A 56,590-nucleotide genomic window follows, 5' to 3' on the forward strand; every position below is an offset into this window, starting at 1 on the left:
CCACCGCGGCTGCGATCTCGTACGCCCACGACGTCCCGATCCCCGGCCGTTTCCTCGTCTTCGACTGGGGCGGCGGCACCATCGACGTCACCGTCCTGGAATACGACGACGGCCTCTTCGAGGAGCAGACCTCCCGCGGCATCACCGCCCTCGGTGGTCTGGAATTCGACAACGCGCTGGCCCAGCTGATCCAGCAGAAGATCGGGCTGACCGCGGACCGGCTCACCAAGGCCGAACGACGCCGGTGGCGCCGGTCGGTCGAGCTGACGAAGATCGCGCTGTCGTCCGTGCCGATGGACGGCGCACTCTACTTCGACCTCCCGGTCGGCCTCGCCCCCTCGGTCTCGAAGCGTGAGGTCAGGATCACCGCGGCCGAGTACACCGAGGCGATCACTCCACTCATCACCCGCGCCCTGCAGGCGGTCCAGCAGGCTCTGGAAGACCTGGCCATCACCCCGGACGACATCGACTCCGTCCTGATGATCGGCGGCACCTCGCAGATCCCCCAGGTGCGTCACGCCCTGGGCGAGCTCCTCGGCCACGACCGCATCGTCGACAGCGGCCTGTGCCGGCCCATGACCGCTGTCGCCCGGGGCGCGGCCATCTATGCGGCCTCCCTCGACGGTGAACTCGGTGACGACAGCGACTTCTCACTGGTGACCAGCTACGACCTGGGCACGGCCGTGAGCGCGGGCGAGCAGAAGGGCTTCCGCGCCATCATCCGACGCAATGCCACGCTCCCCGCGGAGGGTTCGGCCACCTTCTACCCGGACACGCCGGGTGCTTCCTTCGTGCGGGTGCCGGTGATCGAGGGCGAGGTCGGTTACCCGGCAGACAGCGACCGTGCGTTCCCCCTGGCCAACATCGAAGTGAATCTCCCGATCCGGGAACAGGACATCCACCGGAACAAGATCGAGATCAAGTTCCGGTACAACGAGAGCGGCATCCTGCGCTTCACTGCCACGCATGCGGCCACCGGTAAGCAGCTCGCAGAGCGCGAAATCGACTCCTTCGGTCCCGACGGCACCCCACTGCAGCACGGCCTCGACGATGAATTGACCCGTCTCCTGGCCCACACCGGCCGTCCGTTCGCCGACGGGTCCTCCAACGTCCGACACCTCTCGGCAGCTGAAACAGCCAACGTCCGCCCCGCACCGATTGGCATGTCCTTGCGTGTGGTAGAGGCCGACCCCGCAGTAACGGTCAACGGTGAGTCGCAGGGAGTGGTCACGGAGGGACTTTGATCAGCCGCTGGACTCGGTGGGGCAATCCCCGGGTGCGTCATAGCTCGCTCCACTGCGGCAAGTAGACAGGCGGCTGATGGAGATCCGGTCACCGTGCCTGAGGATGCGGTCGGCGGTGACCTTGCCGCCCGACGCGGCCGGGCTTCGGCCTCACCCTGGGGAAGACGGGCGCGGTTGCGTGGTGGCTCAGGGGGCGTGGATCAAGCCCGGTCTTATTGCATATGATGTGCAAGTGCGCACCACCGACTACACCATCCGCCCCGCCACCCCCGCCGACCTCGACGCCGCCCGCGCCGTCATGCTCGACACCGTCTACCGCGACTTCGGCACCGGGTACGTGCCCCGTTGGCACCGGGACATCATCGACCTGGACGGTGCGTACCTGAGCCCCGCCCGGCACACCCTCCTCGTCGCCGTCGACGAGCGGGACGGTGAGGTGGTCGCCACCGGGGCCCTGGACTCCCGCGGGCCCGCGCACCCCCCGAACCCCCGCCACATCGCCGAGCGTTACCCCTCCGGCGTCACCGCGCAGCTGCGTCGCGTCTACGTCCGGCCCGAGCATCGCCGACGCGGGCTGGCGCGGAGGCTCGTCGGCGAGTTGCTCGCCTTCGCCGCCGCCGACGGGGGATACCGCGCCGTCTATCTGCACACCGATCCCGCCGTCACCGGGGCCGAGCCGTTCTGGCGGTCGCTGGCCAAGGTCGTGCACGACGAGCGCGAGGACGCCGGGGGCGGGCAGGGCATCGTGCACTTCGACGTGCCTATGCCGTAAGCCGTCCCGCAGCGCCGCAGCGCCGCAGCGCCGCAGCGCCGCAGCGCCACGCCACCGCAGTGCCACGCGGCAGGCGACCTCGCACACACATGGAAATCATTTTCATGTAATGTTCCACGCGTCGCCCCGCCCCCTCTCCACCCCGACCGATCCGAGGACCATGCGCTCCCACCGCCGCCCCCGGCTGCTCGCCCCCCTTCTCCTCCTCCCGCTGGTCGCCGGCTGCTTCGCCTCCGGTGGCGGCGAGTCCGCCAAGGGCGGTGACGGCGACGGCGGTTCGCGTCTCCGCGTCGGTCTCGCCTTCCCGCCCGCCGAGAACCTGTCGCCCTACGGCGCCGACGCCACCCTCCTCAGCCGGCTTGGGGTCACCGAGGGCCTCACCGCACTGGACGCCAACGGCTCCGCCGCGCCCGCCCTCGCCGAGTCCTGGCGCCGGGACGGGGACAGGGCATGGGAGTTCACCCTCCGCGACGCCACCTTCCAGGACGGCACCGACGTCACCCCCGCCGCCGTGGCCGACTCCCTCGCCCGCGCCACCGCCGCCAGGCCCGCGCCCGCCGCCCTCGCCGGCGTCACCCTCACCGCGAAGGCCGGCGGCGACCGTGTCCTGCGGGTCACCACCGCCGCGCCCGACCCCGTTCTCCCGCTGCGGCTGTCCAGCCCCAGCCTCGCGATCCTCTCCAAGAAGGCCTACGAGAAGGGCGGCCGCGTCGACCCCGTCGGCACCGCCACCGGGCCCTTCGAGATCACCGAGGTGAACGGCGCCACCTCCGCCTCCCTCGACCGCTTCGACGACTACTGGGGCGGCCGCGCCCAGGCCTCCGGCGTCGACGCCCGCTTCATCGCCGACGGCACCGCCCGCGCCAACGCCCTGCGCACCGGCGAACTGGACATCGCCGAGGCCGTACCCGTCGCCCAGGCGGCGAGCCTCGACAAGGACAGCCGGCGGGACACCGCCACCACACGGACCACCAGCCTGCTGCTCAACTCCTCCTCCGGGCCCTTCGAGGACGCCCGACTGCGCGCCGCCGCCCGCGGTGCGCTCGACACCTCCGTGTTCGCCCAGGACGTGTACGAGGGGTACGCCGACGCCGGGGCGGGCATCTACGGGCCCGCCGTGACCTGGGCCGGGGGCAAGCGGCAGGAGCCCGTCGGGCGCGCCGCCGCCGGGAAGACGAACGGGACCACCGTCTCCCTCGCCACCTACGACAACCGGCCCGAGCTGCCCGAGGTCGCCCAGGTCGTCAAACAGCAGCTGGAGAAGGCCGGGTTCAAGGTGAAGCTGACCGTGCGCGAGTACTCGCGCCTGGAAGGCGACGCCCTGGACGGCAAGTTCGACGCCTTCGTCCTCGCCCGCAACACCCTGGTCGACACCGGCGACCCCGTCGCCGTCCTCGCCAGTGACTACGCCTGCGACGGCGGCTACAACATCGCCCAGCTGTGCGACAAGGGCGTCGACACCGCCGTGAGGAAGGCCGAGGGGATCGCCGACACCGCCGAGCGGCAGGACGCCGCCATGGCCGCCGAGGCACGCGTCCTCGGGTCCGACGCCGTCGTGCCGCTGGTGCACCAGCGCATCATCACCGGCGTCGGCGCGTCCGTGCAGGGTGTCGTCCTCGACCCGTACGAGCGCACCCTCGTCGGCACCGGCACCCGGCGCTGAGCCGTGCGGCAGCGCGTGGCCACCGTGGCGTGGCGGGCCGTGCTCGCGGCCGGACTGGTGTGCGGAATCGGCCTGTTGCCGTGGCTGACCCGCACCGACCCGGCGCACACCGTCCTCAAGGCGCGGTCGGCCGACCGTGATCCCACCCCCGAGGTCCTCGCCGGCATCCGCGAGCAACTCGGTTTGGACGGCGGGCCGTTGAGTCTGCTGGGCCGGTGGCTCGGCGGGCTCGCGCACGGGGACGCCGGGCAGTCGTGGATCTCCGGGAACGACGTCCTGCCCGACGTGCTCCAGGCGCTCGGCGCCTCCCTGCTGCTGATGACGGTCGCCCTCCTGGTCGCCGCCCTCACCGCCGGGGCCGTCTGCGCCCGCACCCTCCGGCTCGGCGCACGGCGGCGGCTCGACGGGCGGCGCCGCGGCGGCACCGTCTCCGCCGTGGTCGCCGCACTGCCCGAGTTCCTCGTCGCCTCCGTGCTCGCCACCGTCGTCGGGGTACAGCTCGGCTGGCTGCCCGCGCTCGGGTGGTACGGGCCGCAGTGGACCGTACTGCCCGCCCTCGCCCTCGGGTTGCCCGCCGGCGCCGTGCTCGGGCGGCTCCTCGACGATCTGCTGCCCGGCGCGTTCGGCGAGCCCTGGGCGCTGGCCGCGGCCGCCCGCGGCCTGCCGAGCCGGCGCATCGCCGGGCAGGCGGTGCGCCGGTGCGTGCCCGCCCTGCTGCCCAACCTCGGCCTGTTCGTCGTCGGGTTGACCGGCGGGGCCGTCGCCGTCGAGCAGATCTTCGACATCCCCGGTCTCGGCCGCACCACCCTCCAGGCCGCGCTCGCCCAGGACCTGCCCGTCCTCCAGACCGGCACCCTCGCCCTCCTCCTGCTCGCCGCGCTCGCCACCCTCGCCACCCGCCTCGCGGGCCGCCTGCTCACCGGGCCCGCCCTGCGGGACGGCGCCCTGTCCTCCCTGCACCGGCCCGCACCGCCCGCCCGCGGCCTGCTGCCCCTCCTGCACGGCGGCGCCCTGCTCGTCGTCGTCGCGTGCGGACTGGCCCGCGATCCGCTCGTCCTCGACACCGGGCAGCGGCTCCAACCACCGTCCCTCGCCCACCCGTTCGGAACCGACGCCCTCGGCCGCGACCTGCTCGCCCGCGTCGGCCACGGCGCCCTCGACACGCTGCTCCTCGCCTCCGCCATCACCGCCGCCGCCCTGCTCACGGGCGTACTGCTGGGACTCCTGCCACGGGTGTCCGCGCCGCTCGTCGACACCGTCAACGCCGTGCCGCCCGTCCTCGCCGCCCTCCTCGTCACCGCCGTCGCCGGCAGCGGAGCGGCCACCCCCGCCCTCGCCGTGGGCGCCGTGGCCTGGGCGCCGCTCGCCGCGCACACCTCGTCGCTGCTGCGCCAGGAACGCGCCACCCTGCACATCACCGCCACCCGGGGGATGGGCGCCGGGCGCCGGTACCTGCTGCGCCGCGAACTGCTCCCCGCCGTCCTGCCGCCCGTCACCCGCCACGCCCTGCTGCGGCTGCCCGGCGTCGCCCTCGCGCTCGCCTCGCTCGGTTTCCTCGGCCTCGGCGCCCAGCCGCCGTCCCCCGAATGGGGCCTGCTCCTCGCCGAGAACCAGCCCTACGCCGAACGCGCCCCCTGGGCCGTCCTCGCCCCCGCCGCCGTCCTCGCCCTGCTCGGCGCCCTCGCCGTCACCGCCGCGGGCGGGGTGCGCCGACCGCACCGCGCACCCCGTCGTACGCCCCCGGACACCGGCCGGCAGCAGCCCACCGCCATCGCCGTCGAGAAGGAACCGGCCGGAACCCGATGACCCCCGCATCCACCGGCCGGGCGCCCGCCAAGGCCCCGGGCCGCCGGCGCACCACCCCGCTCTCCCCGCTCCTGCGGCTGCTCGTCCTCACCCAGCTCGCCTTCAACATCGGCTTCTTCGCCGTCCTTCCCTTCCTCGCCGAACACCTCGGGCAGGCCGTGGGCATGACGGGCTGGCTGGTCGGCTTCGTGCTCGGACTGCGGACCTTCAGCCAGCAGGGGCTGTTCGTGGTCGGCGGGGCACTGGCCGACCGGTACGGCATCCGGCCCGTCGTCCTCGCCGGATGCGTGCTGCGCATCGCCGGGTTCGGATGGCTCGGGTACGCCGAGCGGACCTGGACGGTCGTCGGCGCGGTGCTGCTCATCGGGTTCGCCGCCGCGCTGTTCTCGCCGGCCGTCGAGTCCGAGGTCGCCCGGCAGGCCGTCCTGTGGGAGGAACAGGGCGGCGGGGACCGGACCCGGGTGCTCGCGCTCTTCACCGTGGCCGGACAGGCGGGCGCCTTCGTCGGACCGCTGCTGGGCGCGCTGCTGCTGGCCGTCGGCTTCCGCACGGCGTGCCTGGCCGGGGCCGGCGTCTTCGTGCTCGTCCTCGCCGGGCACGCGTGGCTGCTGCCCCAGCGCCTTCCCGGGCGGACCCGTGTCCGGGCCGGGGGCGGGGCACGGCTGCTGCTGCGCAACCGGCCCTTCCTGGCCCTGTGCTGTGCCTACGGCGCCTACCTCCTCGCCTACAACCAGCTCTACCTGGCCCTGCCCGCCGAGGTGGAGCGGGCCGCCGGTTCCCAGGCGCCGCTGGCCTGGCTGTTCGCGCTGTCCTCCCTGCTGGTGGTGACCGCACAGTTGCCGGTGACCCGGTGGGCGGGGGAGCGGCTGACGCCACGCCGGTCGATGGCGGCCGGGCTGGTGCTGGTCGCGGGCGGGTTCGCCGCCGTCGCCCTCGCCCGGCCCGCCGGGTGGACGGGTGCGGGCGGGCTGGTGCCGGCCGCCGGGTTCGTCGTGCTGCTGACGCTCGGGCAGATGCTGGTCGCGCCCGTCGCCCGCGCCTGGGTGCCCGACCTCGCCGAGGACGGCAGACTCGGGCTCTACACCGGGGCCCTGTCCTCGGTCTCCGGGCTGATCGTGCTGGCGGGCAGCTCCGCGACCGGCCTGCTGCTGGACAGCGGGCTGCCCGCCGTCGTGCCGTGGCTGGTACTGGGCGCCGTACCGCTCGCCGCGGCCGCCCTGCTGCCCCGCGGTCACCGGGCCAGGAGCCGGCCCGCGGACACCTGAGCCGGCGCGGCCGCCGGCCCCTCGTCGGACGCCGCCCCGGCCCCCGACGTCCGCCACAGCCACACCACGTCCCGGCCGAACGACCACACCAGCAGCCCCAGCGCCAGCCCCACCACCCCCGCGTTGACCACCCGCGGCAGCAGCCCCGCGCCCGCGAGCAGCAACAGCACCCCCTGCAACGCCGCCACCGTCTTGCGGGCCGTGCTCGGCGGCAGCGGAGCGGTCAGCCACGGCCACACCCGGGCGGCGGCGACGAAGACGTACCGCATGCCGCCGATCAGCAGCACCCACGGGCCCAGATCCATCGCGACGTACACGCTGAGCACCAGGATGAGGAACGCGTCGACCTCCATGTCGAAGCGCGCCCCCAGGGCCGTCGACGTGCCCGTGCGGCGGGCCACCCGGCCGTCCACGCCGTCCAGCACCAGGGCCACGGCCGTCAGGCCGACCAGGAGGGAGACGGGCGGCGCGCTGCGGAACGAGTCGGCGACCAGGGCCGTGACCCCGCCGACCAGGGTGGCCCGGCCGAGGGTGACCCGGTTGGCCGGGCCGAACGACGCCGGCCGGGAGCGGTGCAGGGCCCGGGTGAGCACCGCCCAGGTCGCGAACGCGAAGGCGAGGCCGGTCAGCCAGCCCGCCGTTCCCATGCCGATCGCCGTGCCGAGCAGCACCAGCAGCAGGACCTGCGCGCCCGCTCCCACCGCGGTCTCCTGCTGCGGGGGCCGCGCGTCGTACGTGTTGTTCAGGGCCACCGAACATCCTCCGGCCGTGTGACAGAGTCGATCACCGCCGCTAGCTTGTGCGGCCAGTGCCCCTCCGTACGTGAGCGGCTCGCCGATCGTTCAGGAGGACGCCGATGACCCGGACGACGAGAACGGCCCGGACGGCGCACCAGTCTCGCACCGCCCGCGCGTTCTGGCTCGACTCGCCCGGACGGGGCGTGATCAGGGACGTCGAGCTGCCCGATCCCGGCGCGGACGAGGTGCTCGTGCGCACCCTCTTCAGCGGGATCAGCCGGGGCACCGAGACCCTCGTCTTCCACGGCCGGGTGCCCGAGAACCAGTACACGGCCATGCGCGCGCCCTTCCAGGAGGGCGGCTTCCCGGGGCCGGTGAAGTACGGCTACCTCAGCGTCGGCGTGGTGGAGCAGGGCCCCGAAGCGCTCGCCGGGCGCACGGTGTTCTGCCTCCACCCCCACCAGACCCGCTACGTCGTCCCGGCCGCCGCCGTCACCCCCGTGCCGCCGGACGTGCCCGCCGGGCGGGCCGTGCTCGCCGGCACCGTGGAGACCGCCGTCAACGCCCTGTGGGACGCCGCGCCCCTGGTCGGCGACCGGGTCGCCGTGGTCGGCGGCGGCATGGTCGGCTGCTCGGTGGCCGCGCTGCTGGCCCGGTTCCCGGGCGTGCGCGTCCAGTTGGTCGACGCCGACCCGGCGCGGGCGGAGGTCGCCGAGGCACTCGGCGTCGGCTTCGCGTCCCCCGACGGCGCCCTCGGCGACCGGGACCTCGTCGTGCACGCCAGCGCCACCGAGGAGGGCCTCGCCCGTTCCCTGGAGCTGCTGCGGCCCGAGGGCACGGTCGTCGAGCTGAGCTGGTACGGCGACCGGCGCGTCGCCCTGCCGCTCGGCGAGGCGTTCCACTCCCGGCGCCTGACCGTGCGCGGCAGCCAGGTCGGCACCGTCTCCCCGGCGCGCGCCGCCTCCCGCACGTACGCCGACCGGCTCGCCCTCGCCCTGGACCTCCTCGCCGACCCCGCGCTGGACGCGCTCGTCACCGGCGAGTCCGCGTTCACCGAACTGCCCGACGTGCTGCCGAAGCTGGCGTCGGGGGACCTTCCCGCCCTGTGCCACCGCATCCGCTACGGCGACGACGACTGACCGCCCGGCCCCGGCCGGCGTTCGATCCCGCCGGGAGAGATACCGGCCGCTGAACAAGGGAAGGCACCGAGCCGTACTAGACGGCATCCCGCGCAGTGACCGGCGGGGGATCAGACGTGCCACACCTGGAGGGTCGTCCGTTGTTCAGCATCACCGTCCGCGATCACATCATGATCGCCCACAGCTTCCGCGGCGACGTCTTCGGGCCCGCGCAGCGCCTGCACGGAGCGACGTTCCTGGTGGACGCCACCTTCCGGCGCGAGCAGCTGGACGAGGACAACATCGTCGTCGACATCGGACTGGCCACCCGCGAACTGGGCGCCGTCGTCGGGGAGCTGAACTACCGCAACCTCGACAACGAACCCGACTTCGCCGGCGTCAACACCTCCACCGAGTTCCTCGCCAAGGTCGTCGCCGACCGGCTCGCCGAGCGCGTCCACAAGGGCGCCCTCGGCGAAGGCGCCAAGGGCCTGGCCGGCCTCACCGTCACCCTCCACGAGTCGCACGTGGCCTGGGCGAGTTACGAGCGTGCGCTGTGACCGGCACCTCCGTGGAGACCAAGGCCGGACGCCCCCGGCTCGGCTACGTGCCCGCCCAGGCGCCGGCCCCGAGGAACGGCGGGATCGTCCCCATGTCCCTGCGCTCCGTGCACTTCGTCCTGCCCGGCGGCGTCGACGACCCGGCCGCGCCGAGCGGCGGCAACGCCTACGACCGGCGGGTGGGACTCGACCTGCCCGGCTTCGGCTGGCGGGTGCGGGCCCTTCCCGTGGACGGCGCCTGGCCCCGGCCCGACGAGGCCGCGCGGAACGAACTCGCCCGCGTACTGCGCCGGTTGCCGGACGGGGCGGTGGTCCTGCTGGACGGGCTGGTCGCCTGCGGCGTGCCGGAGGTCGTCGTCCCGGAGGCCGCGCGACTGCGCATGGCCGTCCTCGTCCACCTGCCGCTCGGCGACGAGACCGGCCTCGACCCGGCCGTGGCCGCCGCGCTGGACGCCCGCGAGCGCGCGGTGCTCCGGGCCGTCCCGGCCGTCGTCGCCACCAGCGACTGGGCGGTGCGCCGCCTCGTCTCCCACCACGGCCTCGACCCGGCCCGCGTCCACGTGGCCGCCCCCGGCGCCGACATCGCGCCGCTCGCGCCCGGCACCGACGGGGTCTCCCGGCTGCTGTGCGTCGCCGCCGTCACGCCCCGCAAGGGCCAGCACCGGCTGGTGGAGGCGCTGGCCGCGGTGGCCGAGCTGCCCTGGTCGTGCGTGTGCGTCGGCGGACTCGGCCAGGACCCCGCGTACGTCGCCCGGTTGCGGGAGCTGATCACGCGGTACGGCCTCCAGGACCGGCTGGAGCTGGCGGGCCCGCGGTCCGGCGCCGGCCTGGACGCCAGTTACGCGTCCGCCGACCTGATGGTCCTCACCTCGTACGCCGAGACGTACGGCATGGCGGTGACGGAGGCCCTCGCGCGCGGCATCCCCGTCCTGGCCACGGACGTCGGCGGCCTCCCGGAGGCCGTGGGACGCGCCCCCGACGGCGGGGTGCCCGGCATTCTCGTCCCGCCGGAGGACCCCGTGGCGCTCGCCGCCGAACTGCGGGGCTGGTTCGGCGAGGCGGACGTGCGACGCCGGCTGAAGGCGGCGGCACGCGGCCGCCGCGCCGCCCTGAACGGCTGGGCCGCCACGGCGCAGAGCCTGGCCGGCGTCCTGCGCCGGCTGCCGGCACCACCGCGGAGGGCGGCATGAGGAAGGCGACGACACCCGCCGGGGAGACGCTCCCGGCCCGGCCCGGACCGCGGAACGCGCCCGAGCCCACGACGGGCACCGCCCCGGACGCCGACCGGCCCACCCTGCGACTGAGGGGGGACGACGAGACGCCCCGGGAGCACCGCCGCCAAGGCGGTGAGGACCCGTCCGCGCCCGCGGCCTCGCCCGGCCCTACGGAGCCTCACGCGTCCGCGGCGCCGCGAGGGTCCACAGAGCGCCACGCCCCCGCGGCCCCGCAGGGGTCCGCAGACCCGCACGCCGCCTCTGCCCCGCGGCGGGACGCGGAGCCCCACGCGTCCACGGACTCGCGGGGGGCTGCGGAGCGCCCCGCCTCCGCACCTCCGCTGGGGCTCACAGCCCCGCAGGGGTCCGTAGACCCGCACGCCCCCGGCGACCCGGAGGACCCCCCGCGGTACGCCCCCGAGTGGCTTCGGCTTCGGGAGGGGGCGGATGCCGCCGCGCGGGCGCGCGATCTGCTCGATCCGCTGCGGGTCCGCCTCGCCGGCCGGCCGGGCCGGGCCGGCGGAACGGTCGTGCACGACCTGGGCTGCGGCACCGGGTCGATGGGCCGCTGGCTCGCCCCGCTGCTCGACGGCCCCCAGCACTGGGTCCTGCACGACCGCGACCCCTACCTGCTGCACTTCGCCGCGGCCGCGGCCCCGCGCTCCGCCGCCGACGGCAGCCGGATCACGGTGGAGACCCGGCGCGGCGAGATCGCCCGGCTCACCCCGGACGCGCTGGCCGGCACCTCGCTCGTGACCGCCTCCGCGCTGCTCGACGTCCTCACCGCACGGGAGGTCGGCGCCCTCGCCGCCGCCTGCGCCGGGGCCGGCTGCGCGGCGCTGCTCACCCTGTCCGTCGCCGGCCGCGTCGACCTCACCCCGGGGCACCCCCTGGACGCCGGGATCGCCGACGCCTTCAACGACCACCAGCGGCGCTCCGGCCTCCTCGGCCCCGACGCGGTCACCGTCGCCGCGAACGCCTTCGCCGCCCGCGGCGCGACCGTGCGGACGTGTCCCAGCCCCTGGCGGCTGGGCCCCGACGACGCCGCGCTCACCGCCCAGTGGCTGTACGGCTGGGTCGGCGCGGCCGTCGAACAGCGCCCCGGGCTGCGGGAGTCCGCCGAGCGGTACCTCGGGGAGCGCCTCGCGGCCTGCGCGGCCGGACGGTTGCGGGTCGTCGTGCACCACAGCGACCTGCTGGCGCTGTGCCGGCCGACGGGCGGGGCCTCGTGAGCGCACCGACGGTCCGGGCGGCGGGAGCCGCACCGGCGCCGCCGCGCCGGAGAACCGCCCCCCGCGTCCCCCGGGCCCTGCGCGCCCACCTGGGCAGCCTCGCCGGTGCCGGCATCCTCGCCGTGCTGCTGTGGCGGCTCGGCAGCGGCGTGTTCCTGGACGGATTGAGCCGGATCGACGCGCCCACGCTGCTCGCGGCGCTCGGCATCGGGCTGGTCACCACGGTGTTCAGCGCCTGGCGCTGGGTCCTGGTGGCCCGGGCGCTGCGCATCCGGCTGCCGCTCGGCGGGGCCGTCGGCGACTACTACCGCGCCCTGTTCCTCAACGCGGCCCTGCCCGGCGGCGTCCTCGGCGACGTGCACCGCGCGGTGCGGCACGGGCGGAGCGCCGGTGACGTGGGCCGGGGCGTGCGGGCCGTCGTCCTGGAACGCGCCGCCGGACAGCTCGCGCTGCTCGGCGCCGGCGCGGCGGTGCTGCTCACGATGCCGTCGCCGGTGCGGGCCCACACCCGGCAGATCGCCCCGCTCCTGGCTCTGGCCGCACTGGGCGCGCTCGCCGTCGGCCTCGCCCTGCGGATGAACCGTGCCCCCGCACGCCGGGGCCGGGCCCTGCGCGCGGCGCTCGGAGAGGCGCGCCGGGCACTGCTGTCCCGGCGCAACGGGCCGGGCGTCGCGGTGTCGTCCGTCGTCGTCCTCGCCGGGCACCTGACGATGTTCGTGCTCGCCGCCCGGGTCGCCGGAAGCACCGCCTCCGTGGCCGTGCTGACGCCGCTGGCGGTCCTGGCGCTGCTCGCCATGGGCCTGCCGCTGAACGTCGGCGGCTGGGGCCCCCGGGAGGGCGTCACGGTCTGGGCGTTCGGCGCGGCCGGGCTGGGCGCGGGCAGCGGACTGGGCGTGGCCGTCGTGTACGGGGTGCTCGGCTTCGCGGCGAGCCTGCCCGGCGCCGTCGTCCTCGTGGCCCGCCGGCGCGGACCCTCCGGGACGCGGGCGGCATCCGTCGTACCGGGCCCAAAGCCGCACCACGCGCCCGGCGGGCACTACCCCCGCTCGCCGCCCTGCGGAGGAACCGACACCGTCACGGACGTCAGCAGCGCGAGGTACTCGCCGAAGGATTCCACCAGACCGGCCAGCAGTTGCCTTCCCTTTTCCGCCGAAGCCAGTGAAGGACGCCCGATGACACCGGAATCGGTATAGGCGGACATGCCGAGGGAGAGCAGATGACGCCGGTCGTCCGCGACGAAATCAGCGGCCTCGTAACCGGGCCGGACACATTCGGGATGCGTGTGCAGGAGAATGGAGGTCTCGATTTCCCCCGCGTGCATGTCGGTGAGCAGCGACGTGACCACTCCCGCCCGCTGCCGCGCCGCCTCCCAGTCCTCCGCGGCCGGGAACAGCGCCATCCGCTCGCCGCGCGCCGAGGACTCCTGGACGACGTTGCCCAGTACGTAGTTCCCGCCGTGTCCGTTGACCAGCACCAGGGCGTCGACGCCCGAGCGGCGCAGCGAGGCGGCGATGTCCCGTACCACCGCGTGAAGGGTCACCGAGGAGATGCTGACCGTGCCCGGCCAGTCCGTGTGCTCGTGCGAGCAGCCGAAGGTCACCGGCGGGAGGAGGTGCACCGGGTACGCGGCGGCGATCTCCCGGGCGACGGCGCAGGCGACGAGGGTGTCGGTCGCCAGCGGCAGGTACGGGCCGTGCTGCTCGAAGCTCCCCACGGGCAGCACGGCGACCTGCCGCGCGAGCCCGGCACCCCGCCCGCGCACATCCTCCGTCGTGTCCGCCGGCACCAGTCGAACGTCCATTTCCGCACGGCCCTTTCGTCTCCGCTCAGAACCCCGGCTGAGGAACTCGAGAATCATGACAGAAAACATTGGCGTACTCGGCAAGAAGACACCGCAACGCAGCGATGTGGAACGCGTGGTGAATGTGGCTCTGCCGACCGCGTACGGGAAGTTCCAGGCGGTCGGCTACTTCGACCACGAGCGCGGTGACGAGCAGGTTGCCCTGGTGTACGGCGATCCCGGCGCCGACCGTGTCCTGACCCGGCTGCACTCGGAGTGCCTCACCGGGGACGCGTTCGGCTCCCGGCACTGCGAGTGCGGCGACCAACTGGCCGCCGCGCTGCGTGCCGTGGCCGCCGAGGGCAGCGGCGTCGTCGTCTATCTGCGCGGGCACGAGGGACGCGGCATCGGCCTGCTGGCCAAGCTGCGCGCCATGGCGTTGCAGGCGGAGGGACTGGACACGGTCGAGGCCAATCTCGCGCTCGGCCTGCCGGTGGACGCCCGGGACTACGGCGTCGCCGCCCGCATCCTCGGCGACCTGGGGGTGCGGTCGGTGCGCCTGATGTCCAACAACCCCCGCAAGCGCGAGGCGTTGGTGCGGCACGGCATCCAGGTCGCCGAACAGGTGCCGCTGCTGATACCGCCGTGCGAGAGCAACCTCACCTACCTGCGCACCAAGCGGGAGCGCCTGGACCACCACCTGCCCCACCTGGACGCGGTGGCGCACCTGTCCTGAGGGCGGGCGTGCCGCGCCGCCCGCGGCACCGCCGCCACCGGCGGGTGAACCCGGCGGTGGCGGCGCGGACGGGTGAAGCGCGACGTCAGGCCGGCACGGACTCCGTCTCCGGCCGGGCGGCCTCCCCGCGGCGCCGCTCCCCGAGGTCCTCCGTCGGAACGGTGTGCGTCCCGCGCGCCGAGAGCGCGGCGAACGCCCCGGTCCGGCCGCACGCCGCGCGGGGCTTCACCGGCGGCTGACGGCGGGCACGGCACCGGCGCCGCACGGCGCGGGCCCGGACGCCGGCGCCCCCGCCCGGCCGGAGGCCGAGCGGGGGCGCGAGCGGGGGTGTCACTTCTTCGCCGACTCCACGGCGTGGCCGCCGAACTGGTTGCGCAGCGCGGCGATCATCTTCATCTGCGGCGAGTCCTCCTGCCGGGACGTGAACCGCGCGAAGAGGGAGGCGGTGATCGCGGGCAGCGGCACCGCGTTGTCGATGGCCGCCTCGACGGTCCAGCGTCCCTCGCCGGAGTCCTCCGCGTAACCGCGCAGCTTCTCCAGGTGGTGGTCCTCGTCGAGCGCGCCGACGGCCAGGTCCAGCAGCCAGGAGCGGATGACCGTGCCCTCCTGCCAGGACCGGAAGACCTCGCGGACGTTGTCCACGGAGTCGACCTTCTCCAGCAGCTCCCAGCCCTCGGCGTAGGCCTGCATCATCGCGTACTCGATGCCGTTGTGGACCATCTTGGAGAAGTGCCCGGCGCCGACCTTGCCCGCGTGGACGAAACCGTACGGGCCCTCCGGCTTGAGCGCGTCGAAGATCGGCTTGAGGTCGTCGACGCACTCCTTGTCGCCGCCGACCATCAGGGCGTAGCCGTTCTTCAGGCCCCACACGCCGCCCGACACACCGGCGTCGACGAAGTGGATGCCGCGCCTGCCCAGTTCCTCGGCGTGCTTCTCGTCGTCCGTCCAGCGGGAGTTGCCGCCGTCGATGACGGTGTCGCCGGGCTTGAGCAGCGTCGCCAGCTGGTCGATGACGGCTTGCGTGGCGGCCCCGGCCGGGACCATCACCCAGACCGCGCGCGGCCGCTCCAGCTGCTCGACGAGCTCGACCAGGCTGGCCACGTCGGCCTTCTCCGGATTGGTGTCGTATCCGACGACGGTGTGGCCGGCGTTGCGCAGGCGCTCGCGCATGTTGCCGCCCATCTTGCCGAGACCAACGAGACCGATCTGCATGTCAGTGCACTTCCTTCAGTTCACGGTAGGCGGCCACCAGCGCGGCCGTGGACGGGTCGAGGCCGGGCACGTGGGCGCCCTCGGTCAGAGCGGGTTCGACGCGCTTGGCGAGGACCTTGCCGAGCTCGACGCCCCACTGGTCGAAGGAGTCGATGTTCCACACCGCGCCCTGGACGAACACCTTGTGCTCGTACAGCGCGATCAGCTGGCCGAGGACGGAAGGGGTCAGTTCGGTGGCCAGGACGGTCGTGGTCGGGTGGTTGCCGTGGAAGGTTCGGTGCGGCACCTGCTCCTCGGGCACGCCCTCCGAGCGGACCTCGTCGGCGGTCTTGCCGAAGGCGAGGGCCTGGGTCTGGGCGAAGAAGTTGGCCATCAGCAGGTCGTGCTGGGCCTTCAGTTCGTCGCCCAGCTCGGCCACCGGCCGGGCGAAGCCGATGAAGTCCGCCGGGATCAGCTTGGTGCCCTGGTGGATGAGCTGGTAGTAGGCGTGCTGCCCGTTGGTGCCGGGCGTGCCCCACACCACCGGGCCGGTCTGCCACTGGACGGGACGGCCCTGGCGGTCCGTCGACTTGCCGTTGGACTCCATGTCGAGCTGCTGGAGGTACGCGGTGAACTTCGACAGGTAGTGCGAGTACGGCAGGACCGCGTGCGACTGGGCGTCGAAGAAGTTGCCGTACCAGATGCCCAGCAGGCCGAGGAGCAGCGGGGCGTTGGCCTCCGCCTCGGCGTTGCGGAAGTGCTCGTCGACGATGCGGAAGCCGTCGAGCATCTCGCGGAAGCGGTCCGGGCCGATGGCGATCATCAGGGACAGGCCGATCGCCGAGTCGTACGAATAGCGTCCGCCGACCCAGTCCCAGAACTCGAACATGTTGGCCGTGTCGATGCCAAAGCCGGCGACCTTCTCGGCGTTGGTCGACAGGGCGACGAAGTGCTTCGCGACCGCCTTCTCGTCGCCCCCGAGCCCGGTCAGCAGCCAGGACCGGGCGGAGGTGGCGTTGGTGATGGTCTCGATGGTGGTGAACGTCTTGGACGCCACGATGAAGAGGGTCTCCGCCGGGTCCAGGTCCCGGACCGCCTCGTGCAGGTCGGCGCCGTCCACGTTGGACACGAACCGGAAGGTGAGCGAGCGGTCCGTGAAGGCCCGCAGCGCCTCGTACGCCATCGCCGGACCGAGGTCGGAGCCGCCGATGCCGATGTTGACGACGTTGCGGATGCGCTTGCCGGTGTGGCCGGTCCACTCGCCGGAGCGGATCCGGCCGGCGAAGCCGGACATCCTGTCCAGGACGGCGTGGACCTTGGGGACGACGTTCTCGCCGTCGACCTCGATCACCGCGTCGCGGGGGGCGCGCAGCGCGGTGTGCAGCACGGCGCGGTCCTCGGTGATGTTGATGCGCTCGCCGCGGAACATGGCGTCGCGCAGCCCGAACACGTCGGTGGCGGCGGCCAGTTCGCGCAGCAGGGCGAGCGTCTCGTCGTTGACCAGGTTCTTGGAGTAGTCGATGCGCAGGTCGCCGACGCGCACGACGTACCGCTCGGCCCGCCCCGGGTCCTGGGCGAACAGCTCGCGCAGGTCCGGGCGCGCGAACGCGTCCGCACGGTGGTCCTTCAGCGCGGCCCACTCGGGCCGGTCGGTGAGCAGGGGGGTGTCAGACATGGACGGGGGTCTCCTTGCCGGCCTCGCCGCGCAGGGCGATGGCGTACATCTCGTCCGCGTCGAGGCGCCTGAGCTCCTCGGCGATGAGTTCGGAGGTGGGCCGGACCTTCAGCGCGAGGGAACGTGGCGGCTGGTCCGGCAGGGTGAGGGTGGCGAGCGGGCCTTCGGGCCGGTCGATGACGATCTCGCCGTTCGCGGTGCCCAGGCGGACGGCCGTGACGACCGGGCCCTCGGTGACCACCCGGTCGACCCGCACGTCCAGCCGTGCCTCAAGCCAGCGGGCCAGCAGCTCGGCGGCCGGGTTGTCCGGCTCGGCCTCCACGGTCGCCGAGGTCACCGGCACCCGGGCCTGGTCCAGCGCCGCGGCCAGCATGGAGCGCCACAGCGTCAGCCGGGTCCAGGCGAGGTCGGTGTCGCCGGGCGCGTAGGAGCGGACCCGCTTCTCCAGCACCTCCATCGGCCGCTCGACCGCGTACAGGTCGGTGATGCGGCGCTGGGCCAGCGCGCCCAGCGGGTCCTTCGCGGGGTTGTCCGGCGCCTCCACCGGCCACCACACGACGACCGGGGCGTCCGGCAGCAGCAGCGGCAGCACGACCGAGTCGGCGTGCTCGGACACCTCGCCGTACATGCGCAGCACGACCGTCTCGCCGGTGCCGGCCTCCGAGCCCACGCGGACCTCGGCGTCGAGGTGCGAGCGGGTGCGGTCGCGCAGGTTGCGGGCGTGCCGCTTGATGACGACCAGGGTGCGCGAGGGGTGCTCGTGCGAGGCCTCCTCGGCGGCCTTCATCGAGTCGTAGGCATTCTCCTCGTCCGTGACGATCACCATCGTCAGGACCATGCCCACGGCCGGGGTGCCGACGGCGCGGCGGCCCTGCACCAGCGCCTTGTTGACCTTGCTTGCCGTGGTGTCGGTCAGGTCGATCCTCATGGCCTGCGCCAGCTCCGTCCGTCTCGTGCGAGCATCTCGTCGGCTTCCCGGGGGCCCCAGCCGCCCGAGGCGTACTGCGCGGGCCTGCCGTGCGTGGCCCAGTACTCCTCGATCGGATCGAGGATCCGCCAGGACTCTTCCACCTCCTGGTGGCGGGGGAACAGGTTGGCGTCGCCCAGAAGGACGTCCAGGATCAGCCGTTCGTACGCCTCCGGGCTGGACTCGGTGAAGGACTCGCCGTACGCGAAGTCCATGGACACGTCCCGGATCTCCATCGACGTGCCCGGCACCTTCGAGCCGAACCGCACCGTCATGCCCTCGTCCGGCTGGACGCGGATGACGATCGCGTTCTCGCCCAGCTCCTCCGTCGCGGTGGAGTCGAAGGGGGAGTGCGGCGCCCGCTGGAAGACCACCGCGATCTCGGTGACCCGGCGGCCCAGCCGCTTGCCGGTGCGCAGGTAGAAGGGGACGCCCGCCCAGCGGCGGTTGTCGATCGCCAGCTTGACCGCGGCGTAGGTGTCGGTGGTGGAGGCCGGGTCGATGCCCTCCTCCTCCAGGTACCCGGGGACCTGCGCGCCGCCCTGCCAGCCGCCCGCGTACTGCCCGCGCACGGTGTGCTCGCCGAGTTCGTCGGGCAGCCGCACCGCCTTCAGCACCTTCAGCTTCTCGGTGAGCAGCGACGCCGCGTCGAAGGAGGCGGGCTCCTCCATCGCGGTCAGCGCGAGGAGCTGGAGCAGGTGGTTCTGGATGACGTCACGGGCGGCGCCGATGCCGTCGTAGTAGCCGGCCCGGCCGCCGATGCCGATGTCCTCGGCCATGGTGATCTGCACGTGGTCGACGTAGGACCGGTTCCAGATGGGCTCGTACATCTGGTTGGCGAACCGCAGCGCCAGGATGTTCTGGACGGTCTCCTTGCCCAGGTAGTGGTCGATGCGGAAGACCTGCTCCGGGTCGAAGACGTCGTGCACGAGCGCGTTCAGCTCGCAGGCGCTGTCCAGGTCGTGCCCGAACGGCTTCTCGATGACCGCGCGGCGCCAGGAGCCCTCCGGGGCGTCGGCCAGCCCGTGCTTCTTGAGCTGCTGGACGACCTTCGGGAAGAACTTCGGCGGCACGGAGAGGTAGAAGGCGTAGTTGCCGCTGGTGCCGCGGGAGGCGTCCAGTTCCTCGACGGCCTTGCGCAGCTGTTCGAACGCGTCGTCGTCGTCGAAGTCGCCGGGGATGAACCGCATGCCCTCGGCGAGCTGCTGCCAGACCTCCTCGCGGAACGGCGTGCGCGCGTGCTCCTTGACGGCGTCGTGCACGACCTCGGCGAAGTCCTGGTTCTCCCAGTCCCGGCGGGCGAAGCCGACCAGCGAGAAGCCCGGTGGCAGCAGACCCCGGTTGGCGAGGTCGTACACGGCCGGCATCAGCTTCTTGCGGGACAGGTCGCCGGTGACGCCGAAGATGACCAGGCCGGAGGGGCCCGCGATGCGCGGGAGGCGGCGGTCCTGCGGATCGCGCAGGGGGTTGCTCCAGTCGAGCGGCGGCACGGGCTCGACGGTGCCCCGGCCCGCCTTCCCGTTCTTCGCCCTCCCGGTGGCGCCGGACGGCCGCGACTTCTTCGCGGACCGGGCGGACCCGCCCGCGGCGGCGGCCTTCGGCGCCCCGGAGGGCCCGGATTCCCCGGACTCTCCGGCCACCGGCGGCCCCGCGGCCTCCTGTGCCGTCCTCGCCTCCTTGGCTTCCTTCGTCGCCTTGGTCTCGTGGACCGTCGTAGCGGGAAGCTCCTCGCTCATTCCCCGTCAACTCCCTTGCTGTTGAGGGACTTCGTCACGGCGTCGAGCAGGTCCTGCCAGGCCGCCTCGAACTTGGCCACGCCCTCCTGCTCCAGCTGCTCCACCACCTCGTCGTACGGGATGCCGAGCCGCTCCACGGCCGCGAGGTCGGCCCGGGCCTGGGCGTAACCACCGGTGACCGTGTCGCCCCGGACCTCGCCGTGATCGGCGGCGGCGTCCAGGGTGGCCTCCGGCATCGTGTTCACGGTGCCGGGAGCGACCAGCTCCTCCACGTACAGGGTGTCCCGATATGCGGGGTCCTTCACACCGGTGGAGGCCCACAGGGGGCGCTGGGCGTTGGCCCCGGCGCCGGCGAGGGCGGTGAACCGGTCGCCCGCGAAGACGTCCTCGTACGCCTCGTAGGCCAGTCGCGCGTTGGCCAGCGCCGCCCTGCCCCTCAGGGCGAGGGCCTCGTCCGTGCCCAGCAGCGTCAGCCGCTTGTCGATCTCGCTGTCGACGCGGGAGACGAAGAAGGAGGCCACGGAGTGGATGCCCGACAGGTCGGTCCCGGCGGCGCGCGCCTTCTCGAGACCGGCGAGGTAGGCGTCCATGACCTCGCGGTAGCGCTCCAGCGAGAAGATCAGCGTGACGTTGACGCTGATGCCCGCGCCGACGACCTCGGTGATCGCCGGGAGACCGGCCTTCGTCGCCGGGATCTTGATCATCACGTTGGGGCGGTCGACCAGCCAGGCCAGCTGCCGGGCCTCGGCGATCGTGGCCGTCGTGTCGTGGGCCAGGCGCGGGTCGACCTCGATGGAGACCCGGCCGTCCCGGCCGCCGGTGGCGTCGTGCACCGGGCGCAGCACGTCCGCGGCGGCGCGGACGTCGGCCGTGGTCATCATGCGGACCGCCTCGTCGACGCCGACGCCCCGGGTCGCCAGGTCGGCGAGCTGCTCCTCGTAGCCCTCGCCCGAGCCGATGGCGGCCTGGAAGATCGACGGGTTGGTGGTGACGCCGACGACGTTCTTCGTGGCGATCAGCTCGGCGAGGTTGCCGGACTCGATCCGCCGCCGCGACAGGTCGTCCAGCCAGATGGAGACGCCCGCCTCGGACAGGCGTCGCAGCGCTCCCGCGGTCGCGGTTGCTTCGGTCACAGTGATCATCTTCTCTTTCTGCGGTTCTCTCGGCGTGCGGACCCGGTCGGCTCAGCCGCGGACGGCGGCGAGGGACTCCCGGGCGGCGGCGGTGACGTGCTCGGCGGTGAAGCCGTACTCGGTGAACAGGGTCTTGGCGTCGGCGGAGGCGCCGAAGTGCTCCAGGGAGACGATGCGGCCCGCGTCGCCCACGAAGCGGTACCAGGTCAGGCCGATGCCGGCCTCGACGGCCACCCGGGCCCGCACGGAGGGCGGCAGCACGCTGTCGCGGTACTCGCGCGGCTGCTCCTCGAACCACTCGACGGACGGCATCGACACCACCCGGGTGGGCGTGCCCTCCGCCTCCAGCGCCTCCCGCGCGGCCACGGCGAGCTGCACCTCGGAGCCGGTGGCGATCAGGACGACGTCCGGAGTGCCGGTGGAGGCCTCCTTCAGGACGTAGCCGCCGCGTGCGGCGTCCGGGTTCGGCTCGTACGTCGGCACGCCCTGGCGGGTCAGCGCGAGGCCGTGCGGGGCGGGGGCGGTGGAGTGCCGCTTGAGGATCTCGGCCCAGGCGGCCGCGGTCTCGTTGGCGTCCGCCGGGCGGACGACGTTGAGGCCGGGGATGGCGCGCAGGGCGGACAGGTGCTCGACCGGCTGGTGGGTGGGGCCGTCCTCGCCGAGGCCGATGGAGTCGTGCGTCCACACGTACGTCACCGGGAGCTGCATCAGCGCGGACATCCGCACGGCGTTGCGCATGTAGTCGGAGAAGACCAGGAAGGTGCCGCCGTAGATGCGGGTGTTGCCGTGCAGGGCGATGCCGTTCATCTCCGCGGCCATCGAGAACTCGCGGATGCCGAAGTGCACGGTGCGGCCGTACGGGTCGGCCTCCGCAAGCGGGTTGCCCTCGGGGAGGAAGGAGCTGGTCTTGTCGATCGTGGTGTTGTTCGAGCCGGCCAGGTCGGCGGAGCCGCCCCACAGCTCGGGCAGGACCGGGCCGAGGGCCTGGAGGACCTTGCCGGAGGCGGCGCGGGTCGCGACCGCCTTGCCGGGCTCGAACACCGGCAGCGCGTCCTGCCATCCCTCGGGCAGGCGGCCCGCGAGGACCCGGTCGAGCAGCCGCGCGCGCTCCGGCTGGGCGCCGCGCCACTTGTCGAGCCGCTTGTCCCAGGCGGCGTGCGCCTCGGCGCCCCGGTCCAGGGCCGCGCGGGTGTGGGCGAGCACGTCGTCGGCGACCTCGAAGGACCGCTCGGGGTCGAAGCCGAGGACACGCTTGGTGGCCGCGACCTCGTCCTCGCCGAGGGCGGAGCCGTGGGACGCCTCGGTGTTCCGCGCGTTCGGCGCCGGCCAGGCGATGATCGTGCGCATGGCGATGATGGAGGGGCGCCCGGTCTCGGCCTTCGCCGCCGTCAGCGCCGCGTGGAGGGCGTGCACGTCGACGTCGCCGTTCCCGGCGGGCTCGATGCGCTGCACGTGCCAGCCGTAGGCCTCGTACCTCTTCAGCACGTCCTCGGAGAACGCGGTCGCGGTGTCGCCCTCGATGGAGATGTGGTTGTCGTCGTACAGGAAGACCAGGTTGCCGAGCTTCTGGTGCCCGGCGAGGGACGACGCCTCGGCGGAGACGCCCTCCTGGAGGTCGCCGTCGGAGACGATCGCCCAGATCGTGTGGTCGAAGGGGGACTCGCCCGCGGGAGCCTCGGGGTCGAACAGGCCGCGCTCGTAGCGGGCGGCCATCGCCATGCCCACCGCGTTGGCGACGCCCTGGCCCAGCGGGCCGGTGGTGGTCTCCACGCCCGCGGTGTGCCCGTACTCCGGGTGGCCCGGCGTCTTCGAGCCGTGCGTGCGGAAGGCCTTGAGGTCGTCCAGCTCCAGCTCGTACCCGGCGAGGTAGAGCTGGGTGTAGAGGGTCAGCGACGTGTGTCCGGGGGACAGGACGAAGCGGTCACGGCCGGTCCATTCCGGGTCGGCGGGGTCGTGCCGCATCACCTTCTGAAAGATCGTGTACGCCGCGGGGGCGAGGGCCATCGCCGTGCCCGGGTGCCCGTTCCCCACCTTCTGTACGGCGTCGGCCGCCAGAACCCGGGCGGTGTCGACGGCACGCCGGTCGAGTTCGGTCCATTCGAAGCTGTCCGTTGTCTGCGTGCTCATCTTCAAGAAATCCTCGATCGGAGCGAAGTATCGGGTCTGACCTGTTCAAACTTAAAAGTCTGACTTTTTGGAGTGAAGGTCACGGTGTGCCAGCCTGTGGTGAAACTGGGACACGCCCCGGCCTCATGGCGCGCGGGTGGCACGGTGCGAGAAGGACATGACGGACGAAATCACCCAACACGGCGACCGCGGTGGCGGCGACGGGATCAGAACGCTCCCCTTCCCGGTCGATCTCAGCCTCCTCGGCGTCGGTATGCAGGTCGCCCCAATCGGCACCGGTCGCACCTGGCACACGCATGCCCCGCTGCACCGCGTGCACCGCATCGACTTCCACGTCGTCATGCTCCTCACCGGCGGACCGGTCCGTCACATGATCGACTTCGCCGAGTACGAGGCGACGGCCGGCGATCTGCTGTGGATCCGTCCCGGCCAGGTCCACCGCTTCTCGCCGGACAGCGAGTACCGCGGAACGGTGCTGACCATGCAGCCCGGCTTCCTGCCCCGCGCCACCGTGGAGGCCACCGGCCTCTACCGCTACGACCTGCCGCCCCTGCTCCGCCCCGACGAGGCCCGGCTGGCCGCGCTGACGGCCTCGCTCGACCAGCTGCGACGCGAGTACGAGGACGCCACGACCCTCCCGCTGAGCCTGCACACCGCGGTGCTGCGCCACACGCTGACCGCGTTCCTGCTGCGCCTGGCGCATCTCGCGGCCGGCTCGGCACGGCAGGGGCCCGGGCAGGCGGAGGCGCCCGGGGACACCACCTTCAGGCTCTTCCGCGACGCGGTCGAACGGGGCTTCGCCACCAATCACAGCGTCAGCGCCTACGCCGACGCGCTGGGTTACTCCCGCCGCACCCTCGTCCGCGCGGTGCGCGCCGCGACCGGTCAGACACCCAAGGGCTTCATCGACCGGCGGGTGGTGCTGGAGGCCAAGCGGCTCCTCGCGCACACCGACATGCCGATCGGCCGGGTGGGGGCGGCGGTCGGCTTCCCGGACGCGGCGAACTTCTCCAAGTTCTTCCAGCAGCACACGGACCTGACGCCGGCGGCTTTCCGGGCGGAGCTGCGCTGAGACGCGCACGGACCGGAGCCGCGCGGGGCGCGCACGGCACGGAGGGCCCCACGCGTGCGTGGGGCCCTCCGCCCTCCCGTGGGGGGCCGGTGTCCGTTCGGTTCAGTGTCCGAAGCCGAACCAGTTCACGTTGACGAAGTCCGCCGGCTGGCCGCTGGTGAACGTCAGATACACGTCGTGGGTGCCGGTCACGGCGCCGATGTTGGCCGGGACCGTCCGCCACGACTGCCAGCCGCCGGTGTTGCCCACCGCGAAGCTGCCGACCGGGGTGCCGCTCCGGCTGTCCAGGCGCACCTCCACGAGCCCGCTGACGCCCGACGCCGCACCGCTCGCCACCCGGGCGGTGAACTGGGTCGCGGGCACGGAGCCGAAGTTCACGCCCTTGTACTGGGCCCAGTCGCCGTTCGCGAGCGCGCCGAGGTTCTGCCCGCCGCCCGCGTCGGAGGTGGCCTCCGTCATCGTGCCGGACTGGGCGTCGTACGACTCGGCCTGGACGGTGCCGTACGCGTCGCGGTCACCGGTCGGGGGAGGTGTGGTGCCGCCGCCGGACGACAGCACCTGGACGTAGTCAACGAGCATCGGATGGCCGGGCTGCGTGCCCCCGTCCGGGCCGCCGCCGAAAGCGTTCGGGAAGCCGCCGCCCATCGCCACGTTGAGGATGACGTAGTAGCCGTGGTTCGTGGCGTTCGTCCAGGTCGTCGCGTCGACCTGGTTCTGGCGCACCGTGTGGTAGACGCTTCCGTCGACGGAGAAGCGCATCTCCTCGACGCTGCCCGAACGGTCCCACTCCACGCGGTAGGTGTGGAACGCGGCCTGGCACGTGGCCCCGGGGCAGGCCCGGTTGCCGCCGATGCCGCTGGTCTCGTTGCAGGGGCCGCCCGGAGAGGTGCCGCAGTGCAGGGTGGCCCACACGGTGTTCAGGCCCTGCGTGTTCTCCATGATGTCGATCTCGCCGACGCCGGGCCAGTTCCAGTAGTTGCCGCGGTAGGGGCCGCCCAGCATCCAGAACGCCGGCCAGTAGCCCTTCGCCGCGGCCCCCGTGACGTTCGGGACCTGGATGCGGGCCTCCACGCGCAGCGTGCCGCCGGCCGGGGGCCGGAAGTCGGTGCGCCTCGTCTCGACGCGGCCCGACGTCCAGTTGCCGGCGCCGTCGCGCCGCGGGGTGATGCGCAGGTTGCCGTTGCCGTCCAGCGAGACGTTGTCCGTGCTCGACGTCATCGTCTCGATCTCGCCGGTGCCCCAGTTCGCGGGTCCGCCGGGGTACGAGGTGCCGGTCGCGTACTGCCAGTCCGAGGTGTTCACGCCGGAGCCGGCGGGGCCGTCGAAGTCGTCGGCGAAGAGCTGTGTCCAGCCGGACGGGGCCGGGGGAGCGGTGGCGTTCGCGGACGGGCCGGTGACGGCCGTGGCGGCCGCCGCCAGGCCGAGCGTGCCGACGACGGCCACCAGCGCCCGGCGCAGCGGTCGCCGTCGCCGGTGCGGGGAGCCGGAGGTCTCTCTCATGTGGGGGTCGCCTCTCGGGTGCGGGGGTGGGAAGCGCGGTCGCTCCGGGGGCGCCCGTTGTGTGAGAGCGCTCTCAGAGTGCGGCCAATGTGCTCCCGGCGATGGCCGCCGTCAAGAGGTGAAGCCGAGAAAGTCCTTTGCGGGCAAGGGAGTTCAGTACGTGAAGAGCGCGACCGGGCGTCCGGCGTGCCACGGCGGCGCCGGGCAGGCGCCGATGCCCTCCGCCCCGGCCCGGGATCAGGTGGTGGACAGGGAGGCCAGGGCGGCGTCCAGGCGGACGGTGGCCTCGTCGGCGACGGGCTCGAGGGCGTCGAGGCCGGTCAGGGTGACCATGGTGCCGGGGTCGAGGGCCTGGACGAGCGTGTGGTCGCCCTCGCGGCGGACGACGACGTTGCAGGGCAGGAGCAGGCCGATGGAGCGGTCGGCCTCCAGGGCCCGGTGGGCCAGGGGCGGGTTGCACGCGCCCAGGATCAGGTAGTCCTCCATGTCGTGGTCCAGCTTGGCCTTCAGGGTGGCCTGCACGTCGATCTCGGTGAGGACGCCGAAGCCCTGGTCGGCGAGGGCCCGGCGGACGGCGGCGACGGCGGCGTCGAAGTCGGTGCCGGCCAGGCGGACGGTGCGGTCGTAGGACACGGGCGCTGCTCCTTCGGTACGGAAGGTCCGGACATGTGACACTTCCCCTTCATCATCGCCCTCGGCCTCGCCGGGGCGCTCACCCACCGCGCCGCCGGAGCGCGCGCCGGATCACCGAACACCGGCCGGACGCCCGGTGAGCGACCCGCCCGTGCGAGGGGCGTGTCATGATCGGCGGGCAGGCCGGTGCGTGAGGGAAGGTGCGGACGTGAGGCTGACGATTCTGGGCGGCGGCGGTTTCCGGGTGCCGCTCGTGTACGGGGCGCTCCTCGCGGACCGTGCCGAGGGACGCGTGACCCACGTCGTCCTGCACGACCTGGACGCCGGCCGGCTCTCGGCGGTGACCCGGGTGCTGGCCGAGCAGGCCGCCGGGGTGCCCGACGCCCCCGGGGTGACCGCCACGACCGACCTCGACGAGGCGCTGCGCGGCGCCGACTTCGTGTTCTCCGCGATCCGCGTCGGCGGCCTCCAGGGCCGCGCGGACGACGAACGGGTCGCCCTCGCCGAGGACGTCCTCGGCCAGGAGACGGTCGGCGCGGGCGGCATCGCGTACGGACTGCGCACCGTCCCGGTCGCCGAGGACATCGCCCGCCGCGTGGCCCGGCTGGCGCCCGACGCCTGGGTCATCAACTTCACCAACCCGGCCGGCCTGGTCACCGAGGCCATGTCACGCCACCTCGGGGACCGCGTCATCGGTATCTGCGACTCCCCGGTCGGCCTCGGCCGCCGCATCGCCCGCGTGCTCGGCGCCGACCCGAAGGAGGCCTGGATCGACTACGTGGGCCTCAACCACCTCGGCTGGGTCCGCGGTCTGCGCGTCGCCGGCCGCGACCAGCTCCCGCGCCTGCTCGCCGACCCCGCCCTGCTCGGTTCCTTCGAGGAGGGCCGGCTCTTCGGCGCCGAGTGGCTCCGCTCGCTGGGCGCGATCCCCAACGAGTACCTGCACTACTACTACTTCAACCGGGAAGCCGTGCGCGCCTACCAGGCTGCCGAACGGACCCGCGGCGCGTTCCTGCGCGACCAGCAGGCCCGCTTCTACGAGGAGATGCGCCACCCCGGCACCCCCGCCCTCGCCGCCTGGGACCGCACCCGGGCCGAACGCGAGGCCACCTACATGGCCGAGAACCGGGAGGCGGCCGGCGCCGGCGAGCGCGAGGCCGACGACCTGTCCGGCGGCTACGAGAAGGTGGCGCTGGCGCTGATGCGGGCCGTCGCCCGCGACGAGCGCACGGTACTGATCCTCAACGTCCGCAACCGCGGCACCCTGTCGGTCCTCGACTCCGAGGCCGTGATCGAGGTCCCGTGCGTGGTCGACGCCAGCGGCGCGCACCCGGTGGCCGTGGACCCGCTGCCGGGACACGCCACCGGACTGGTCTGCGCGGTCAAGGCCGTCGAACGGGAGGTGCTGGCGGCGGCCGAGACCGGCTCGCGCGCCACGGCCGTCAAGGCCTTCGCCCTGCACCCGCTGGTCGACTCGGTGAACGTCGCCCGCCGCCTCGTCGACGGCTACACTGACGCCCACCCGGGCCTGGCCTACCTCGCATAGCCCGTCGGGGGCGGCTCCGGACCCTCTCGCTCTCCGACCGGTCCCCCCCCGACTCCGGAACCACACCATGGTCCACGGACGGCTCCGGACCCCGCTGGGCCGTGTCCGGCCGACGCCGCCGAGGAAGGAAACCGGTGATCGACGAACTGCTGCCCGACACGGTCGTCACCGTCGAGACCCACGACCCGTACGACGCCGGGCACTCGCCCCTCCTGCCGGAGGAAGAGCCCCTCGTCGCGCGGGCGGTCGACAAACGGCGCCGCGAGTTCACCGTGGTCCGGTCCTGCGCCCGTCGGGCCATGCGCAAGTTCGGCGTCCCCCCGCAGCCCGTCCTGCCCGGGGAACGGGGCGCACCGCGGTGGCCGGACGGGCTGGTGGGCAGCATGACCCACTGCGACGGCTACTGCGCCGCCGCCCTGGCCCGCGCCACCGATCTGGCCTCCCTCGGCATCGACGCCGAACCCGACGGGCCGCTCCTCGACGGCGTGCTGCCCGCCGTGTCCCTGCCGGTCGAGGTGGAGCGGCTGCGCCGCCTCGCCGGGGAACATCCCGGAATCCACTGGGAGCGGCTGCTGTTCAGCGCCAAGGAGTCGGTGTTCAAGGCCTGGTTCCCCCTGACCGGGCAGTGGCTGGACTTCGAGGAGGCCGACATCGAGATCTCCGTGGATCCCGACGACGGCCGCCGCGGCGGACTGCGCGCCGCTCTCCTGGTGCCCGGGCCGTGGGTGGGCGGCCGCCGGCTGACCCACTTCGAGGGTCGGTGGACCGCCCGCCGCGGACTGGTCGCGACGGCCATCCCGGTCCCGCACACCTGAGCGCCGCCCCCCGGCCGCTGCGCCCCACGGTCGGTCAGGGGTGCGGCGGGCACCAACTACCCAGCAACCGGAAGAAGGCGTCCTCATTACCGGCCAGGCCCGCGGCCTCGAGCGCCCGATCCGCCTCGGCGAGCACGGAGGGCGGGACGACGGGCGGCCCCGCCGCCGTGTCGAAGCCCGCCCGGACGGTGTGCAGGAGGCGCAGGTAGGCCTGAACGGCGGTGCGCTCGCGGTCGGTCAGCACGGCGGTGGTCATCGGTCGGCTCTCCCCACAACGACGTCGGCGGTCACGCGCCCCCGCACCGCGGTGGCACTCCCACCAGCTTGCCGCCCACCACTGACAATGCCGTCCCACCGCACCTCAGGACCTGCCCGCGGCCCCGCGAGGGCCTACGACTCGGGGCGCTTGACGCTCTCCAGGAGCATGTCCAGCCACTCGGCGACCTTGTCGCGGTGCTGGTCCGTGGGCAGTTGGGCGGCCCGCCAGGCGATGCCCCGCACGCCGTGGTCCTGCAGCAGCCGCTCCAGCGGATCGTCGGCCGGGCCCGCCGCCGCCCGCTCGCGGTCGGCGAGTTGCTGCAGCAGCTCCTGCTCGGTGTGCTGCAGGGCCCCGGCGAGCGCCTCGGGGTCCTCGGCGGTCAGGAAGCCGGCGTGCACGCGGAAGAAGCGCTGGATGGCGTCGCAGTGCTCCATGGTGGGCCGCCGGTCGCCGTTGATGAGGGCGCCGGCCTGCTGCCGGGACATGCCGGCACCGTCGGCGATCTCCTGCTGGGTGTACTTGCGGCCGTTGGGCTTGAGACGGGTGCGGCGCAGCAGGTCCAGCCGCTGCACGAACCGCGCCTGCACGTCGGGCTCTCCGGCGGGCCGGCCGCTCAGCAGCGCCCCCACCACGGAGTCGGGGACACCGGAGGCGGCGGAGAGGGCGCCGACGTCGAAGACCTCGGCGTGTGCCACCCCGAGCCGGTCCGCGAGTGCGGTGACGCGGGCGACCACGGCCGGCAGTACGGCCGTCGGCTTGGCACCCGGACCCTCGAAGCCACCGGTCACCGACAGATCTCCTACGTCTCTCACAGCCCTCACAGGCTTCTCACAAGCGGTAGCCGTGAACTTCCCGGAGAGTAGCCTGCCGCTCGAACTCACATCCAGGTCTCGCCACAACTGTGGCCAATTTCAGCCGTCAACAGGCACGAAATGCCACGATAGTTGACACGCCTCGCGTTGGGGCACCAGGATCGGGACGCCGCGAGAAGGCCGCATAGGCAAGAGGGGTGACCTCCCGATGGCATTTCAGGCAGGAGGGCAGCGGCCGGCACCGCGGCCCGTTCCCGCGACCCCCGACGCCCAGGCGTATCTCCAGGACTACGCCACCCTCCTGGAGGCCGTGCCCCATCCCTCGCTCGTCGTCGACCACCGCTGGGACGTCGTCCTCGCCAACGGTGCCTTCCGGACGCTCTTCCGGGGCGCGGGACCGCACCCGACGGCCATGCCGGACGACAACTTCCTCAGGTTCGTCCTCTTCCACCCGGACGCCTCCGCGGTGCTCGCCGACCACGAGTCGAGCTGGTGCCTGCCCATGCTGGCGCAGTTCGCCGCCGCCATGGAGACGTTCGGACACGACGCCGGACTGCAGGCCGTCCGCCGGGACATCGCCCAGGACCCGATCATGGAGGCCGCCTACCGGCAGGGCCTGCCGCACTGGGTGCGCGCCGTCGGCGTGGAGGCCGTCGAGCACGACGGCGCCGTACGGCTCCTGCACCACCCCGATCCGCGCCGGGGCGACACCGAGTGCCGTGTCGTCGTCGAGACGCCCAGGTCGCTGGAGGAACTCGGGTACACCCGGCTGACGCTGGTCCTGCGCGAGACGCGCCGCATCCCGCAGCGGCCCGGCCGGGCCCGGCGCCCCGGCACCCACCTGCGGGTGGTCTCCGCGACGGACTGAGCACGTCCGCGCGAGGCCGGCGAGCCCCGGAAGAGACCGTCGCGGCACCGTTCCCCCACCCTGTGATGTGTGACATAGTACTGGCGTGATCGAGTCGCCGACCTGCGATGTCGTAGTGGTCGGGGCCGGAATGGTGGGCGCCGCGTGTGCGTGGTACGCCGCCCGTGCCGGGCTCGACGTGACGGTGGTGGACCGTCGCCCGGTGGCCGGCGGCACCACGGGAGCGGGGGAGGGCAACCTCCTCGTCTCCGACAAGGAACCCGGACCGGAGCTGGACCTCGCCCTGCTCTCCGGCCGCCTGTGGAGCGGACTGGCCGAGGACCTGGGCCGGGCGGTCGAGTACGAACGCAAGGGCGGTGTCGTCGTCGCCGCCACCGCCGGGGCGCTGACCGGCCTGGAGGCCTTCGCCGCGGACCAGCGGGCGGCCGGCGTGGAGGCGGTGGTCGTCCCCGCCGACCGGCTGCACGACCTCGAGCCGCACCTCGCCCCCGGTCTCGCGGGCGCCGTGCACTATCCGCAGGACGCCCAGGTCATGCCCGCCCTGGCCGCGGCCCACCTGCTGCGGGCCTCGGGGGCCCGCCTGCACACGGGCCGCACGGTGACCGGCGTGCTGCGCGGCCCCGACGGCGCCGTGCGCGGGGTGCGCACGGACCGGGGCGACCTGCGCGCCCCCGCGGTCGTCAACGCGGCCGGCCCCTGGGGCGGCGAGGTGGCGGCCCTGGCCGGGGTGCGCCTGCCGGTCCTGCCCAGGCGCGGCTACGTCCTGGTCACCGAACCGCTGCCGCCCCGGGTGCGGCACAAGGTGTACGCCGCGGACTACGTCGCCGACGTCGCCAGCGACTCGGCGGACCTCCAGACCTCCCCGGTGGTGGAGGGCACCCTCGCGGGCCCCGTCCTCATCGGCGCCAGCCGTGAACGGGTCGGCTTCGACCGGTCGTTGTCGCTCCCGGCGCTGCGGGCACTGGCGGCCGGCGCGACCCGCCTGTTCCCGTTCCTCGCCGGGGTGCGGGCCGTGCGGACGTACGCCGGTTTCCGGCCGTATCTGCCCGACCACCTGCCGGCGATCGGCCCCGACCCGAGGGCTCCCGGTCTCCTGCACGCCTGCGGCCACGAGGGCGCGGGCATCGGCCTGTCCACCGGCACCGGACACCTGATCGCCCAGCTCCTGAGCGGCGAGCGGCCCGCCCTCGACCTCGCCCCGTTCCGTCCCGACCGCTTCGCCGAGGAGGCCACGTGACGCTTCACCGAGGAGGCGGCAGGGACCCGCTCCGTCTGGTCCGCGCCCGGCCCCGTCCGGCCGGCACGGTCACGGTCGACGGCCGGGAGATCGAGGCGCTGCCCGGGCGGACGGTCGCCGCCGTCCTCTGGGCGGCCGGCATCACCTCCTGGCGCACCACCCGGGGCACGGGCCGGCCCCGCGGGGTGTTCTGCGGCGTCGGCGTGTGCTTCGACTGCCTCGTCACGGTCAACGGCCGCCCCAACCAGCGGGCCTGCCTGGTGCCCGCCCGGCCGGGCGACGTGATCCGCACCCAGGAGGGAACCGGGCATGAGGACTGAACTCGCCGTGATCGGCGCCGGACCCGCCGGGCTCGCGGCGGCACTGGCGGCGGCCGCGAGAGGCGTACGGGTCACGGTGCTGGACGCGGCGGCGGGACCGGGCGGCCAGTTCTACCGCCGGCCCGCCCCCGAACTGGGTGCCCGGCGCCCCCGGGCCCTGCACCACGGATGGCGCACCTGGGAACGGCTGCGCGACGGACTCGCCACGAGCGGCGTACGGGTCCTGACGGGACACCAGGTGTGGTGCGTCGAGCGGCACTCCGGCGCCTTCACCGTCCACGCGCTGCGCGGGCCCGGCGAGGACGAGCCGGTCGCCGTGCCCGCCGACGCCGTACTGCTCGCCACCGGCGGACACGAGTACGTCCTGCCCTTCCCCGGCTGGACCCTGCCCGGCGTCCTGACGGCCGGGGGCGCCCAGGCGATGCTCAAGGGCGCCCTCGTGGTGCCGGGCCGGACCGCCGTCGTCGCGGGCACCGGGCCCCTGCTGCTGCCCGTGGCGACCGGACTCGCGGCGGCCGGCGTGCGGGTCACCGCACTCGTCGAGTCGGCCGGCCCGGGGCAGGCCGCCCGCCACGCCCGCGCCCTGGCCGGCAAACTCCCCGAGGCCGCCGGGTACGCCGCCCGGCTGCTGCGCCACCGGATCCGCACGCTCACCCGGTACACCGTCGTCCGCGCGCACGGCGACGACCGGCTGACCGGCGTCACCGTCGCCGCCCTCGACGCCGACGGACACACCCGGCCCGGCACCGAGCGGCACCTCCCCTGCGACACCCTCGCCGTCGGCCACGGCATGCTCCCGCACACCGACCTCGCCGACGCCCTCGGCTGCCGCCTGGACGGAACGACGGTGGCCGTCGACACCGAGCAGCGCACCAGTGCGCCGGGGGTGTGGGCGGCCGGGGAGGCCACCGGCATCGGCGGCGCGGGTCTCGCGCTCGCCGAGGGACACATCGCCGGCCGCTCGGCCGCCGCCCGGCTGCGGGGCACCGAGCCCGACCCGGCGGCCTGGGCGCCGGCCGCCAGGGCGCGCGAGGCGCTGCGGGCGTCCGCCGACGCCCTCGCCGCCGCCTTCGCCCCGCCCGCCCGCTGGACCGACCGCGTCACCGACGACACCGTCGTCTGCCGCTGCGAGGAGGTCACGGCCGGCGCCGTCCGCGAGGCCGTCGGCGGACTCGGCGCGGGCGACGTCCGCACCGTGAAACTGCTGACCCGGGCCGGGATGGGCTGGTGCCAGGGGCGGATGTGCGCCCCCGCCGTCGCCGGTCTCGCCGGCTGCGGACCGGCCCCGTCCCGGCGGCCGTTCGCCCACCCCGTACCCCTCGGCGTCCTCGCCCAGCCACAGCCGACACCCCCGGAGGAAGGACACCCATGACCGACCAGCGTCCCTGGCGCGGCATCCTCGTCGCCACCGCGCTCCCGCTCACCGACGACCTGCGCGTGGACTACGACGCCTACGCCGAGCACTGCTCCTGGCTGGTCGCGAACGGCTGCGACGGCGTCGTCCCCAACGGCTCCCTCGGCGAGTACCAGGTGCTCACCCCCGAGGAGCGCACCCGGGTGGTCGAGACCGCCGTCGCCGCGATCGGCGGGGAGCGGGTCATGCCGGGAGTCGCCGCCTACGGGTCCGCCGAGGCCCGCCGCTGGGCCGAACAGGCCGGGGAGGCGGGCTGCGGCGCCGTCATGCTCCTGCCGCCCAACGCCTACCGCGCCGACGAACGGTCCGTGCTCGCCCACTACGCCGAGGTGGCGCGGGCCGGCCTGCCCGTCGTCGCCTACAACAATCCCATCGACACCAAGGTCGACCTGGTGCCCGAGCTGCTCGCGCGGCTGCACGGCGAGGGACACGTCCGAGCCGTCAAGGAGTTCTCCGGCGACGTCCGACGCGCCTACCGCATCGCCGAACTCGCCCCCGGACTCGACCTGCTGACCGGCGCCGACGACGTCCTGCTGGAGCTGGCGGTCGCGGGTGCCAAGGGCTGGGTCGCCGGCTACCCCAACGCCCTGCCCGCCTCCTGCGCCGAGCTCTACCGGGCCGCGACGGCCGGCGACCTGGCCACCGCACGGGACCTGTACCGGCAGCTGCACCCGCTGCTGCGCTGGGACTCGCGGGTCGAGTTCGTCCAGGCCATCAAGCTGTCCATGGACGTCGCGGGCCGCCACGGCGGCGCCTGCCGCCCGCCCCGCGTGCCGCTGCTCCCCGAGCAGGAGGCCGCCGTCCGCGCCGCCACCGAGAAGGCCCTCGCGGCCGGACTGGTCTAGGGGAAGCGGCCATGCGCAGCAGACTCGTCCTGCACGCCGTCGACTCGCACACCGAGGGCATGCCCACCCGCGTCGTCACCGGCGGGATCGGCACCATCCCCGGCGCGACCATGAACGACCGGCGGCTCTACTTCCGCGAACACCGCGACGACGTCAAGCGACTGCTGATGAACGAGCCGCGCGGGCACTCCGCCATGAGCGGCGCGATCCTCCAGCCGCCCACCCGGCCCGACTGCGACTGGGGCGTCGTCTACATCGAGGTCTCCGGCTACCTGCCGATGTGCGGCCACGGCACCATCGGCGTCGCGACCGTCCTCGTGGAGACCGGCATGGTCGAGGTGACCGAACCCGTCACGACCGTCCGCCTCGACACCCCCGCCGGACCCGTCGTGGCGGAGGTGGCCGTGGAGGGCGGTGCGGCGAAGGCCGTGACGCTGCGGAACGTACCGTCCTTCGCCGTCGCCCTCGACCGCGAGGCGACCCTGCCCGACGGCCGGACGGTGACGTACGACCTCGCCTACGGCGGCAACTTCTACGCCATCCTGCCGCTGGAGCGGCTCGGGCTGCCCTTCGACCGCGCCCGCAAGGACGACATCCTCGCCGCCGGGCTGGCGCTCATGGAAGCCGTCAACGCCGAGGGGGAGCCGGTCCACCCCGCGGACCCGTCCATCCGCGGCTGCCACCACGTCCAGGTGACCTCGCCCGGGTCCACCGCCCGCCACTCACGGCACGCCATGGTGATCCGCCCCGGCTGGTTCGACCGCTCGCCCTGCGGCACCGGCACCAGCGCCCGCATGGCCCAGCTGCACGCCCGCGGCGAACTCCCCCTGGACACCGAGTTCGTGAACGAGTCCTTCATCGGCACCCGGTTCACCGGCCGGCTGGTCGGCGCGACCGAGGTCGCCGGGCACCCCGCCGTCCTGCCCAGCTTCACCGGGCGCGCCTGGATCACCGGCACCGCCCAGTATCTGCTGGACCCGGAGGACCCCTTCCCGGCAGGCTTCGTCCTGTGAACGCCGTCAGCACGGGCACCGGCCCGTCCCTGCCCCACCTGGGCGGCCGCAGGCCCAGCCACCGGGAGCGGGTCGCGGACGCGCTGCGGGCCGCGCTGATCGCCGGCGAGCTGCGGCCCGGCGAGGTCCACTCGGCGCCCGGCCTCGCCGCCCGTTTCGGCGTCTCCGCCACGCCGGTGCGCGAGGCGCTGCTCGACCTCGCCAAGGAGGGGCTGGTCGACACCGTGCCCAACAAGGGGTTCCGGGTCACCGCCGTCTCCGACCGGCAGCTCGACGAGTACACCCACATCCGGTCGCTCATCGAGATCCCGACCACGGCCGCGCTGGCCGGCACCGCCGACCCGGTCGCCCTCGAGGCGCTCCGCCCGGTCGCCGAGGAGATCGTCGCCGCCACGGCGGACGGCGACCTCATCGCCTACGTCGAGGCGGACCTGCGCTTCCACCTGGGCCTGCTCGCCCTCGCGGGCAACGGGCACCTGGTGGAGGTCGTACGGGACCTGCGCCGGCGCTCCCGGCTGTACGGGCTGACGGCACTGGCGGAGCAGGGGCGCCTGGAGGCGTCCGCCCGGGAGCACCTGGAGATCCTCGACGCGCTGGCCGCCCGGGACGAACGGGCCGTGCGGGAGGTGATGGGCCGGCACCTCGGCCACGTCCGGGGCCTGTGGGCGGGCGGATGACACCTTTACGCAAGTAGCTTGCATATCTTGCGCTACTCTTGCGCTCATGACGCGACGACTTGCCGAGGTGGCCAAGAAGGTAGGGGTCAGCGAGGCCACGGTCAGCCGGGTGCTGAACAACAAGCCCGGGGTCTCCGAGGCCACCCGGCAGGCGGTCCTCTCCGCCCTGGACGTGCTCGGCTACGAGCGGCCCACCCAACTGCGCGGCGAGCGCGCCCGGTTGGTGGGACTGGTCCTCCCCGAGCTGCAGAACCCGATCTTCCCGGCGTTCGCCGAGGTCATCGGCGGGGCCCTGGCCCAGCTCGGCCTCACCCCGGTGCTGTGCACGCAGACCAGGGGCGGGGTCTCGGAGGCCGACTACGTCGACCTGCTGCTCCAGCAACAGGTCTCGGGCGTGGTGTTCGCCGGCGGGCTGTACGCGCAGGCCGACGCGCCCCACGACCACTACGAGCGCCTCGCCGAGCGCAACATCCCGGTCGTCCTGGTCAACGCCGGCATCGAGCACCTGGGCTTCCCCGGCGTCTCCTGCGACGACGCGGTGGCCGTGGAGCAGGCCTGGCGGCACCTCGTCTCGCTCGGCCACGAGCGGATCGGCCTGGTGCTCGGCCCCGGCGACCACATGCCCTCGGGCCGCAAACTGGCCGCCGCCCGGTCCATCGGGGAGGTGCCGGACGAGTACGTCGCACGCGCCATGTTCTCCATCGAGGGCGGTCACGCGGCGGCCGCCCGGCTCATCGACCGGGGCGTCACCGGCTTCATCTGCGCCAGCGACCCGCTGGCCCTCGGCGTCGTACGGGCCGCCCGCCGCAAGGGCCTCGACGTGCCGTCGCGGATCTCCGTCGTGGGCTACGACGACTCCGCCCTGATGAACTGCACCGAGCCGCCCCTCACCACCGTCCGCCAGCCCATCGAGGCCATGGGCCGGGCCGTCGTGGAGCTGCTGAACGCGCAGATCAGCGGCGGCTCGGTGGCCGCCGAGGAGCTGTTGTTCGAGCCCGAGCTGGTGGTGCGGGGCTCGACCGCGCAAGCGCCTCGCTGACCACCGGCCGGCGAGGCCGCCTTACGGGACATGCGTCGCACGGAGCGCACCGGGGAGTGTCGGTGGCCGCCCCTGGGCTGTGCGAGGCGACCGGAGTCCGGCCGACTGAGGCTTGCCAGGGAGATTCCGGCTCACGTCGTCGCGGACCTTGCCGTAACCGTCCGGGTGGCCCTGCTCTCTGATTCCAGGACGCCGCTCTTGGTCGAGGCGGTCGGCGGGCCAGGGCGAGGACCCCCAGGGCGGTGTCCGCCCGCGGAGCGCAGCGGGGTGATGAGGCGGGCTTCGCCGATGGCGAGGAGGAAGCCCTGCGTGGTGCCGGGCATCTCGGCGGCCCGACCCATGGTGCAGGCGGGGTGGTCGTCGTCGAGGCGCCCGAAGGAATCGTCTGCCGTCGTTGCACCTCTTTGTGGAACGCGTGGAGGGGCCCTGGCGCCGTACCGGCGCCAGGGCCTCGAAGGAACTGCTACACCATCTGCCGGCCCCGGTAATGCGCCGGCCTTCTGTTTCCGCGTGCCCGGCCTGAACGCTGCCGGGAGTGCGGGGATCGCGGATGCGTGACCGGAGACCACCTCACTATCGATGTCCTGCGGTACCCGGACCCACTGCTCGTCCGGGCGATCCTGATGGCGCTCGGCTCCTCCGTTCTTCCCTCTGATCCATCACTTGCCAAACCGGTACTGCGGTACTGCTGGTGGCCTGCAACAGCGCCACGCTTCGGCAGCCGGCCCCGTCGCACGTCCTGCGTCTGCTCTGGCTTGGAACCCCACTGCCGAACCTCCCGGTACGCGCGCCCGCAGCCAGACGCCTTTACCGGGGTACCACTGGAAAACCGCACTGCGGGTACTGCGGTCCTGCTCATGGCGGCCCCTGATCACTGCGGGCCGCCCGGTCCGGCCGTCAGTCCCGTCGCCGTCCTGCAACAACCCTGGCTTCGGAACTCCACCGCCGTACCGTCTTCGTACTGCTGCCCGGCGGTTCAACTCTGCCGGGCCCTTCCTGATCTCGGTTACGAGAGAAACCATAACCAGCCCATCGCCCAATGTCTACTCCAGCCAATGCAGATATTCGCGTGTCTGACTGCGAGGTAGTCGCCCACGAACGGAGCAGCGAACAAGCAACTTCGACATGAGCGGAATCCGTTGCGGGGGTGGCGTCCGGCGGCCGCCTTTCCGACACTGGTGACGAACAGGGGACGGGGGGGCCCAGACATGGCGACGCGCGCAGAACGGGCGCAGGCACCGCGACCGGAGCGGCGGCCGGAGCTGGACGCGATCCGGATGCTGGTCGTGATCGGGCTGGTCTTCTTCCACTCGGCGCTCGTATTCGCTGCCGACGACGACTTCTACGTCAAGAACGCCGAGACCACCGAAGCCATCGTGCTCATCGCCGGGTTCGGGGTCGTCTGGGCCATGCCACTGCTGTTCCTCATCTCCGGCCTCGGTGCCTGGCACTCGCTTCAGCGACGCGGCGCGAGAGGCTTCGTCAGTGAGCGGCTGCTGCGGCTCGGCGTTCCGCTGGTCTTCGCGACCCTCGTGCTGAACCCGCTGCCGCAGTGGCTGCGGCTGCGCTCGGCCGACACGGACTACCACGAGTCGTACATCGGCTTCCTGCCCCGCTTCTACGATGTGCACCTGGAGCCCGAAGAGTTCCCCTTCCTCGTGCAGGGCGAGTACTTCGAGACCGGCCATCTCTGGTTCGTCGTGCTCCTCCTGGTGTTCTCCCTCATGCTGGTGCCGTTCTACCGGTGGTTGCCGCACGAGCGCGTCCGCCGCATCGGCGACCGGGTGGCGGAGGCGTCCCTGCACGGGCGCGGCGTCGTACTCCTGCCGGCCCTCGCCTTCGCGGCGATCTGTGCCTTCGCACGGCTGGAGGAGGACTACGCGGGCTGGCACCGCTGGTCGTACCTGCTGTTCTTCGTCGCCGGCTTCGCGCTCGCCGCCGACGACCGCTTCCGCACCGTGATGCGGCGCGATGCCGGGACCGCGGCCTGGCTCGGCGCTCTGCTGTTCGCGGCAGCCGGCCCCGGCTTTGCCCTGGCCGATGAGCCCTTCACGGAGACGACCACCCTGGCCACCGCCTCACGGGCGCTGTTCGGTGCGGCCGGATGGTGCCTGGTGGTCGCCATCCCAGGCCTCCTCGACCGTCGGCGGCTGGAGCAACCGCGTGCGGCGCCGAACCCGGCCCCGACGACGCGGCGGCGCCTCTATGGCTATCTCTCCGCAGCCGTGCTGCCGCTGTACGTCCTGCACCAGCCGATCGTGGTCGCCGTCGCATACTTCGTGATCGGCTGGTCTGCGCCGATCCCAGTCGAGTACACCGTGCTCGTGGTGATCGCTCTCATCCTCACCCTCACCGCGTACGAGTTGCTGGTCCGCCGCACACGGGCGACCCGCTTCCTGTTCGGCATGCGACCCTAGGGACGTCTCGAATGCTCCTGCCGTCCTCTGGGTCGTGATCAGCGTCTGGCGCTTCCGGGCCTCGGGAATCCCGGGCGTGTGGTTCAAGGGGTTCGCCGAAGGGCTGCGCGGGGGCGCGGGGGAAGGCCGGGCGATGTCGTGGCGCACGGTGTGGCGGCTGACGCGCGCCGGCCGCCCGCCGATTCTCTGACGTGCCTGGATCCGCGGGCACGCGTCAGTACCGGCGACTTTCACATCGGCGCCACCAGAACCTTCCCCGACGTTTCCCGGTCCTGGAACACTCCTTGCGCGCGCATCCGTCACCGGCCCGGCACGGTCCGGCACGGCCCCCCACTCCTCAGGCGAGAGGCACCCACCCCATGCCCGATCCGAACCGGCGCCGTTTCCTCCAACTCGCGGGCGCCACGTCGGCGTTCGGCGCGCTGTCCGCGAGCATCGAGCGGGCCGCAGCGCTCCCGGCGAACCACCGCTCGGGAAGCATCGAGGATGTCGAGCACATCGTGGTCCTGATGCAGGAGAACCGTTCCTTCGACCACTACTTCGGCACGCTGCGGGGCGTCCGCGGCTTCGGCGACCCGCACCCGGTGACGCTGGACACCGGCAGGTCGGTGTGGCACCAGACCAAGGCCGACGGCACCGAGGTGCTGCCCTTCCACCCCGAGGCCGACGACCTCGGAATGCAGTTCCTCGAAGGCCTGCCGCACGGCTGGCCGGACGGACAGGCCGCCTACCACAACGGCAAGTACGACCGCTGGCTGCCTGCCAAGGGCACCACGACCATGGCGTACCTGACCCGCGAGGACATCCCCTTCCACTACGCGCTCGCCGACACCTTCACCGTCTGCGACGCCTACCACTGCTCCTTCATCGGCTCCACCGACCCCAACCGCTACTACCTGTGGTCGGGCCACACCGGCAACGACGGCACGGGCGGCGGTCCGGTCCTCGGTAACGACGAACGCGGCTACGACTGGACGACGTACCCCGAGCGGCTCGAGGCGGCCGGGATCTCCTGGAAGATCTACCAGGACATCGGCGACGGACTGGACGCGGCCGGCTCCTGGGGCTGGATCGGCGACGCCTACCGCGGCAACTACGGGGACAACTCCCTGCTGTACTTCAACGCGTACCGCGACGCCCGGCCCGGCGACCCGCTGTACGACAAGGCCCGCACCGGCACCGACGCCAGGAGGGGCGAGGGCTACTTCGACCGGCTCCGCGCCGACGTCAAGGCCGGGAAGCTGCCGCGGATCTCCTGGATCGCCGCCCCCGAGGCCTTCTCCGAACACTCCAACTGGCCCTCGAACTACGGCGCCTGGTACATCTCCCAGGTCCTGGACGCGCTCACCTCCAATCCGGCGGTGTGGGCGAGGACCGCCCTGTTCGTCACCTACGACGAGAACGACGGCTTCTTCGACCACGTGGTGCCCCCGCTGCCGCCCAAGTCCGCCGCGCAGGGCCTGTCCACCGTCGACGTGTCCCTCGACGTCTTCAAGGGCAGCGCCACGCACACCGAGGGCTTCTACGGGCTCGGCCCGCGCGTGCCCATGCTGGTCGTCTCGCCGTGGAGCAAGGGCGGCTACGTCTGCTCCGAGACCTTCGACCACACCTCGGTCATCCGGTTCATGGAGCGCCGCTTCGGAGTGCGCGAACCCCAGATCTCCCCGTGGCGGCGCGCCGTCTGCGGAGACCTGACCTCCGCCTTCGACTTCTCCCGCCCGGACACCCGGCCCGCCCGGCTGCCGGACACCGACGCCTACGAGCCGCCGGACCGCGAACGCCACCCGGACTACCGTCCGGCACCCCCGGCCGACCCGGACATGCCCCGCCAGGAGCGCGGCCGCCGCCCCGCGCGCCCGCTGCGCTACGACCCGTACGCGGACGGCGCCGTGGATCCGGCGGCCGGGAGGTTCACGCTCACCTTCGCCTCCGGAGCCCGGGCGGGCGCCGCCTTCCTCGTCACCTCCGGCAACCGCGGCGACGGTCCGTGGACGTACACCACCGAGGCCGGCAAGAGCATCGCGGACACCTGGAACTCGGCGTACTCGGACGGCGCGTACGACCTGACCGTGCACGGCCCCAACGGCTTCCTGCGCGCCTTCCGGGGCGGCAACGGGGCCGCCGGACCCGAGGTCACCGCCCGGCACACCGGCGACGACGTCCGGCTGACCTTCACCAACGCCGGGTCCGGCACGGTCCGCCTCAGGGTCGCGGACGGCTACGACGGCCCGGGCAGGACGGTCACCGTGCGCCCCGGCGCCACCGTGCGGCACACCTTCGGCCTGGCGAGGAGCCGGCGCTGGTACGACCTGACCGTCACCGCCGAGGGCGACCCGGCGTTCCTGCGGCGCTTCGCCGGGCACGTCGAGAACGGGCGGCCGGGCGTGAGCGACCCGGCGATCGCCACGGTGTAGGCGTCACAGCGGAGTCAGGTGCCCCGGCCTGGGCTGCCGGGGCACCAGCACCGGCTCCGTCTCCGCCGCCACCCCGTCCGGCTCCGGCACCGGCATCCGCCCCGGCACGGCGGCGGTCGCCGGACGCCGGTCCTCGGGCGGCGGCGTGGCCCGGCTGAGCTGGAGCACGCCCCAGGCGGCCAGCGCCGCACCGGTCAGCGCGAGCAGCACCCCGGCCGGGCCGCCGCGCAGCCGCTCACCGAGCAACGCCACCCCGATCACCGCGGCGGCCACCGGGTTGGCCAGCGTCACCACCGCGAGCGGGGCGCCCAGGCCGCCCCGGTAGGCCGTCTGGGCCAGCAGCAGCCCGCCCGCCGCGAAGCCCGCCACCAGCACCGCCACCCCGATCACCTGGACGCTGAGCAGGGGGCCCGAGCGGTCCGTGACGGCGACCGTGACCGTCTGGGTGAGCGCCGAGGCGACCCCAGAGGCGATGCCGGACGCCGTCGCGTGCCGCAGGCCCGGCCGGGCACCGGGCCGCGACAGCAGGCCGATCAGCGCCGCCGTCGCACCGGAGACCGTCAGCGCCTCCGGCACGCTCAGCACGTCGTCGGGCGCGGGGCCGGACGCCGTCAGCAGCAGCGCCCCCAGGCCGAGCAGCGTCAGTCCGGTGCCCCGCCACTCGACCGCGCTCACCCGGCGGCCCGCCAGCCGTGCCCCCAGCGGCACCGCCGCGACCAGGGTGAGCGCCCCGAGCGGCTGGACCACCGTGAGCGGGCCGTACTTGAGGGCCACGACGTGCAGCAGGGCGGCCGACGCGTTGAGCGCCACCGACCCCCACCAGGCGCCGCTGCTCAGCATGCGCAGCGCGCCGGACCCGGTGCTGCGTGCGGCCAGCCGCTCCTGGGCCACGGCCGCGGCGGCGTAGGCGACGGCGGAGACCAGGGACAGCAGGACGGCGATCAGCGCGGCGCTCACCGGCCCGCCCCCGCCAGTTCGTGCCGTTCCGTGCCGCGCCGCCCGGTGCCGTGCCGCTCCGCCGGACGACGCCGCGGCACCGGCAGGCAGAGCGGCACGGCGCGGCGGGCGCGGACCGTCCCGTGCGAGGGGCGGACGAGCGCGAGGACGACGCCGAGCAGGGCGGCCGCCACGACCACGTCGAGCCAGTAGTGGTTCGCGGTGCCCACGATCACCAGGAGCGTCACCAGCGGATGCAGCAGCCACAGCCACCGCCCGCGCGACCGGGTGGCGACGATCAGGCCGACCGCCAGCATTAGCGCCCACCCGAAGTGCAGCGAGGGCATCGCCGCGAACTGGTTCGACAACTGGTCGGTGCGCGGCGGGCCGTACACCGAGGGCCCGAACACCCGGGCCGTGTCGATCAGGCCGGCCGCGCCCAGCATGCGCGGCGGGGCCAGCGGAAAGGCCAGGTGCAGCACCAGCGCGGCGCCGGTCACCGCCGCCAGCACCCTGCGGGCCCACACGTAGTGCGCGGGGCGCCGCAGATAGAGCCAGACCAGGAAGCCCACGGTGGCCGGGAAGTGGACGGCGGCGTAGTAGGTGTTCGCCACGTGGACCAGAAAGTCGCCGTGCAGCAGCAGGGACTGCACCCCTCCCTCGTCGGGCAGCCGCAGCGCCCGCTCCCAGTCCCACACGTGGTGCGCGTTGCGGAAGGCCTCGTCGGTGTGGCCCGTCGCCAGCCGGCGGCCGAGCTTGTAGACGAGGAAGAGCCCTGCGACGAGCAGGAGTTCACGGAGGAGTGGCGGGCGCGCGGGCGCGTCCGGCTCCGCTTCTGCAGGCCGGGTGCGGGCATTCATCCCCAAGGCCCCTTCGCTGACGGTGGTGCGTGCGGTGGTGCGGGCCGGACCGACGACCCGCCGGGGTACGGCGACGTCGTCGGGCCGGGGGGCGAGTGACGGTTCTCATCGATACGACCCCGTTCCGATACGCCAGTGTACCGATACGATTGTGTACCGGTACACTGGCGTATCGATAGACATGGGACACACTGGAACACGGGTCGCTCGACCCCTGCTGCAGTGCCGCTGCAAGGAGTGAGGAGCAGAGCATGACGTCGCAGGCTGCGGACCGACCGGACACGGTCGGTGCCTCGCGCCGCTCCAAGATCACGCCCGAGCGTGAGCAGGAGTTCTTCGACGCCGTGCTCGAACAGATCCGTGAATGCGGCTACGACGCCGTGACCATGGAGGGGATCGCGGCCAGCACGCGGTGCAGCAAGTCCACGCTCTACCGGCAGTGGAAGACCAAGCCGCAGTTCGTGGCGGCGGCGCTGCGCTCCAGCCGGCGGGTGCGCTTCGCCGGCATCGACACCGGGGCGCTCGCCGAGGACCTGCGCCAGGCGGCCCGGGCCGCGGCCCAGTGGTCGGGCAAGGACACGCTGCTCCAGGCGCTCGGCCACGCGGTCATGCAGGACCCGGAGCTCCAGCGCGCGCTGCGCGAGGCGCTGATCGAGCCGGAGATCGCCGCGCTGCGGGAGATACTGCGGCGCGGGGTCGAGCGGGGCGAGGTCCCCGCGGGCCACCCGGCGCTGGAGTTCGTGCCGGCCCAGATGTTCGGTGCCCTGCGGATGCGGCCCGTCATCGAGGGCGAGTACGCCGACGCGGACTACCTGGTCCGGTTCGTGGAGGCCGTCGTGCTGCCGGCGCTCGGCCTGCCCTGAGACCCAGGTCGCCGTCCACGGGATGACTGGACGGTGGCCTGCCCGCGCCGCACCGTGGGGACGGGGGCGGCGCGCACCCCCGGCCGGGTGCGGAGCCCTTTGAGCGGAAGGGCTCCCCACCCGGCCGACCGACGTTGCGCGGGGCGGCCGGTCAGACGTCCTGGCCGCTGCCGCCGCCGGAGGACACCTCGATGCCCTTGGTGATCTCGTCGATCACCGTCTGCTGCCCCTCGGTGTCGACACCGAAGCGCACGACGACGATGCGCTTCGCGTCGGCCGGCGACGGGAAGGCGAGCGACTCCACATAGCCGTCGGAGCCCTTGCTGGTGACCGCCTTCCAGCGGACCAGGTAGCCCTTCTGCCCGGCCACCGTCACCGCCTCGGAGGCCAGTTCCTGGTGCGAGGTGATCCCGCCGTAGGACTTGCCGCCGTACGACTCCTCCGCGTTTGCCGCGATGTCCGCCTTCGCGACCTCCTCGGCGGTGGTGCCCTTGGTGCCGAGCACCATCGCCGGCGCCGAGTAGGCGCCGCCCTTGGTGCAAGTGGCGGAGGTGTCGCCCGGGCACTTGTAGGTGTCGTCGGAGGTCACCGTCGCGCCCACCGACAACTGCTGGCCCGACCAGCCGTCCGGGACGGGCAGGCTGATCCCGCTGACGGGGTCCGGCACCGCCCCGCTGTCGATCGTGGGCGGCTCCGACCGGCCCGGCGAGTCCGGCTCGGACGGCCGGCCGTCCCCGCCGTCGCCGGAGCCGGGCCCCTCCTGCTGCCGGGACGCCGTGCCGCCGCCGGTGGATCCGTCGTCGTCGGCCAGCACGTACACACCGGCGCCGATGGCGGCCAGGATGGCCACGGCGGCCGCGACGGCTATCCCGGTGCGCAGTCCGCGCCGCCGGCCGGACGGCGGCTGGACGGGATACCCCGGATAGCCCGGGTGCACCGGATAGGGCCCGGGGGCGGCGCCGTACGACCCGGGCGCGGCGTCGTACGACCCGGGCGCGGGGAGTCGCGGCCCGGGAGCCGGGTCCTGCGGTCCGGTCCCGCCGTCGTGCGGCCCGGTCGCCGGCGGCGTGCCGGGCCCCCACGCGGCGGCCGGACCCGCGGGACGGACCTGGTCCGTCCACGCCTTGCCGTCCCACCAGCGCTCGGTCGCGGGACCGTCACTTGTCTGCCCGGGGTCCGGGTACCACCCGGGAGGAGTCACCTGCGTCATGGCCCCACCGTATGAGGCGTCGGTGAAAGCGGGATGAGAGACCCCGCGACGGCCCCCGCTCCCGCGCCTGTCGGCGCACGTCCGGGACCGCTCCGCCGGTGACGGGCGCGGAGCCCACGCCGGTGTCTTACCGCATGTCACCTGTCGCGGCAACTGCTGCCCCGACCGTCCACCACCGGAGCGATCGGGCCGCTAGGCTCGACCCCTGTACGTCGTTCGGGCGACTGGGGAGGTAGCGGGATGACGGAGGTACGGCCCACGGCCGCCGCCTCGGCCTCCCTGTGGGAGCGCGACGAGGAAGTCGCCGCCATCACAAGGGCGGTGGACACCCTGTGCGCGGACCGCTCGTCCTCCGGCGCCCTGTTGGTGTGCCGGGGCGAGGCGGGACTGGGCAAGACCGCGCTGCTGGCCGAGACCCGCCGCATCGCCGAGGCCCGCGGCTGCACCGTCTGGTCCGCGCGCGGCGGCGAGACCCTGCGCTCCGTCCCCTTCAACGTCGTACGGCAGTTGCTGCAGCCGGCCCTCGTGTCCATGCTCCCGGAGGAGGCGCGCGAGTACCTCGGCGACTGGTACGACATCGCCGGCCCCGCCCTCGGCATAGCCGAACCCGGCGAACGGCAGGCCGACCCGCAGGGCGTGTGCGACGGGCTGGTCGCCGCCGTGCGCCGGCTGGCCCGCCGGGAGTGGCCGCTGGTCCTGCTCGTGGACGACGTCCACTGGGCCGACCAGGAGACCCTGCGCTGGCTGGCCGCGCTCGCCGGGCGCCTCGACGAGACCTCCGCCCTCATGGTGATCGCCCACCGTCCCGGCGACGTCACCGGCGACAGCGCCCGCCACCTGGACACCGTCGAGGCCGCCGGCCGGCCCCTCGCCCCGCTCAGCGCCCTCACCCCGGAGGCAACGGCCGGACTCACCCGCGCCACCGTGGGCGCCCACGCCGACAGCGCGTTCTGCCGCGAGGTGTGGGCCGTCACCGACGGCAATCCCTACGAGACCGTCGAACTGCTCGCCAAGGTCAAGGACAGCGGACTGGAGCCGGTCGAGGCCCGGGCCGCCGAACTGCGCGCCCTGAACCGCTCCGCCCGCGGCGGCGGACTCGTCGCCCGCCTGGAGCAACTCGGCATCGACGCCACCCGGTTCGCCTGGGCCGCCGCGATCCTCGGCACCGGCATCACCGTCGACATGGTGGCCCGGCTCGCCACCCTCGACCGCGGCGACGCCGTCCGCTGCGCCGAACTGCTCGGCGCCGCCCGCATCGTCACCACCCCCGACCCGGCCTCCGGACGAGTGGCCGACGGGGACCTGGAGTTCGTCCACCCGCTGATCGCCACCGCCGTCTACAACTCCATCCCCGACGCGCTGCGCCGGGCCATGCACGGCATCGCGGCCCAGCTCGTCGCCGACTCCGGACTCGGCGCCGCCGCCGCCTCCCGCCACCTCCTCCAGGTCCACCCCGACGACGACCAGGACGTCGTCCGGCAGTTGCGCGACGCCGCCCGCGAGCACCTCGCCGTCGGCGCCCCCGACGCCGCCCAGCGCTGCCTCGAACGAGCCATCGAGGAACCGCCGCTGCCCGAAGCGCACGCGCGCGTCCTCTACGAACTCGGCTGCGCCACCCTGCTCACCGCCCCCGCCACCACCATCGGGCACCTGCGCACCGCCCTCGCCATGCCCGGCCTCGACGGCGACGAACGCGTCGACGCCGTCTTCCGGCTCTCCCAGACCCTCCTCCACAACGACCAACTGGAGGAGGCCGTCCGCACCGTCGAGGCGGAGTCCCTCCGCACCCCGGACCCGTCCGCGCGGCTGCGCCTCCAGGCCGTCCAGTACATGTGGGAGGGCATCCACGCCGGCGAGACCGCCTCGCCCGGCCGCTCCGCCCGCCTCGCCGAGCTCGCCGCGACCTGCACCGGCCGCGACAACGCCGAACGCGCCCTGCTCATCCTGCGCGGCTTCGACGCCATGACCCACGGGGAGAGCGCCGAGGAGGTCGTCGAACTGTGCGACCGCGCCCTCGTCAACGGCCGCCTCGCCCCCGGACTCGGCTGGACCGACACCGAGTGGGGCCTCGAACTGCCCATGATGCTGGCCAGCGCCTACGCCTACTGCGACCGGCTCGACCGCGCCGAGGCCCTGTTCACCGAAGCGCTGCGCGCCTACGAGACCGCGGGCTGGAGCGGCGGCCACCTCGCCCTCGCGCACGCCTACGTCGGGCTGGGCCACCGCAGGCGGGGCCGTCTGCGGGAGGCCGAGGAGTCCCTGCGGGCGTCGCTGCGCATCGCCGAGCGCGTCGGCCGCGGCCTGCCGCTGTACTGGTCCGCGATCTGCAACCTGATCGACACGCTGCTCGCCCGCGGGCACGTCGAGGAGGCCCGTTCGCTCGCCGACCAGTACGGCTTCGCCCCGCCCTACCCGTCCACGATCGTGCTGCCCGACCCCCGTACCGTCCGCGGCCGGCTGCTGCTCGCCACCGGCCGCACCAAGGACGGCGTCAACGAACTGGAGGCCGCCGAGAAGGCCGCCTCCGCGCGCGGCCGGCACAACCCGGTGGTGGTCCCCTGGGCCACCGACCTCGCCCGCGCCCTCGCCGCCGAGGACCCCGGCCGCGCCGCGCGACTGGCCTCCGACGCGCGCCGCCAGGCCGAGCGCTTCGGCACCGACACCGCCATAGGGGAGGCCCTGCGCTGCGCCGCCGCCCTGGAGACGGGCCGGCGCGCGGTCCGGCTCGCCGCCCAGGCGGTCGCCTACCTGGAGTCCTCGCCCTGCCAGTACGAACACGCCGCGGCCCGCGTCGAGTACGGCATCGCGGCCCGCTCCGGGGCCGAGCTCGAACGAGGGCTGGCGCTGGCGCGTTCGTGCGGTTCGGACGGGCTGGTGGCGAAGGCCCGCGAGGCCATGGCCGCGCTCGTGGGCTGAACCGCCGGCTCAGCCCGCCGCGCCGTCCTCCTCGGCCAGCACCCGCTGGGCCGTCGCGAACGCCGAGTTCGCCGCCGGCACCCCGCAGTACACGGCCGTCTGGAGCAGTACGGCGCCGATCTCGTCCGGCGTGAGCCCGTTGCGGCGGGCCGCCCGCACATGCATGGCCAGTTCCTCGTAGTGGCCGTGCGCCACCAGCGCCGTCATCGTGACCATGCTGCGCTCGCGGCGCGACAATGTGTCGTCGGTCCAGATCTCCCCCCAGGCGTAGCGCGAGATGAAGTCCTGGAAGCGGGCGGTGAACGGCGTCTGCCGTCCCTGCGCCCGGTCCACGTGCGCGTCGCCCAGCACCTCGCGCCGTACCGCCATGCCCCGCTTCGCGCCCCCGCCGAAGTGCCCGCGCAGTGCGGTCAGCACCGCCTCGGGCCGCTCGGCGGGCGCCAGGTGCGAGGCACCCGGGATCTCCATCAGCGCCGCGCCGGGCACCCCGTCGGCGATCTCCCGCAGGTGCGCGGGCGGCGTGGCCGGGTCCTCGCGCCCGGCGATCAGCAGCGTGGGCGCGGAGATCTCGCCGAGCCGGTCCCGCAGGTCGAACGCGGCCAGCGCGTCGCAACACGCGGCGTAGGCCCCGGGGTCGGCCTCCCGGTGGTCCCGCACCAGCTCGGGCACCGTGAACCCGGACGTGAACCACCGCGCGTCGGCACTCCCGGCGAGTCCCTCCAGCCCGTCCGCGCGCACCAGCGCGGCCCGTTCCTCCCACGGCTTCGAGCCGCCGAAGTGCGCCGACGAGCAGACGACGGCCAGCGACGACACCCGTTCCGGATGGTGCACGGCCAGGTGCAGGCCCACCGCACCGCCCAGGGACACGCCCGCGTAGGCGAACCGTCCGACGCCGAGCGAGTCGGCGAGCTCCAGCACCAGGCCGGCGAGGTCGCCGACGGTGGCGCCGGGCCCGATCAGGCCGGCCGCCGAACCGCCGTGCCCCGGCAGGTCCCAGCGGATCACCCGGTGCCCGACGGCCAGTTCGGGCGCCACCGCGTCCCACAGCGCGTACGAGGTGCCCAGCGAGGGTCCGAGCAGCAGCGGGGGAGCGGAGGCGGGGCCTTCGGTCAGGTGGTTGAGCATGGTCAACGTCGCTCCAGGGCACGGTCGGTCAGGGCTCCGGCGGAACCGGTGCAGCGGGCCGGGTCGGTCGGTCCGTCGAGGTCGAGGTTCTGCAACTCCGGTACCTCGGAGAGCAGTTCGCCGAGACCGCGGTCCTCGGTGTAGGTGCGCCGGGCGAGTTCGACTAGCAGCTCCTTGGCACGGGCCCGCCCGAGCAGCGGCGCCAGCTCGGCGGAGAGCCGCTCGGACACGATCAGCCCGTGGGTGAGGCCGAGGTGCGCGCGCATCGCGTCCGGGCGCACCCGCAGCCCCTCGGTCAGCTCGGCGGTGTCACGCGCCGCTCCGCCGGCCAGCCGCAGCAGGTCCCGCAGCGGCTCCCACTCGGCGTGCCAGGCCCCGGCGGGACGCTCGTCCTCGGCGGCAAGGGAGCCGTACAGCGTGGCCGCGAGCTGCGGCGCGCGCCGGGCCGCCGCCGCGATCAGCGTGGAGCGCACGGGGTTGGCCTTGTGGGGCATCGCCGACGACGCGCCGCCGCTGCCCTCGGCGACCTCGCCGATCTCGGTACGGGAGAGCGTCAGCACGTCCACGGCGATCTTCCCGACGGCCCCGGCGGTGAAGGCGAGGCAGCCGGCGAGGTCGGCGACCGGGGTGCGCAGGGTGTGCCAGGGCAACAGCGGTGCGCGAAGGCCCAGTTCACGGGCATACGCCTCGGGCAACGCGGTCGCGTCCTCGGCGCCGTACGCCCCGAAGGCCGCCAGCGTGCCCGCCGCGCCGCCGAGCTGGGCGGGCAGCGCGCCGCGCACCGCCGTGATCCGGTCCCGCGCGTCGAGCACCAGCGTGCGCCATCCGGCCGCCTTCAGCCCGAAGGTCGTCGGCACGGCGTGCTGGGTCAGCGTCCTGCCCGGCATCGCCGTGTCCCGGTGCTCGGCCGCCAGCCGGGCCAGCGCCCGCTCCGCGCGGGTGAGGTCCGGCAGCAGCAGGTCCAGGGTGCGGGCGGCGACCAGCATCGTCGCGGTGTCCATGATGTCCTGGCTGGTCGCGCCCCGGTGCACGTACGGCCCGTGGTCCTCGCCGACCGCCTCGGTCAGGTCCGCGACCAGCGGGATCACCGGGTTGCCGCCGCGGCGGGCACGCGCGGCCAGGGAGACCACGTCGAAGCGGGCCGGGTCGGCGGCCTCGGTCACCGCGGCCGCCGCATCGGCGGGGGCGAGCCCCAGCCCGGCCTGGGCCCGGGTCAGCGCGGCCTCCGCGTCGAGCAGGGCCCGCAGGAAGGCGCGGTCGTCGGTCGCGCCGGCGGCCGGCGAGCCCGCCCACCCGGGAGCGAGCAGGCCGGCGTCGGGTGCTGATGTCACTGGAACTCCAGGAAGACCGTTTCGCCTTCGCCCTGAAGGCGGATGTCGAAACGGTACGTGCCGTTGCCCTCGTCCCCGGCGATCAGCGTGTCCCGGCGCTCCGCGTCCAGCCCGGACAGCAGCGGGTCGGCGGCCGCCGCGGCGTCGTCGCCCGGGAGGTAGATCCGGGTGAACAGGTGCACCAGCAGTCCGCGCGCGAACACGCACACACTGAGATAGGGCGCGTTCCGGCCGCGCGCGCCGGGGCGCAGCGTCCGCACGTACCAGTGTCCGTCGGCGTCGGTCTGGATGCGGCCGAAGCCGGTGAACTCCACGCCGTTTCGGCCCAGGAAGCCGCCGGAGGCGGGGTCGCGCCGCATCGAGCCGTCGGCGGTGGGCACCCTGCCGTCCGGGTCCGGCCCCCACACCTCCAGCAGGGCGTCGGGCAGCGGATCGCCCTCGCCGTCGTACACGTACCCGTGCACGGTGACGGTGTCCGGGTGCCCGAGGGGCGCGATCTCCTCGCCGCCGCGGAAGGGCAGCGCGTAGCCGTAGAACGGGCCGACCGTGTGCGACGGGGTGGGCGGCACGTTCTCCGGGCCGCTGGTGTCGGTCTTCGTCATGGCGGTCAGCGTCCTTCCTCGATCCAGGTGGCGTTCGGGCCGTCGAGCACGATGTCCCAGTGGTAGCCGAGGGAGAACTCGGGCACGGACAGGCTGTGGTCGTAGGCCGCGATCAGCCGCTGCCGGGCGGCGTCGTCGGTCACCGACTGCAGGATCGGGTCGTACGGGAACAGCGGGTCGTTGGGGAAGTACATCTGCGTCACGAGCCGCTGGGTGAAGGCCGAGCCGAACACCGAGAAGTGGATGTGGGCCGGACGCCAGGCGTTGACGTGGTTGCGCCAGGGGTAGGGGCCGGGCTGGATGGTGGTGAAGCGGTAGAAGCCGTCGTCGTCGGTGAGCGTGCGGCCCACGCCGGTGAAGTTCGGGTCCAGCGGGGCGTCGTGCTGCTCGCGCTGATGGGCGTAGCGGCCGGCCGAGTTGGCCTGCCAGATCTCCACGAGCTGCCCGCGCACGGGCTTGCCGGCGCGGTCGAGCAGGCGGCCGGAGACGGTGATGCGCTCGCCGACGGGCTCGCCGGTGTGCTGCCGGGTCAGGTCGTTGTCGATGCCGGTGAGGTCGCGCTCGCCGAAGGCTGGGGAGGACAGCTCCACCAGCTCCGGGTCCCGGCTCACGTCGATGTTGACCGGCGGCTGCTTGGGGTGGCGCAGCACGGAGGACCGGTAGGGGGCGTAGTCGCGGCGCGGGTGGTGCTCGACGGGAGCGCCGTCGGCGACCCGCTTCTCGTAGGCGGCGTGCTCGGCCGCGATCTCCGCGTCGATGTCGTGCTGGGTGAGAGTCATGGGGTTTCCTGTGGGTGACTGGCGGTCGAGGACGAGGGCGAGGCCGCGGTGCTGCCGGCCGGCCGCCGGGAACCGGCGGCGGAGACGTCCCTCACCGGGCCCCCTCCGCGACGGCGAGCCGGGCGGCGGTCCTGGCGACGACCTCGTCGGCGCTCACGCCCGGAGCGGTCTCCACCAGGACCAGGCCGCCGGCGGTGACGTCGAGGACGCCGAGGTCGGTGATGATCCGGTTCACGCACGCCTTGCCGGTGAGCGGCAGCGCGCACTCCTCGACGATCTTGGGCGAGCCGTCCTTGGCATTGTGGGTCATCACCACGATGACCGTGCGCGCACCGTGGACGAGGTCCATGGCCCCGCCGATCCCGGTGATCATCTTGCCCGGGACGGCCCAGTTGGCCAGGTCACCGGCGGCGGAGACCTGCATCGCGCCGAGCACGGCGACGTCGATGTGCCCGCCGCGGATCATCGAGAACGACAGTGCCGAGTCGAAGAAGGCGGCGCCCGGCAGGACCGTGACGGTCTCCTTGCCGGCATTGATCAGATCGGGGTCGACCTGGTCCTCGGTGGGGTACGGGCCGGTGCCCAGGATGCCGTTCTCGGACTCCAGGATCACCTCCACGCCCTCGGGGAGGTGGTTCGGGATCAGCGTCGGCAGGCCTATGCCGAGGTTGACGTACTGCCCGTCCCGCAGCTCGCGCGCGGCCCGCGCGGCCATCTGTTCACGTGTCCAGGCCATCAGGAACGCACCGTCCCCCGTGCCGGGGGCGCGGAGACCGTGCGCCGCTCGATCTTCTTGTCGGCGGCCTGCTCGGGGGTCAGCGCGACGACGCGCTGCACGAAGATCCCCGGCAGGTGCACGGCGTCCGGGTCGATCTCGCCGGGCTCCACCAGCTCCTCGACCTCGGCGACGGTGATCCGGCCCGCCATGGCCGCCAGCGGGTTGAAGTTCCGCGAGGACCTGGCGAACACCAGATTGCCGTGCCGGTCGCCCTTGGCCGCCCTGACCAGGGCGAAATCGGTGCGTATGCCGCGCTCCAGCACGTACTCCTCCCCGTCGAACTCACGCACTTCCTTCGGCGGCGACGCCAGTGCGACACCACCGGAGCCGTCGTAGCGCCACGGCAGCCCGCCCTCGGCGACCTGTGTGCCGACGCCCGCCGGCGTGTAGAAGGCGGGGATGCCGGCACCGCCGGCCCGCAGCCGTTCGGCCAGCGTGCCCTGCGGGATCATCTCCACCTCGAGCTCACCGCCGAGGTACTGCCGTGCGAACTCCTTGTTCGCCCCGATGTAGGACCCGGTCACCCGGGCGATGCGGCCCGCGGCCAACAGGACGGCCAGCCCCGAGTCCATCGCGCCGCAGTTGTTGGAGACGACCGACAGTCCGTCCACCCCGCGCTCGAAGAGCGCCTCGATCAGCACGTTCGGCACGCCGCCGAGTCCGAAACCGCCCACGGCGAGCGATGCGCCGTCCGGCACGTCGGCCACCGCCTCACCGGCGGTGGCCACCACCTTGTCCATCCGAGAAGCCCCATCTCTTCCGAGCGCCCCGGGATCCGCGGACCGCAATTAATCAGGGCACTGAGTATTTAAGCGAGGTGGCCCACACGCTGCCATCGGACGTCCGGGGCGTCAAGACCCCGGAAAGTGCGAGGTAGATCGGGTGGACGAGCCCCGGGTGAAGCGGCACCGGCCGATGTATCGTCAGTGCACCAACGAATCTCGCCGCAGAGGAGCGCACATGGCCGCGGTCGACCTGACCACCCACCCCGGGCATCTGGCCCGGCGGCTGCAGCAGGCGCACCACCTGCTGTGGAACACGATGGTCTCCGAGGAGACGACCTCGCCGCAGTTCGCGGTCCTCAACGCGCTCGTCGCCGAACCGGGCCTCGACCAGCGCACCGTGGGGGAGCGGGTGGGGCTCGACCGGTCCACCATCGCCGAGGTGATCAGCCGGCTGGACCGCCGCGGCCTGCTCGGCAAGGTCCGCGATCCGCAGGACGGCCGCCGCTTCCTGCTGCGCCTGACGGACGAGGGCCTGCGCGTCCACCGCCGGCTGAGCGTGCGGACGGCCCGGATGAACCAGGTCTTCCTCGCCCCGCTCTCCGGCGCGGAACAGGCCGTGTTCCTTGACCTCGTCCAACGGGTCGCGGACGCCGCCGAGGGCCTCCGCAACCCGTCCGAGCCCGTGGTGGCCCCCGGCTGATCAGGGCGTCGCGGTGAACACCACCCAGACGGGTCCCTCGGCGAGATTCACCGGCGAGCCGTCCCGGGCGGTGAAGGCCGTGCCCTCCTCGGCCGCGCCGCGCTTCCACGTCACGTCGTAGGCGCGCCCGTCGCGCAGCACCTCCGCCGCCCCGGAGCCCACCGACGCCACGTACGGCGAGTTGTTGCCGCGGAAGTCCCCGAAGGCGGACCGGCGCACCGTCACGTGCTGGACGACGACCGTCGCCGGTTCCGGACGCCCGCCGCCGGCCGCGGGGGCCGGGTCGCCGTCCATGGAGATCAGCCAGCGGCCCCGGTCCGCCGACCAGGTGAAGGTGAAGCTCGCCGCCGGATAGCGCACCGTGCGCGAGGTCTCGGCCCGGCCGCTCCCGGGAGCCTCGCCGTAGTGGTAGCCCGTGGTCAGCGCGGCGGCGCCCGGGGGCGAGGACAGCAGCCGGTCCGGTCGCAGGTAGAGGTTGTGCGGGGCGGGGCGGCCGTCGTCGCGGACGTAGGCGTCGGGCGCCCGGTCCGGCGACTCGGCCCGCAGGGGCGCCCGGTCGATCACCGGGAGCAGCTTGCTCTGCGCGCCGGAGAACGCGAGCTCCGGCCGGTCGAACTGGCGCAGCAGCTCCAGGTCGGACTCGCGGGCGCTGCGGACCGGCCCGACCGACTCCGGCAGCTTGGTGGCGTAGACCGCCATGAGGCGGCTCAGGCCGCCCTCCACCGGTTCCACGTAGACGACGTCCGCGGCGTCCAGCCCCTTCTGCGGCCGGGCCGCGGGCGCGTTGTCGACCTTGACGGCGAGCACCGGGCCCGTGCCGGGCGTGCCCTGGGTGTGCGACCGCTCCGGGTGCGGCGCCCGGCCGTCGTCCTCGCTCGCCGGCGGCGCGGTGCAGCCCGCCGCCAGCGCGGCCGTCACCGCCGCGGCCAGCAGCACCGGCACGGTGCCGGCCCGTGCGCCGCGCCGCACGGCACGGTCCCGTTCGCGCGTCCTGTGTCGCATTCCGACCACCCGCCCACCCGATTCATGACTTCGATTGTCTGCTTATGAAGGCGTTTATGGCCATACCCGACTGAATCTGACAACGCACCCGGAATCCACTGTTCGGCCGAACCGGCGGGCGGTTCGGCCGGGGCGGCCCTGGGTACCCGGCCGCGACGCAGGAACGAAGCGCACGCGGCGACGGAGGGAGCGCGAGGCGATGAAGGCAGTTGTCTGGCAGGGCAAGCGGGACGTGCGGGTCGAGGACGTGCCCGACCCGAAGATCCAGGAGCCGACGGACGCGGTCATCCGCGTCACCTCCAGCGGGTTGTGCGGCTCCGACCTGCACCTCTACGAGGTGCTGACACCGTTCATGACACCCGGCGACATCCTCGGCCACGAACCCATGGGCATCGTGGAGGAGGTCGGGTCCGAGGTGACCGGGCTGAAGCCCGGGGACCGGGTCGTCGTGCCGTTCCAGATCGCGTGCGGGCACTGCTACATGTGCGGCACCGGGCTGCCGACCCAGTGCGAGACCACGCAGGTCAAGGGCGAGGGCATGGGAGCCCCGCTGTTCGGCTACACCCGCCTGTACGGCGCGGTGCCCGGCGGCCAGGCCGAGTACCTGCGCGTCCCGCAGGCCCAGTTCGGACCGATCAAGGTGCCGGAGGGGCCCGCCGACGACCGCTTCGTCTACCTCTCCGACGTCCTGCCCACCGCATGGCAGGCGGTCGAGTACGCCTCCGTCCCGCAGGGCGGCACCGTCGCCGTGCTCGGACTCGGCCCCATCGGCGACATGGCCTGCCGCGTCGCGCGCCTCAAGGGCGCCGGACGCGTGTTCGGCATCGACCTGGTACCGGAACGGCTGGAGCGGGCCCGGGCGCGGGGCGTGGAGACGTACGACCTGCGGGCCTTCGACAACGAGAAGGAACTGGTCGCCGCCATCC

Annotated in this window: 49 protein-coding genes and 3 pseudogenes (2 of these 52 only partly in view); 29 read left to right on the top strand and 23 right to left on the bottom strand. The window is 73.8% G+C overall.

Annotated features, from left to right (window positions below; all coding sequences use genetic code 11):
* The 5 genes from AC0VYN_RS12095 to AC0VYN_RS12115 form a co-directional block, all read left to right on the top strand.
* Positions 1–1,244, top strand: partial view of an Hsp70 family protein gene (locus tag AC0VYN_RS12095; RefSeq protein ID WP_475535974.1) — the 3' portion only. Its footprint begins 517 nt before the window's first position; the window shows 1,244 of its 1,761 coding nt (coding positions 518–1,761); its start codon lies beyond the left edge, outside the window; its stop codon occupies positions 1,242–1,244.
* 232 nt (positions 1,245–1,476) lie between these two features.
* Positions 1,477–2,016 (top strand): N-acetyltransferase family protein, encoded by a 540-nt coding sequence (locus tag AC0VYN_RS12100; protein ID WP_475535975.1) that lies wholly within the window; start codon positions 1,477–1,479, stop codon positions 2,014–2,016.
* 160 nt (positions 2,017–2,176) lie between these two features.
* A complete protein-coding gene (locus AC0VYN_RS12105; protein WP_475535976.1) occupies positions 2,177–3,679 on the top strand; it encodes an ABC transporter substrate-binding protein in 1,503 nt (500 codons plus the stop codon).
* Between the two features lie 3 nt (positions 3,680–3,682).
* Positions 3,683–5,485, top strand: a complete 1,803-nt coding sequence (locus tag AC0VYN_RS12110; RefSeq protein WP_475535977.1) for an ABC transporter permease subunit — start codon at positions 3,683–3,685, stop codon at positions 5,483–5,485.
* Positions 5,482–6,750 carry an MDR family MFS transporter gene (locus AC0VYN_RS12115; protein WP_475535978.1) on the top strand — a complete coding sequence of 423 codons (1,269 nt, stop codon included), beginning with the start codon at positions 5,482–5,484 and terminating at the stop codon, positions 6,748–6,750. The genes AC0VYN_RS12110 and AC0VYN_RS12115 overlap by 4 nt, the downstream gene beginning before the upstream one ends.
* On the opposite strand, the gene AC0VYN_RS12120 is transcribed toward AC0VYN_RS12115, so the two are convergent.
* A complete protein-coding gene (locus AC0VYN_RS12120; protein WP_475535979.1) occupies positions 6,717–7,502 on the bottom strand; it encodes a CDP-alcohol phosphatidyltransferase family protein in 786 nt (261 codons plus the stop codon). The genes AC0VYN_RS12115 and AC0VYN_RS12120 overlap by 34 nt on opposite strands.
* Before the next feature lie 104 nt (positions 7,503–7,606).
* Between AC0VYN_RS12120 and AC0VYN_RS12125 the strand changes: the two genes are divergently transcribed.
* From AC0VYN_RS12125 to AC0VYN_RS12145, 5 genes and pseudogenes are all read left to right on the top strand, one after another.
* Positions 7,607–8,626, top strand: coding sequence for a zinc-dependent alcohol dehydrogenase (locus AC0VYN_RS12125; RefSeq protein WP_475535980.1), 1,020 nt, complete (start codon positions 7,607–7,609; stop codon positions 8,624–8,626).
* A gap of 140 nt (positions 8,627–8,766) precedes the next feature.
* Positions 8,767–9,165 (top strand): 6-pyruvoyl trahydropterin synthase family protein, encoded by a 399-nt coding sequence (locus AC0VYN_RS12130; RefSeq protein WP_475535981.1) that lies wholly within the window; start codon positions 8,767–8,769, stop codon positions 9,163–9,165.
* A complete protein-coding gene (locus AC0VYN_RS12135; RefSeq protein ID WP_475535982.1) occupies positions 9,162–10,355 on the top strand; it encodes a glycosyltransferase family 4 protein in 1,194 nt (397 codons plus the stop codon). Before AC0VYN_RS12130 ends, AC0VYN_RS12135 begins: the two co-directional genes overlap by 4 nt.
* Before the next feature lie 365 nt (positions 10,356–10,720).
* Positions 10,721–11,611, top strand: a complete 891-nt coding sequence (locus AC0VYN_RS12140; RefSeq protein WP_475536864.1) for an SAM-dependent methyltransferase — start codon at positions 10,721–10,723, stop codon at positions 11,609–11,611.
* Between the two features lie 149 nt (positions 11,612–11,760).
* A pseudogene (locus AC0VYN_RS12145) lies at positions 11,761–12,480 on the top strand (lysylphosphatidylglycerol synthase transmembrane domain-containing protein); the annotation flags it as partial.
* Between the two features lie 167 nt (positions 12,481–12,647).
* On the opposite strand, the gene AC0VYN_RS12150 reads toward AC0VYN_RS12145, so the two are convergent.
* Positions 12,648–13,412 (bottom strand): creatininase family protein, encoded by a 765-nt coding sequence (locus AC0VYN_RS12150; RefSeq protein ID WP_475535983.1) that lies wholly within the window; start codon positions 13,410–13,412, stop codon positions 12,648–12,650.
* A 55-nt stretch (positions 13,413–13,467) separates the two neighbouring features.
* Between AC0VYN_RS12150 and ribA the strand changes: the two genes are divergently transcribed.
* A complete protein-coding gene (gene ribA / locus AC0VYN_RS12155) occupies positions 13,468–14,127 on the top strand; it encodes a GTP cyclohydrolase II (protein WP_386921472.1) in 660 nt (219 codons plus the stop codon).
* Between the two features lie 330 nt (positions 14,128–14,457).
* Here ribA and gnd read toward each other — a convergent pair whose 3' ends face one another.
* The 6 genes from gnd to tkt are packed head-to-tail and all read right to left on the bottom strand — an operon-like array spanning position 14,458 to position 22,956.
* Positions 14,458–15,339: a phosphogluconate dehydrogenase (NAD(+)-dependent, decarboxylating) gene (gnd, locus tag AC0VYN_RS12160; RefSeq protein ID WP_475535984.1), complete on the bottom strand. Its 882-nt coding sequence runs from the start codon at positions 15,337–15,339 to the stop codon at positions 14,458–14,460.
* Between the two features lies 1 nt (position 15,340).
* The gene (gene pgi / locus AC0VYN_RS12165) at positions 15,341–16,993 is read right to left on the bottom strand and encodes a glucose-6-phosphate isomerase (protein WP_475535985.1); all 1,653 of its coding nucleotides are present in this window, start codon (positions 16,991–16,993) and stop codon (positions 15,341–15,343) included.
* On the bottom strand, positions 16,986–17,921 hold the full coding sequence (opcA, locus tag AC0VYN_RS12170) for a glucose-6-phosphate dehydrogenase assembly protein OpcA (RefSeq protein ID WP_385460930.1): 936 nt from the start codon (positions 17,919–17,921) through the stop codon (positions 16,986–16,988). The genes pgi and opcA overlap by 8 nt, the downstream gene beginning before the upstream one ends.
* A complete protein-coding gene (gene zwf, locus AC0VYN_RS12175; protein ID WP_475535986.1) occupies positions 17,918–19,696 on the bottom strand; it encodes a glucose-6-phosphate dehydrogenase in 1,779 nt (592 codons plus the stop codon). The genes opcA and zwf overlap by 4 nt, the downstream gene beginning before the upstream one ends.
* On the bottom strand, positions 19,693–20,838 hold the full coding sequence (gene tal / locus AC0VYN_RS12180; RefSeq protein WP_475535987.1) for a transaldolase: 1,146 nt from the start codon (positions 20,836–20,838) through the stop codon (positions 19,693–19,695). The genes zwf and tal overlap by 4 nt, the downstream gene beginning before the upstream one ends.
* Before the next feature lie 42 nt (positions 20,839–20,880).
* The gene (gene tkt / locus AC0VYN_RS12185) at positions 20,881–22,956 is read right to left on the bottom strand and encodes a transketolase (protein WP_475535988.1); all 2,076 of its coding nucleotides are present in this window, start codon (positions 22,954–22,956) and stop codon (positions 20,881–20,883) included.
* Between the two features lie 157 nt (positions 22,957–23,113).
* On the opposite strand from tkt, the gene AC0VYN_RS12190 reads away from it, so the two are divergent.
* A complete protein-coding gene (locus tag AC0VYN_RS12190; RefSeq protein WP_475535989.1) occupies positions 23,114–24,028 on the top strand; it encodes a helix-turn-helix transcriptional regulator in 915 nt (304 codons plus the stop codon).
* Between the two features lie 102 nt (positions 24,029–24,130).
* Here the strand turns inward: AC0VYN_RS12190 and AC0VYN_RS12195 are convergent, their stop codons facing one another.
* The gene (locus AC0VYN_RS12195) at positions 24,131–25,528 is read right to left on the bottom strand and encodes a glycoside hydrolase family 16 protein (RefSeq protein WP_475535990.1); all 1,398 of its coding nucleotides are present in this window, start codon (positions 25,526–25,528) and stop codon (positions 24,131–24,133) included.
* Between the two features lie 237 nt (positions 25,529–25,765).
* Positions 25,766–26,161, bottom strand: a complete 396-nt coding sequence (locus AC0VYN_RS12200; RefSeq protein WP_475535991.1) for a DUF302 domain-containing protein — start codon at positions 26,159–26,161, stop codon at positions 25,766–25,768.
* A gap of 208 nt (positions 26,162–26,369) precedes the next feature.
* Between AC0VYN_RS12200 and AC0VYN_RS12205 the strand changes: the two genes are divergently transcribed.
* Both AC0VYN_RS12205 and AC0VYN_RS12210 read left to right on the top strand, forming a co-directional pair.
* Entirely contained in the window at positions 26,370–27,707 is a 1,338-nt protein-coding gene (locus tag AC0VYN_RS12205; RefSeq protein ID WP_475535992.1) for a 6-phospho-beta-glucosidase, read from the top strand.
* A gap of 134 nt (positions 27,708–27,841) precedes the next feature.
* Positions 27,842–28,522 (top strand): 4'-phosphopantetheinyl transferase family protein, encoded by a 681-nt coding sequence (locus tag AC0VYN_RS12210; protein ID WP_475535993.1) that lies wholly within the window; start codon positions 27,842–27,844, stop codon positions 28,520–28,522.
* 34 nt (positions 28,523–28,556) lie between these two features.
* On the opposite strand, the gene AC0VYN_RS12215 is transcribed toward AC0VYN_RS12210, so the two are convergent.
* Together AC0VYN_RS12215 and AC0VYN_RS12220 are read right to left on the bottom strand one after the other, a co-directional pair.
* Positions 28,557–28,778: a hypothetical protein gene (locus AC0VYN_RS12215; RefSeq protein WP_475535994.1), complete on the bottom strand. Its 222-nt coding sequence runs from the start codon at positions 28,776–28,778 to the stop codon at positions 28,557–28,559.
* Positions 28,779–28,912: 134 nt separating this feature from the next.
* Positions 28,913–29,569, bottom strand: coding sequence for a helix-turn-helix domain-containing protein (locus AC0VYN_RS12220; protein ID WP_385460899.1), 657 nt, complete (start codon positions 29,567–29,569; stop codon positions 28,913–28,915).
* A gap of 232 nt (positions 29,570–29,801) precedes the next feature.
* On the opposite strand from AC0VYN_RS12220, the gene AC0VYN_RS12225 reads away from it, so the two are divergent.
* The 8 genes from AC0VYN_RS12225 to AC0VYN_RS12260 all read left to right on the top strand — a co-directional run bounded on the left by AC0VYN_RS12225 (position 29,802) and on the right by AC0VYN_RS12260 (position 37,006).
* Positions 29,802–30,461: an MmyB family transcriptional regulator gene (locus tag AC0VYN_RS12225; RefSeq protein WP_475535995.1), complete on the top strand. Its 660-nt coding sequence runs from the start codon at positions 29,802–29,804 to the stop codon at positions 30,459–30,461.
* Between the two features lie 85 nt (positions 30,462–30,546).
* A complete protein-coding gene (locus AC0VYN_RS12230; protein WP_475535996.1) occupies positions 30,547–31,698 on the top strand; it encodes an NAD(P)/FAD-dependent oxidoreductase in 1,152 nt (383 codons plus the stop codon).
* Entirely contained in the window at positions 31,695–32,018 is a 324-nt protein-coding gene (locus AC0VYN_RS12235) for a (2Fe-2S)-binding protein (protein WP_475535997.1), read from the top strand. The genes AC0VYN_RS12230 and AC0VYN_RS12235 overlap by 4 nt, the downstream gene beginning before the upstream one ends.
* On the top strand, positions 32,008–33,390 hold the full coding sequence (locus AC0VYN_RS12240) for an FAD/NAD(P)-dependent oxidoreductase (RefSeq protein ID WP_475535998.1): 1,383 nt from the start codon (positions 32,008–32,010) through the stop codon (positions 33,388–33,390). Before AC0VYN_RS12235 ends, AC0VYN_RS12240 begins: the two co-directional genes overlap by 11 nt.
* Entirely contained in the window at positions 33,387–34,277 is an 891-nt protein-coding gene (locus AC0VYN_RS12245) for a dihydrodipicolinate synthase family protein (protein WP_475535999.1), read from the top strand. The genes AC0VYN_RS12240 and AC0VYN_RS12245 overlap by 4 nt, the downstream gene beginning before the upstream one ends.
* Positions 34,278–34,288: 11 nt before the next feature.
* On the top strand, positions 34,289–35,290 hold the full coding sequence (locus tag AC0VYN_RS12250) for a proline racemase family protein (RefSeq protein ID WP_475536000.1): 1,002 nt from the start codon (positions 34,289–34,291) through the stop codon (positions 35,288–35,290).
* On the top strand, positions 35,287–35,967 hold the full coding sequence (locus tag AC0VYN_RS12255) for a GntR family transcriptional regulator (protein WP_475536001.1): 681 nt from the start codon (positions 35,287–35,289) through the stop codon (positions 35,965–35,967). Before AC0VYN_RS12250 ends, AC0VYN_RS12255 begins: the two co-directional genes overlap by 4 nt.
* Before the next feature lie 46 nt (positions 35,968–36,013).
* Positions 36,014–37,006, top strand: coding sequence for a LacI family DNA-binding transcriptional regulator (locus AC0VYN_RS12260; protein ID WP_475536002.1), 993 nt, complete (start codon positions 36,014–36,016; stop codon positions 37,004–37,006).
* A 239-nt stretch (positions 37,007–37,245) separates the two neighbouring features.
* Here AC0VYN_RS12260 and AC0VYN_RS12265 read toward each other — a convergent pair.
* Positions 37,246–37,347 (bottom strand): annotated as a pseudogene (locus AC0VYN_RS12265) (MerR family transcriptional regulator); the annotation flags it as partial.
* Positions 37,348–38,214: 867 nt separating this feature from the next.
* Here AC0VYN_RS12265 and AC0VYN_RS12270 point away from each other — a divergent pair.
* The 3 genes and pseudogenes from AC0VYN_RS12270 to AC0VYN_RS12280 all read left to right on the top strand — a co-directional run bounded on the left by AC0VYN_RS12270 (position 38,215) and on the right by AC0VYN_RS12280 (position 41,837).
* Positions 38,215–39,423: an acyltransferase family protein gene (locus AC0VYN_RS12270; RefSeq protein WP_475536003.1), complete on the top strand. Its 1,209-nt coding sequence runs from the start codon at positions 38,215–38,217 to the stop codon at positions 39,421–39,423.
* 28 nt (positions 39,424–39,451) lie between these two features.
* Positions 39,452–39,613, top strand: a pseudogene (locus AC0VYN_RS12275) (glycosyltransferase family 2 protein); the annotation flags it as partial.
* 169 nt (positions 39,614–39,782) lie between these two features.
* Positions 39,783–41,837, top strand: coding sequence for a phosphocholine-specific phospholipase C (locus AC0VYN_RS12280; protein WP_475536004.1), 2,055 nt, complete (start codon positions 39,783–39,785; stop codon positions 41,835–41,837).
* 3 nt (positions 41,838–41,840) lie between these two features.
* Here AC0VYN_RS12280 and AC0VYN_RS12285 read toward each other — a convergent pair whose 3' ends face one another.
* Positions 41,841–42,794: a DMT family protein gene (locus AC0VYN_RS12285; RefSeq protein WP_475536005.1), complete on the bottom strand. Its 954-nt coding sequence runs from the start codon at positions 42,792–42,794 to the stop codon at positions 41,841–41,843.
* Entirely contained in the window at positions 42,791–43,633 is an 843-nt protein-coding gene (locus AC0VYN_RS12290; protein WP_475536006.1) for a phosphatase PAP2 family protein, read from the bottom strand. The genes AC0VYN_RS12285 and AC0VYN_RS12290 overlap by 4 nt, the downstream gene beginning before the upstream one ends.
* 251 nt (positions 43,634–43,884) lie before the next feature.
* Here AC0VYN_RS12290 and AC0VYN_RS12295 point away from each other — a divergent pair, with 251 nt between their 5' ends.
* Positions 43,885–44,496 (top strand): TetR/AcrR family transcriptional regulator, encoded by a 612-nt coding sequence (locus AC0VYN_RS12295; protein WP_385460864.1) that lies wholly within the window; start codon positions 43,885–43,887, stop codon positions 44,494–44,496.
* Between the two features lie 151 nt (positions 44,497–44,647).
* Here AC0VYN_RS12295 and AC0VYN_RS12300 read toward each other — a convergent pair whose 3' ends face one another.
* Positions 44,648–45,706, bottom strand: a complete 1,059-nt coding sequence (locus AC0VYN_RS12300) for a DUF2510 domain-containing protein (protein ID WP_475536007.1) — start codon at positions 45,704–45,706, stop codon at positions 44,648–44,650.
* Between the two features lie 240 nt (positions 45,707–45,946).
* Here AC0VYN_RS12300 and AC0VYN_RS12305 point away from each other — a divergent pair, with 240 nt between their 5' ends.
* Positions 45,947–48,622, top strand: coding sequence for an ATP-binding protein (locus tag AC0VYN_RS12305; protein WP_475536008.1), 2,676 nt, complete (start codon positions 45,947–45,949; stop codon positions 48,620–48,622).
* 9 nt (positions 48,623–48,631) lie between these two features.
* Here AC0VYN_RS12305 and pcaDC read toward each other — a convergent pair whose 3' ends face one another.
* The 6 genes from pcaDC to AC0VYN_RS12335 all read right to left on the bottom strand — a co-directional run bounded on the left by pcaDC (position 48,632) and on the right by AC0VYN_RS12335 (position 53,977).
* The gene (gene pcaDC, locus AC0VYN_RS12310) at positions 48,632–49,747 is read right to left on the bottom strand and encodes a bifunctional 3-oxoadipate enol-lactonase/4-carboxymuconolactone decarboxylase PcaDC (RefSeq protein ID WP_475536865.1); all 1,116 of its coding nucleotides are present in this window, start codon (positions 49,745–49,747) and stop codon (positions 48,632–48,634) included.
* 2 nt (positions 49,748–49,749) lie between these two features.
* Positions 49,750–51,078, bottom strand: a complete 1,329-nt coding sequence (gene pcaB / locus AC0VYN_RS12315) for a 3-carboxy-cis,cis-muconate cycloisomerase (protein WP_475536009.1) — start codon at positions 51,076–51,078, stop codon at positions 49,750–49,752.
* On the bottom strand, positions 51,075–51,680 hold the full coding sequence (gene pcaG / locus AC0VYN_RS12320; protein ID WP_451691447.1) for a protocatechuate 3,4-dioxygenase subunit alpha: 606 nt from the start codon (positions 51,678–51,680) through the stop codon (positions 51,075–51,077). The genes pcaB and pcaG overlap by 4 nt, the downstream gene beginning before the upstream one ends.
* 5 nt (positions 51,681–51,685) lie before the next feature.
* Positions 51,686–52,459, bottom strand: a complete 774-nt coding sequence (gene pcaH, locus AC0VYN_RS12325; protein ID WP_475536010.1) for a protocatechuate 3,4-dioxygenase subunit beta — start codon at positions 52,457–52,459, stop codon at positions 51,686–51,688.
* Between the two features lie 91 nt (positions 52,460–52,550).
* Positions 52,551–53,195: a CoA transferase subunit B gene (locus tag AC0VYN_RS12330; protein ID WP_475536011.1), complete on the bottom strand. Its 645-nt coding sequence runs from the start codon at positions 53,193–53,195 to the stop codon at positions 52,551–52,553.
* Entirely contained in the window at positions 53,195–53,977 is a 783-nt protein-coding gene (locus AC0VYN_RS12335) for a CoA transferase subunit A (protein ID WP_451691442.1), read from the bottom strand. The genes AC0VYN_RS12330 and AC0VYN_RS12335 overlap by 1 nt, the downstream gene beginning before the upstream one ends.
* A gap of 220 nt (positions 53,978–54,197) precedes the next feature.
* Here AC0VYN_RS12335 and AC0VYN_RS12340 point away from each other — a divergent pair, with 220 nt between their 5' ends.
* On the top strand, positions 54,198–54,662 hold the full coding sequence (locus AC0VYN_RS12340) for a MarR family winged helix-turn-helix transcriptional regulator (RefSeq protein ID WP_475536012.1): 465 nt from the start codon (positions 54,198–54,200) through the stop codon (positions 54,660–54,662).
* Here AC0VYN_RS12340 and AC0VYN_RS12345 read toward each other — a convergent pair whose 3' ends face one another.
* A complete protein-coding gene (locus tag AC0VYN_RS12345) occupies positions 54,663–55,664 on the bottom strand; it encodes a DUF3048 domain-containing protein (RefSeq protein WP_475536013.1) in 1,002 nt (333 codons plus the stop codon).
* 199 nt (positions 55,665–55,863) lie between these two features.
* On the opposite strand from AC0VYN_RS12345, the gene AC0VYN_RS12350 reads away from it, so the two are divergent.
* Positions 55,864–56,590, top strand: partial view of a zinc-dependent alcohol dehydrogenase gene (locus AC0VYN_RS12350; RefSeq protein WP_386921285.1) — the 5' portion only. 464 nt of this gene lie beyond the right edge of the window; 727 of the gene's 1,191 nt are visible here — the first part of the coding sequence; the start codon lies at positions 55,864–55,866; its stop codon lies beyond the right edge, outside the window.

This window comes from Streptomyces sp. 63XJN7_1_ISO-PGPR-S23-121, from assembly GCF_056173025.1.

Excerpts from the sequence above, each read along its gene's own strand:
- pcaDC (WP_475536865.1), bottom strand. The coding sequence starts at position 49,747 with ATGCTCAACCACCTGACCGAAGGCCCCGCCTCCGCTCCCCCGCTGCTG.
- AC0VYN_RS12250 (WP_475536000.1), top strand. The coding sequence starts at position 34,289 with ATGCGCAGCAGACTCGTCCTGCACGCCGTCGACTCGCACACCGAGGGC.
- ribA (WP_386921472.1), top strand. The coding sequence starts at position 13,468 with ATGACAGAAAACATTGGCGTACTCGGCAAGAAGACACCGCAACGCAGC.
- AC0VYN_RS12240 (WP_475535998.1), top strand. The coding sequence starts at position 32,008 with ATGAGGACTGAACTCGCCGTGATCGGCGCCGGACCCGCCGGGCTCGCG.
- AC0VYN_RS12150 (WP_475535983.1), bottom strand. The coding sequence starts at position 13,412 with ATGGACGTTCGACTGGTGCCGGCGGACACGACGGAGGATGTGCGCGGG.
- AC0VYN_RS12345 (WP_475536013.1), bottom strand. The coding sequence starts at position 55,664 with ATGCGACACAGGACGCGCGAACGGGACCGTGCCGTGCGGCGCGGCGCA.
- AC0VYN_RS12105 (WP_475535976.1), top strand. The coding sequence starts at position 2,177 with ATGCGCTCCCACCGCCGCCCCCGGCTGCTCGCCCCCCTTCTCCTCCTC.
- AC0VYN_RS12125 (WP_475535980.1), top strand. The coding sequence starts at position 7,607 with ATGACCCGGACGACGAGAACGGCCCGGACGGCGCACCAGTCTCGCACC.
- opcA (WP_385460930.1), bottom strand. The coding sequence starts at position 17,921 with ATGAGGATCGACCTGACCGACACCACGGCAAGCAAGGTCAACAAGGCG.
- AC0VYN_RS12225 (WP_475535995.1), top strand. The coding sequence starts at position 29,802 with ATGGCATTTCAGGCAGGAGGGCAGCGGCCGGCACCGCGGCCCGTTCCC.
- AC0VYN_RS12305 (WP_475536008.1), top strand. The coding sequence starts at position 45,947 with ATGACGGAGGTACGGCCCACGGCCGCCGCCTCGGCCTCCCTGTGGGAG.
- zwf (WP_475535986.1), bottom strand. The coding sequence starts at position 19,696 with ATGAGCGAGGAGCTTCCCGCTACGACGGTCCACGAGACCAAGGCGACG.
- pgi (WP_475535985.1), bottom strand. The coding sequence starts at position 16,993 with ATGTCTGACACCCCCCTGCTCACCGACCGGCCCGAGTGGGCCGCGCTG.
- AC0VYN_RS12245 (WP_475535999.1), top strand. The coding sequence starts at position 33,387 with ATGACCGACCAGCGTCCCTGGCGCGGCATCCTCGTCGCCACCGCGCTC.
- tkt (WP_475535988.1), bottom strand. The coding sequence starts at position 22,956 with ATGAGCACGCAGACAACGGACAGCTTCGAATGGACCGAACTCGACCGG.
- AC0VYN_RS12340 (WP_475536012.1), top strand. The coding sequence starts at position 54,198 with ATGGCCGCGGTCGACCTGACCACCCACCCCGGGCATCTGGCCCGGCGG.
- AC0VYN_RS12290 (WP_475536006.1), bottom strand. The coding sequence starts at position 43,633 with ATGAATGCCCGCACCCGGCCTGCAGAAGCGGAGCCGGACGCGCCCGCG.
- AC0VYN_RS12260 (WP_475536002.1), top strand. The coding sequence starts at position 36,014 with ATGACGCGACGACTTGCCGAGGTGGCCAAGAAGGTAGGGGTCAGCGAG.
- tal (WP_475535987.1), bottom strand. The coding sequence starts at position 20,838 with ATGATCACTGTGACCGAAGCAACCGCGACCGCGGGAGCGCTGCGACGC.
- pcaH (WP_475536010.1), bottom strand. The coding sequence starts at position 52,459 with ATGACTCTCACCCAGCACGACATCGACGCGGAGATCGCGGCCGAGCAC.
- AC0VYN_RS12300 (WP_475536007.1), bottom strand. The coding sequence starts at position 45,706 with ATGACGCAGGTGACTCCTCCCGGGTGGTACCCGGACCCCGGGCAGACA.
- AC0VYN_RS12195 (WP_475535990.1), bottom strand. The coding sequence starts at position 25,528 with ATGAGAGAGACCTCCGGCTCCCCGCACCGGCGACGGCGACCGCTGCGC.
- AC0VYN_RS12295 (WP_385460864.1), top strand. The coding sequence starts at position 43,885 with ATGACGTCGCAGGCTGCGGACCGACCGGACACGGTCGGTGCCTCGCGC.
- AC0VYN_RS12190 (WP_475535989.1), top strand. The coding sequence starts at position 23,114 with ATGACGGACGAAATCACCCAACACGGCGACCGCGGTGGCGGCGACGGG.
- AC0VYN_RS12280 (WP_475536004.1), top strand. The coding sequence starts at position 39,783 with ATGCCCGATCCGAACCGGCGCCGTTTCCTCCAACTCGCGGGCGCCACG.
- AC0VYN_RS12335 (WP_451691442.1), bottom strand. The coding sequence starts at position 53,977 with ATGGACAAGGTGGTGGCCACCGCCGGTGAGGCGGTGGCCGACGTGCCG.
- AC0VYN_RS12330 (WP_475536011.1), bottom strand. The coding sequence starts at position 53,195 with ATGGCCTGGACACGTGAACAGATGGCCGCGCGGGCCGCGCGCGAGCTG.
- gnd (WP_475535984.1), bottom strand. The coding sequence starts at position 15,339 with ATGCAGATCGGTCTCGTTGGTCTCGGCAAGATGGGCGGCAACATGCGC.
- AC0VYN_RS12115 (WP_475535978.1), top strand. The coding sequence starts at position 5,482 with ATGACCCCCGCATCCACCGGCCGGGCGCCCGCCAAGGCCCCGGGCCGC.
- AC0VYN_RS12270 (WP_475536003.1), top strand. The coding sequence starts at position 38,215 with ATGGCGACGCGCGCAGAACGGGCGCAGGCACCGCGACCGGAGCGGCGG.
- pcaG (WP_451691447.1), bottom strand. The coding sequence starts at position 51,680 with ATGACGAAGACCGACACCAGCGGCCCGGAGAACGTGCCGCCCACCCCG.
- AC0VYN_RS12215 (WP_475535994.1), bottom strand. The coding sequence starts at position 28,778 with ATGACCACCGCCGTGCTGACCGACCGCGAGCGCACCGCCGTTCAGGCC.